The sequence below is a fragment of the Streptomyces sp. NPDC057702 genome, from assembly GCF_042799315.1.
Lineage (GTDB): Bacteria > Actinomycetota > Actinomycetes > Streptomycetales > Streptomycetaceae > Streptomyces.
Genome location: NZ_JBHVJC010000016.1, coordinates 139,241 through 183,342, shown reverse-complemented (window position 1 = coordinate 183,342; position 44,102 = coordinate 139,241). Strand labels below are relative to the sequence as shown.

33 protein-coding genes, 2 tRNA genes and 2 pseudogenes (1 of these 37 cut by a window edge) are annotated in these 44,102 nt (G+C 72.4%); 28 read left to right on the top strand and 9 right to left on the bottom strand.

The annotated features are described in order from the left end of the window. Positions 1–94: 94 nt before the first annotated feature. The gene (locus ACFVFR_RS14950; protein WP_383701348.1) at positions 95–2,194 is read right to left on the bottom strand and encodes a hypothetical protein; all 2,100 of its coding nucleotides are present in this window, start codon (positions 2,192–2,194) and stop codon (positions 95–97) included. Between the two features lie 1,065 nt (positions 2,195–3,259). Here ACFVFR_RS14950 and proB point away from each other — a divergent pair. From proB to ACFVFR_RS14925, 5 genes are all read left to right on the top strand, one after another. Then, positions 3,260–4,360: a glutamate 5-kinase gene (proB, locus tag ACFVFR_RS14945; protein ID WP_383701388.1), complete on the top strand. Its 1,101-nt coding sequence runs from the start codon at positions 3,260–3,262 to the stop codon at positions 4,358–4,360. A gap of 212 nt (positions 4,361–4,572) precedes the next feature. Then, positions 4,573–5,091, top strand: a complete 519-nt coding sequence (locus tag ACFVFR_RS14940; RefSeq protein ID WP_383701345.1) for a hypothetical protein — start codon at positions 4,573–4,575, stop codon at positions 5,089–5,091. Between the two features lie 232 nt (positions 5,092–5,323). After that, positions 5,324–6,607, top strand: a complete 1,284-nt coding sequence (locus ACFVFR_RS14935; protein WP_383701343.1) for a glutamate-5-semialdehyde dehydrogenase — start codon at positions 5,324–5,326, stop codon at positions 6,605–6,607. A 167-nt stretch (positions 6,608–6,774) separates the two neighbouring features. Continuing rightward, entirely contained in the window at positions 6,775–7,500 is a 726-nt protein-coding gene (locus ACFVFR_RS14930) for a hypothetical protein (protein WP_383701341.1), read from the top strand. A 75-nt stretch (positions 7,501–7,575) separates the two neighbouring features. Then, complete coding sequence (locus tag ACFVFR_RS14925; RefSeq protein WP_383701339.1) at positions 7,576–8,787, top strand: hypothetical protein; 1,212 nt, start codon at positions 7,576–7,578, stop codon at positions 8,785–8,787. A gap of 88 nt (positions 8,788–8,875) precedes the next feature. On the opposite strand, the gene ACFVFR_RS14920 is transcribed toward ACFVFR_RS14925, so the two are convergent. Then, positions 8,876–10,075: a M48 family metallopeptidase gene (locus tag ACFVFR_RS14920; RefSeq protein ID WP_383701337.1), complete on the bottom strand. Its 1,200-nt coding sequence runs from the start codon at positions 10,073–10,075 to the stop codon at positions 8,876–8,878. A 93-nt stretch (positions 10,076–10,168) separates the two neighbouring features. On the opposite strand from ACFVFR_RS14920, the gene ACFVFR_RS14915 reads away from it, so the two are divergent. From ACFVFR_RS14915 to ACFVFR_RS14870, 10 genes are all read left to right on the top strand, one after another. Next, positions 10,169–10,363 carry a hypothetical protein gene (locus ACFVFR_RS14915; protein WP_383701334.1) on the top strand — a complete coding sequence of 65 codons (195 nt, stop codon included), beginning with the start codon at positions 10,169–10,171 and terminating at the stop codon, positions 10,361–10,363. A gap of 159 nt (positions 10,364–10,522) precedes the next feature. After that, positions 10,523–10,690, top strand: a complete 168-nt coding sequence (locus tag ACFVFR_RS14910) for a hypothetical protein (RefSeq protein WP_383701332.1) — start codon at positions 10,523–10,525, stop codon at positions 10,688–10,690. A 43-nt stretch (positions 10,691–10,733) separates the two neighbouring features. After that, positions 10,734–11,345, top strand: a complete 612-nt coding sequence (gene nadD, locus ACFVFR_RS14905) for a nicotinate-nucleotide adenylyltransferase (RefSeq protein WP_383701330.1) — start codon at positions 10,734–10,736, stop codon at positions 11,343–11,345. Positions 11,346–11,355: 10 nt separating this feature from the next. Then, positions 11,356–13,563: a LytR C-terminal domain-containing protein gene (locus tag ACFVFR_RS14900; RefSeq protein ID WP_383701328.1), complete on the top strand. Its 2,208-nt coding sequence runs from the start codon at positions 11,356–11,358 to the stop codon at positions 13,561–13,563. A gap of 203 nt (positions 13,564–13,766) precedes the next feature. Beyond that, positions 13,767–14,213: a ribosome silencing factor gene (rsfS, locus tag ACFVFR_RS14895; RefSeq protein ID WP_383701326.1), complete on the top strand. Its 447-nt coding sequence runs from the start codon at positions 13,767–13,769 to the stop codon at positions 14,211–14,213. Further along, the gene (locus tag ACFVFR_RS14890) at positions 14,210–14,863 is read left to right on the top strand and encodes a histidine phosphatase family protein (protein ID WP_383701385.1); all 654 of its coding nucleotides are present in this window, start codon (positions 14,210–14,212) and stop codon (positions 14,861–14,863) included. The genes rsfS and ACFVFR_RS14890 overlap by 4 nt, the downstream gene beginning before the upstream one ends. Positions 14,864–15,019: 156 nt before the next feature. After that, positions 15,020–15,092 (top strand) — tRNA-Ala (locus ACFVFR_RS14885). A gap of 777 nt (positions 15,093–15,869) precedes the next feature. Continuing rightward, positions 15,870–16,121, top strand: coding sequence for a hypothetical protein (locus ACFVFR_RS14880; protein ID WP_383701324.1), 252 nt, complete (start codon positions 15,870–15,872; stop codon positions 16,119–16,121). A 3-nt stretch (positions 16,122–16,124) separates the two neighbouring features. Next, the gene (locus ACFVFR_RS14875) at positions 16,125–16,358 is read left to right on the top strand and encodes a hypothetical protein (RefSeq protein WP_176161576.1); all 234 of its coding nucleotides are present in this window, start codon (positions 16,125–16,127) and stop codon (positions 16,356–16,358) included. Between the two features lie 102 nt (positions 16,359–16,460). Continuing rightward, positions 16,461–16,533, top strand: a tRNA-Ala gene (locus tag ACFVFR_RS14870). A gap of 91 nt (positions 16,534–16,624) precedes the next feature. On the opposite strand, the gene ACFVFR_RS14865 is transcribed toward ACFVFR_RS14870, so the two are convergent. The 4 genes from ACFVFR_RS14865 to ACFVFR_RS14850 are packed head-to-tail and all read right to left on the bottom strand — an operon-like array spanning position 16,625 to position 20,251. Further along, on the bottom strand, positions 16,625–17,818 hold the full coding sequence (locus ACFVFR_RS14865; protein WP_383701322.1) for an ABC transporter permease: 1,194 nt from the start codon (positions 17,816–17,818) through the stop codon (positions 16,625–16,627). A gap of 11 nt (positions 17,819–17,829) precedes the next feature. Then, entirely contained in the window at positions 17,830–18,537 is a 708-nt protein-coding gene (locus ACFVFR_RS14860; protein WP_383701319.1) for an ABC transporter ATP-binding protein, read from the bottom strand. Continuing rightward, positions 18,534–19,601 (bottom strand): peptidoglycan-binding protein, encoded by a 1,068-nt coding sequence (locus ACFVFR_RS14855; RefSeq protein WP_383701316.1) that lies wholly within the window; start codon positions 19,599–19,601, stop codon positions 18,534–18,536. The genes ACFVFR_RS14860 and ACFVFR_RS14855 overlap by 4 nt, the downstream gene beginning before the upstream one ends. Next, positions 19,598–20,251, bottom strand: a complete 654-nt coding sequence (locus ACFVFR_RS14850) for a hypothetical protein (RefSeq protein WP_383701313.1) — start codon at positions 20,249–20,251, stop codon at positions 19,598–19,600. Before ACFVFR_RS14850 ends, ACFVFR_RS14855 begins: the two co-directional genes overlap by 4 nt. A 133-nt stretch (positions 20,252–20,384) precedes the next feature. Between ACFVFR_RS14850 and ACFVFR_RS14845 the strand changes: the two genes are divergently transcribed. The 9 genes and pseudogenes from ACFVFR_RS14845 (at position 20,385) to ACFVFR_RS14805 (ending at position 35,527) form a co-directional block, all read left to right on the top strand. Beyond that, positions 20,385–21,080, top strand: coding sequence for a response regulator (locus ACFVFR_RS14845; protein ID WP_383701310.1), 696 nt, complete (start codon positions 20,385–20,387; stop codon positions 21,078–21,080). 131 nt (positions 21,081–21,211) lie between these two features. Then, positions 21,212–23,215 carry an ATP-binding protein gene (locus tag ACFVFR_RS14840; protein WP_383701307.1) on the top strand — a complete coding sequence of 668 codons (2,004 nt, stop codon included), beginning with the start codon at positions 21,212–21,214 and terminating at the stop codon, positions 23,213–23,215. After that, entirely contained in the window at positions 23,212–23,766 is a 555-nt protein-coding gene (locus tag ACFVFR_RS14835; protein WP_383701304.1) for a hypothetical protein, read from the top strand. The genes ACFVFR_RS14840 and ACFVFR_RS14835 overlap by 4 nt, the downstream gene beginning before the upstream one ends. 506 nt (positions 23,767–24,272) lie before the next feature. Continuing rightward, complete coding sequence (gene leuS / locus ACFVFR_RS14830; protein ID WP_383701301.1) at positions 24,273–27,176, top strand: leucine--tRNA ligase; 2,904 nt, start codon at positions 24,273–24,275, stop codon at positions 27,174–27,176. 1,335 nt (positions 27,177–28,511) lie between these two features. Further along, entirely contained in the window at positions 28,512–29,375 is an 864-nt protein-coding gene (locus tag ACFVFR_RS14825; RefSeq protein ID WP_383701298.1) for a hypothetical protein, read from the top strand. A 137-nt stretch (positions 29,376–29,512) separates the two neighbouring features. Then, a complete protein-coding gene (locus ACFVFR_RS14820; protein ID WP_383701295.1) occupies positions 29,513–30,358 on the top strand; it encodes a DegV family protein in 846 nt (281 codons plus the stop codon). Positions 30,359–30,944: 586 nt separating this feature from the next. Further along, a pseudogene (locus ACFVFR_RS14815) lies at positions 30,945–31,952 on the top strand (SLBB domain-containing protein); the annotation flags it as partial. Between the two features lie 9 nt (positions 31,953–31,961). Further along, positions 31,962–32,327: a helix-hairpin-helix domain-containing protein gene (locus ACFVFR_RS14810; protein WP_383701382.1), complete on the top strand. Its 366-nt coding sequence runs from the start codon at positions 31,962–31,964 to the stop codon at positions 32,325–32,327. Between the two features lie 1,040 nt (positions 32,328–33,367). Beyond that, positions 33,368–35,527 (top strand): ComEC/Rec2 family competence protein, encoded by a 2,160-nt coding sequence (locus ACFVFR_RS14805; protein WP_383701292.1) that lies wholly within the window; start codon positions 33,368–33,370, stop codon positions 35,525–35,527. 28 nt (positions 35,528–35,555) lie between these two features. Here ACFVFR_RS14805 and ACFVFR_RS14800 read toward each other — a convergent pair. After that, positions 35,556–36,212: pseudogene (locus ACFVFR_RS14800) on the bottom strand (PstS family phosphate ABC transporter substrate-binding protein); the annotation flags it as partial. Between the two features lie 871 nt (positions 36,213–37,083). Between ACFVFR_RS14800 and ACFVFR_RS14795 the strand changes: the two are divergent. Together ACFVFR_RS14795 and ACFVFR_RS14790 are read left to right on the top strand one after the other, a co-directional pair. Continuing rightward, positions 37,084–37,755, top strand: coding sequence for a winged helix-turn-helix domain-containing protein (locus ACFVFR_RS14795; RefSeq protein ID WP_383701289.1), 672 nt, complete (start codon positions 37,084–37,086; stop codon positions 37,753–37,755). After that, positions 37,752–39,200: an MFS transporter gene (locus ACFVFR_RS14790; protein WP_383701286.1), complete on the top strand. Its 1,449-nt coding sequence runs from the start codon at positions 37,752–37,754 to the stop codon at positions 39,198–39,200. The genes ACFVFR_RS14795 and ACFVFR_RS14790 overlap by 4 nt, the downstream gene beginning before the upstream one ends. Positions 39,201–39,206: 6 nt before the next feature. On the opposite strand, the gene ACFVFR_RS14785 is transcribed toward ACFVFR_RS14790, so the two are convergent. Next, positions 39,207–39,434, bottom strand: a complete 228-nt coding sequence (locus ACFVFR_RS14785; protein WP_383701379.1) for a hypothetical protein — start codon at positions 39,432–39,434, stop codon at positions 39,207–39,209. 798 nt (positions 39,435–40,232) lie between these two features. Between ACFVFR_RS14785 and holA the strand changes: the two genes are divergently transcribed. Further along, positions 40,233–41,222, top strand: a complete 990-nt coding sequence (gene holA, locus ACFVFR_RS14780) for a DNA polymerase III subunit delta (protein WP_383701283.1) — start codon at positions 40,233–40,235, stop codon at positions 41,220–41,222. A 552-nt stretch (positions 41,223–41,774) separates the two neighbouring features. Here the strand turns inward: holA and ACFVFR_RS14775 are convergent. Further along, positions 41,775–42,752 carry a hypothetical protein gene (locus ACFVFR_RS14775; RefSeq protein ID WP_383701280.1) on the bottom strand — a complete coding sequence of 326 codons (978 nt, stop codon included), beginning with the start codon at positions 42,750–42,752 and terminating at the stop codon, positions 41,775–41,777. A gap of 541 nt (positions 42,753–43,293) precedes the next feature. Here ACFVFR_RS14775 and ACFVFR_RS14770 point away from each other — a divergent pair. Continuing rightward, on the top strand, positions 43,294–44,102 hold the 5' portion of the coding sequence (locus ACFVFR_RS14770) for a GDSL-type esterase/lipase family protein (RefSeq protein WP_383701277.1). The gene runs 352 nt beyond the window's last position; the window shows 809 of its 1,161 coding nt (coding positions 1–809); its start codon is at positions 43,294–43,296; the stop codon falls past the right edge of the window.

Here is a 44,102-nt window from a genome sequence, read left to right as displayed (position 1 = left end):
TCGTGCCCCCGGGCCGCCTGGGCCGCCCGCCGCCCCGGGGTGGGGGGCGGCGGGCTCGGGGGGCCGGGGGCTCGGAGCCGGGGGCCTGGGCCGCTCAGACCCCGGCCGTGTTCTCGGACTCGCTCGGGGTCGGGCCGCCCGCCGGCAGCTCGTCGCCGACGTCCGCCGCCAGCGCCTGCGCCGCGTCGCCCTCCCCGGGCTGCGCGGCGCGCGCCGCCACCCGGGCCCGGCGCGCGTCGGCCTCCGCGCACAGGTCGAGCGCCGCCTGGTTGAAGCGCACCAGGGACGGCGGGTCGGACGGGCCGAGCAGGTGCACCTTGAGCGCGGCGCGCTCGGCCGCGTACGGGTCCCGCTCGGGGTGGCGCACCGCGTCCAGCAGCGCCGGCACGCCGTCCGCCTCCGGGGTGAGGATCGCCGCCGCGCGCACGGTGGGGAACCCGGCCCGGAACTCCTCCTCGGACAGCCCGCTGGTGTTGGCCACCGCGTAGGGCTTCTCGCTGCTCAGGTAGTCCGAGACCACGCTGGAGACGTCCGAGATGAGCAGGTCGGCGTAGTTGAAGCAGGAGAAGATCGCCGGTCGGGGGCCGGTGATGATCTGGTGCTCCCCCTCCGGCAGCGAGGCCCAGTAGGCGGCCTCCCAGGCGGCGACGGCGCGCTCGACGGCCGCGGCCCGGTCACCGTCGGGGGCGCCCTGCAGCAGCATCCGCTCGACCTCGTCGGAGTCGGGCCGGAAGGAGGTCGTGGTCACGCTCCGCAGCGCCTCGTCGCACCGCTCCAGCTCGGCCACGGCCCGCGCGTCGGGTCGGGCGCCGCCGCGCTGGGCGTTGGCCTGGGCGATCATCGCCTTGATGCGCTCGTTGGCCTGGCCCGCGCGCGGGTCGACGGAGCCGGTCATCGGGTGCGGCTTGTACAGCAGGCGCACGCCGGGGTCGGCGAGCAGCGCGCGGACGATGTTCTCGCCGGCCAGGATGACCGAGGTGTTGCCCGGGTTGCCGTCCCAGCCCTCCCACGTGGGGGCGTACAGCACCTGGGTGTACGTGCCGGTGGGGGGGCCGGCGTACGGGGTGATGGGGGCGAGCTGCGGGCGGCCGACCTCGACGACGTCCCGGTCGTCGACGCCGATGTCGGCGAGCTGGTAGCGCTCGCGGGCGGCCGGCCCGGCGACCCAGATCTCGTCGTAGACCTTGGCGTACGGGTTGCAGCTGGAGAGCTTGTCGCTCTCGCCGTGGTTGGTGAACGCGTGCTTGATCGTGGGGATGCGCAGCACCTGCGAGGTCTTTCCGGAGTTCGCGGGGTGCAGCAGCATCTTCAGCGTCGAGTGCTCCAGTCGCATCAGGTTCACGACCTTGGGGATGCACACGATCGGGATGTCGGTGGCGTCGATCTTCTGCACCATGAACCGCTCACGGAGCACGATGATCGGCTTGCCGTCGAGCGCGGCGAGCGTGGAGAGCCACATGTTCGCCTGGTACGCGGAGGAGGTGCCGCCCGAGAAGTACATGCCGACGGTCGGCTGGTACTCCGCGAGCCAGTTGTCCAGCCACTCCAACGCCTCCTCGTCGCTGGCCACCCGCTTGCGCGGCAGTAGCCAGGTGCCCAGCCACAGGGCGCTGCCCAGGGAGAGGAAGAGCGCGACGCCGAGTCCGGCCCAGCCCCACACGGCGTCCTCGGTGGCCGCGGTGGCCAGCAGGCCGGCGGTGGCCGGGATGGCGAAACGCAGCAGCCGGCGGGCGGACTGGCGGGCGAGCAGGCGCGGCGGCGCGGCGGTCAGGCGCAGGGCGCTGGCGTCGATGTTGCGGGTCACGAACGGCAGCAGCCGCCTGCGCTTGATCAGCACCGCGAGGGCCTGGCAGACGAAGTGCGCGATGTAGAAGACCAGCAGTCCGACGGTCAGCGGCGCCTGCTCGTGCGTGGGGTCCACGCCCTCGATGCGCAGCAGGCCGACCATGAGCAGCATGTCGCGCAGCAGCTGGCGGACCGTGACGTCGAAGCGGATCTTGCTCAGCAGCGACAGCAGACCCGGCTGCCGGTGCTGGAGGTACAGATCGAGGGCGAGCCCGGCCGCCGAGGCGGCGATGAAGAGCGGCACGTTGGGCAGCAGGGCGCCGATGAGCTGAGTGGTGAAGAACACCATCATCGCGAGCAGTGCCGCCAACTGGACGAGTCGGCGGGGGGCGATTCCGGCAGAGGGCACGGGGTGAGCTCCTGGCAGAGGAGAGCGACGGGAACGAGGGACGAAACGAGTGACACACACGGCAAACGACAGCGAGGCAAGCAAGGCAAGGGCCGCACGTTGGCCGGCCGTTCCGCGCACCGTCACCTAGGGGACAGCGTCTGGATACGGTTTGACCACCGACGGTATGCCGTGGTCAGGCCCGGTGACAATCCGCTGCGGGGGCAAGAGCCGTAAAGCGGGGCAATTGCCCGGTGTTCGAGGAGGTGCGGGGCGGCGCACCGCCACCCGGGCACGGTGGGCCCGGCCCGGCCCGCTCCGGAGCGGGCCACGCGCCGCGCGCTCGACCGGTGGCCGTACCGGCGCCGCGCGCTCGGCCGGTAGGCGTACCCGTCGCCGCCGTGAGGGCCCGTCCGGCCGCTCCTCGCACCCTGGCGGGCCGACGCTCCCACCGTAAGCCGCCACCCCCGCCCCGGCGACCCGCGACCCGGGGCGACCGCCTCCGACGGCTCCGCCCCTCGCGCGCGGGCGGTGCGGCGGGCGCCGACAGTGGCGCCGGGATCGGCCCGCGACCCCATCGGGTGGGCCCGCGACCTCCGCCGGGATCGGCCCGCGACCCGCGCCCGGGTCGGGCCGGGGCCTTCGCCGGGCTCGCCCCCGCCCCGCCGGGTCGGCCGCTGTCGCGACCCGCACGCGGACGGGCCGCCCGTCGTGGCGCCAGCGGGCGTACGTGCCCGCTCCGTGCCCCGTACGCCCGCCCGTGCCCCGCACGCGCTCCCACATCTCCCGCGCCTCCCGCACCGGCCACCCCCGGGTGCCGGCCCGCCCGTTCGTGTCCCGTGCGTCGGCCCGCCCGGCCGGTGGTCGTCCGGCTGGCGAACGGTCGCCCGGCGGGTGCGCCCGCTGCCGTACATTGCCCCTCGGCGACCCGCTCGCGCGGGCGTCGACGGTCAGCGCTGGAAGCGGGACGAGGGGCAGGTGGGGACGGCCGTGGCAAGCCAGGACGCGTCGGCGCGGCACGGGGCACGCACGTCGGGGGGTGGCGACGCGCCGGGGAGCCCGGTGGGCGACGGCGGGCGGGACGAGGTGACCGCGGCCCGTCGGATCGTCGTCAAGGTCGGCTCCTCGTCGCTGACCACCGCCGCGGGCGGACTCGACGCCGACCGGGTGGACGCCCTCGTGGACGCCCTGGCCACGCACGGCGGCCACCGCGAGGTCGTGCTGGTCTCCTCGGGCGCCATCGCCGCCGGCCTCGCCCCGCTCGGCCTCGACCGCCGCCCGCGCGACCTGGCCCGTCAGCAGGCCGCCGCCAGCGTCGGCCAGGGCCTGCTGGTGGCGCGCTACACCGCCTCCTTCGCGCGCTACGGCCGCCGCGTCGGCCAGGTGCTGCTGACCAGCGACGACACCAGCCGCCGCGCGCACTACCGCAACGCCTACCGGACCCTGGACCAGCTGCTGGCCATGGGGGCGATCCCGGTCGTGAACGAGAACGACACGGTCGCCACGGACGAGATCCGCTTCGGCGACAACGACCGGCTCGCCGCGCTCGTCGCCCATCTGGTCCGCGCCGACCTGCTGATCCTGCTCTCGGACGTGGACGGGCTCTACGACGGCGACCCGAGCACCCCGGGCACCTCCCGGATCGCCGAGGTCACCGGGCCCGCCGACCTGGCGGGCATCTCGATCGGCAGCGCCGGCCGGGCGGGTGTGGGCACCGGCGGCATGGTGACCAAGGTGGAGGCCGCGCGGATCGCCGCCGCGGCCGGCGTCCCGGTCGTGCTGACCTCGGCGAGCCGGGCGGCCGACGCGCTGCTGGGCCGGCCCACCGGCACCTTCTTCCACCGCACCGGCCGCCGTTCGACCGGCCGCCTGCTGTGGCTGGCGCACGCCTCCGCGCCGCGTGGGGCGCTGGTGCTGGACGACGGGGCGGTACGGGCCGTGGTCGAGCGACGCACCTCGCTGCTGCCGGCCGGGATCAGCGCGGTGGAGGGCCAGTTCACCGCCGGCGACCCCGTCGAACTGCGGGACACCTCGGGGCGGGCGGTGGCGCGCGGGCTGGTCAACTTCGACGCCCGGGAGATGCCCAAGCTGATCGGCCGCTCGACCCGCGACCTGGCGCGCGACCTGGGCCCGGAGTACGAGCGCGAGGTCATCCACCGTGACGACCTGGTCGTGCTGGCCCCCTGACGAACGGCACCCCCTACCGGCACGCGAAGCGAACCGAAGGCAAAGCGGCGAAAGAGCCACCCTTCCCCGGGGACCTTCCGTAAAACCGCCACACGGCGAGCCTCGGGCTGGTCAACTTTGTCGCACGGGGCCGCACGGGGAGCGGTCCCCAAGCGAGCACCACACGGCTTCGCTCGGGGACGAGCGGAGCGGCGAGCAACAGGAGGTCGCCGGTGACACGAGGGCGCCCAGTGGCGCGGTCCCGAGGCGGGGGAGCCTCCCGCACCCGTCGGGCCACGACCGAACAACGCATGCTGACCAGCGTGGACACGGGAGAGCAGCGCGAGGGCGAGGCCGCGGGGGCCGGCGCCACGGCAGCGGACGACAGCACTCCACGCACCCGCGAGACGACCCAGCTGTGGCACATCACGCTCAGCGTGTCGGGCCCGGTGGTCCCCCTGACGGAGGTCAGGCGGGGCCTGGAGACGCTGGCCAACGACCACCCCTTCCTGCTGACCAGCCGCTACGGCACCGACCACGCCGAGGTCCGCTACTGGGAGGAGGCCCGTGACCTGCACGACGCGGCGGCCCTCGCCCTGCGGCTGTGGGGCGAGCACCGCTCGACGGCCAAGCTCCCGCCCTGGAAGATCGTCGGCCTTGAGGTCATCTCCCGTGGCACTTACCACCTCCGTATGACCCGAGGCAAGGGCCCGCCCCCGCCGACCACCCGCGCGGGCGTCCACCCGTACTAGCCACCCGTACCCGTACCCGCCAGCCGTCCCCGCCCCGTCCGCACCCAGGCCCGGCGCCCGCCGGCCGTCCGCGCCCACCGCCCGGCAGCGCCGTACACCGGGCCCGCGCCGGTGACCTGCCTCCCGGTCCGCGCCCGCCATCCCGCCCGCCGCCACGCCACCCCGCCCGCCGCCCGTTTCGCGGGTCGAGACGGGCCGGGGGCCGCGCGGCGGCGCCGCTAGGCTGCCGCGCATGAGCAGCAGCGAAACCGTCACCTCCCCCGTCATCCAGTCCGCCCACCGCGCCCGGGAAGCCGCCACGGCGCTGGCGCCACTGGCCCGCGCGGCCAAGGACGTGGCGCTGCTCGCCATCGCCGACGCGCTGGGCGAGCGGGTGGACGAGATCATCGCCGCCAACGCCGAGGACGTCGCGCGGGCGCGCGCGGCCGGCACCTCGGACGCCATCGTGGACCGCCTCACGCTCACCCCCCAGCGGGTCGCCGCGATCGCCGCCGACGTGCGCGAGGTGGTCGCGCTGCCCGACCCGGTGGGCGAGGTCGTCCGTGGCTCGACCCTCCCCGGCGGCATCGACCTACGGCAGGTCCGGGTGCCGCTCGGCGTGGTCGGCATCATCTACGAGGCCCGGCCCAACGTCACCGTGGACGCCGCCGCGCTGTGCCTGAAGTCCGGCAACGCGGTGCTGCTGCGCGGCTCTTCGTCGGCCTACCGTTCCAACACCGCGCTCGTCGCGGTGCTGCGCGACGCCGTCACCTCGGCCGGCCTGCCCGCCGACGCGGTGCAGTTGGTCCCGGGCGAGGGCCGCGAGGCGGTGGGCGAGCTGATGCGGGCGCGCGGCCTGGTGGACGTGCTCATCCCGCGCGGCGGGGCCTCGCTCATCAGCACCGTCGTCGCGCAGTCCACGGTGCCGGTCATCGAGACCGGAACCGGCAACTGCCACGTGTACGTGGACGCCGGGGCCGACCTCGACATGGCCGTGGAGATCCTGGTCAACTCCAAGGCCCAGCGGCCCAGCGTCTGCAACGCCGCCGAGACCGTGCTGGTCCACCAGGACATCGCCGCCCAGTTCCTGCCCAGGGCGCTGACCGCGCTCGCGAAGGCCGGTGTGAGCGTGCACGGCGACGACGCGGTGCGCGCGGCGGCCGAGCGGACCGACACCGGGGCCACCGTGACGGCGGCCACCGACGAGGACTGGGCCACCGAGTACCTCTCGTACGACATCGCGGCCGGCGTGGTGCCCTCGCTCGACGCCGCCATCGCGCACATCCGCCGCTGGTCCTCCGGTCACACCGAGGCGATCGTCACCAGCTCGCAGGCGTCGGCGCGCAGGTTCACGCAACTGGTGGATTCCACGACGGTGGCCGTCAACGCCTCGACCCGGTTCACGGACGGTAGCCAGTTCGGCTTCGGCGCGGAGATCGGCATCTCCACCCAGAAGCTGCACGCCCGGGGCCCGATGGGGCTGCCGGAGCTGACCTCGACCAAGTACATCGTCACCGGTGACGGCCACGTACGGTGACCTCCGTGCGGGGCGCGCAGCGGCCACCGGGCACGCCGTCGGGCCCCGCGCAGGTCGCCGGGCGGCGCGGCCGGGGCGGCCGGGCCGCCCCGCGTACGGCGTGATTCCGCTTTCCCGACTTTCCGTCCGCCCTGCCCAAAACGACCGTGCGGGGCTAACCTGGACGCGTGCCGGACGACGTGGGGGGCAAGCCGTTCCCGGACGGCGACGAGCCCGACGACCACCACCACGGGGCTGCCGAACCGAGCTCCTCCTCGCCACCCGCGAGCGAGGAGGGCGAGTTCGCCTCCGTGGTATTCGACGAGGACTTCGTGCGCTCCGCCGAAGTCCATGAACCCTCTGCCGTCGAGCGGATGCTGGCCGCCGCTCAGGCGCGTGCCGAGGCCGAGGCGACCCGGACCAGACACCGACGAGGCGCCGCCGACGACGATCCCCACGACGAGGGGTACGGGCCGGACGGCGAGTTCGGCTACGACCCGCACGAGGACGACCGGTACGGATACGGCCGGCCGGGTGAGGACCCCGAAAGTGACGACGCGTTCGGCCCGTACGGCAGGTACGGGGACGCCGGTCGTCCCTACCGGGGCCACGCGCACTGGCAGCGCCCCGTGGCCTGGGTGCTGGCCGTCCTGATGGGCATCGGCGTGGTGGCCATGGCCTTCACCGCCGTCTACCGGGGTGCCTCCGGGGGCGGCAACCGGCAGGACCCCACACCGCCACCCGCCAGTTCGGAGGTGGACAGCGCGCCGGGGGCCCCGGCCGACGCGCCCTTCTCCGCCACGCTGGAGGCCGTCGAACCCGCCGGCCTCGCCGAACCCGACGCGGCCCCCGACCCTCGCGAGCCCGTCGCGTCCGCCGTGACCCCCGCCGCCACCGCGCCCCGCTCGCCGTGATCGCGTGAGCTTTCGTCCGAACGTGTCGAGTCCCCGGGACGTCTGTCCGCCCCTCCGCCGGCCTACCCTGGTGATATGACCGGGCCTGGAGACCCTCCCGAGGGGGCACCTGAGAGCGTCCCGGGGGGCGGTGACGACGAGTACCGCTCCGTCGTCTTCGACGAGTCGTTCGTCAACGCCGCCCGACTGCAGGAGTTCTCCGCCCAGGAGCGCATCGGCGACCACGCGCCGGCCGTGCGCAGCCGTGGCCGAAGCGGCCCCCGGCGGCGCGAGCGCGGCTCGCCACAGCAGGCCGTGGTCCTGGTCCTGCTCATCGCCGTCGCCTTCGCCACCGCCGTCTACATGGGCATCCAACGCCCCTACCAGAGGCCCACGACACGCGCCGCCGAGCCGCTGCGCAGCACCCTGGTGCCGCTGACGCCACGCGGCACGGTGCCCGGTGGCCGGGCCGCCGACCTGTACGCCAGCAGCCCGGCCCGGCGCTTTCGGATCGGCGCCGAGGGCGTGACCCTGCCCGTGGCCGAGCGCACCGCCCACTTCTCCGAGGGACAGGTGCGGGAGGCGCTCAGCACGGCCAAGGAGTTCCTCGTCCACTCCGCGCTGGACCCGGACACGCTGGCCGGAGGCGACGCCCGCGCGGTGCGACTGCTGCTCGACCCGGACCAGATCGGCCAGTTCGACGCGAGCCTGGCCCGCCCCGCCGACGACGGGCAGCACGCGGCCACCGGCTGGGTGATCCGCTTCGACCCCCGTCGCGTCTCGCTCGCCAAGGAACCGGTCCGGGTGCGGGGGAGCCTCGCGGTGACCGAGCTGACCGCCTCGGCCCTGGAGATCGTCGCCGACCACACCTACGTGTACGCGCTGCGCCGCGCCGCCCCGACGAAGACCCCGGCCGGTACGGGCGCCGAGCGGGCCACCGACGCGGGTGACAGCGGCCGTCCGGAGGCCACCGCGGGCACCGGTGACGGCCGGGATCTGGTCGGCCCGGTCAGCGTGCCGGGCACCGGAGCGCACTCGCTGTTCACGGTGCGCCGCGAGGCGCGGTTCCGCTTCGACCGCGACGACCTGCGCGACCACCACCTGGAGGTCGTGGAGAGCGCCCTGCAGGCCGGGCCGCAGACCTGCGCGGCCGACGCCGCCGCGTATCTGCGCCCGCTGTTCGCCGGCCAGGACGCGCCCTCGGACGCCTCGGCCGGCACCAACCCGTACGCGACCGGGCGACCCACCGACTCGCTGTGCGGGGTGCTGGCGCCGGGCGCACAGCCGTCGACCCCGAGCCGCGGTTAGGTCGCGCGGCCCGGGGCCGGTGTGCCGGGACGGCCGGCGCGCTGGGGAGCGGGGCGTTCCGGCGTAGGCGGGGTCCTGGTGTGGGCGGTCAGCGCCCGCCGTCGCCGGCTGGGCCGTCGCCCTTCGCTGGGCCGTCGCCGTCGCCGCGCGGGCCGCCGTCCGTCGGGCCGCCGTCCGTGGTCGGGGCTTCGCCGGCGGGAGCGTCGCCGGTCGGAGCTTTGCCGCCGCTCTGGGCGCCGTCCTGGCCGGCGCCGCGGGTGGCCCCGGTGAACCTGTCGCGCAGCTTGCCGCCGAGGTCGCCGGCGCCGCCCGCGATGTCCCGGACCAGGCCCATCAGCGGGTCCTTGCTGTTGCGCACGGAGTCCGCGTAGTGGCTGGCCGACTCCTTGAACGACTCGCTGACGGAGGTGTCCTTGTCCTCCTCGCGGCGCGGGTAGTGGCCGTCCATGAGGCGCTGGAAGTCGCGGCTGGCCGCCCACTTCTTCAGCTCGGCCGCGCGCACCGTGGCGAACGGGTGGCTGCGCGGCAGCACGTTCATGATCTTCAGTACGGAGTCGCGCAGGTCGCCGCCGGCCTCGTACTCCTCGGCCTGCTCCAGGAACGCGTCCACGTTCATCTCGTGCAGGTGGTTGCCGCCGGCCAGCTTCATCAGGCCCCGCATGGACGCCTGGAGGTCCTGGCCGACCAGCAGCCCGGCCCGGTCCGCCGACAGCTCCGACTTGCGGAACCACTCGCGCAGCGCGGTGACGATGGCCATCACCGCGACGTTGCCGAGCGGAATCCAGGCGACCTTGGCCGCGAAGTTGGTGAGGAAGAGCAGGATGGTGCGGTAGACCGCGTGCCCCGACAGGGCGTGCCCCACCTCGTGGCCGATGACCGCCCGCATCTCCTCCTCGTCGAGCAGCTCGACCAGGGCGGTGGTCACCACGATGATCGGCTCGTCGAGGCCGATGCACATCGCGTTGGGGTGCGGGTCCTGCTGGACGTACATCATCGGGACCTTCTCCAGGTCCAGTACGTAACAGGCGTCCCGCAGCATGTCGTTGAGGTGCGCGAACTGCCGGTCGCCGACCCGCACCGAGTCGGAGAGGAACAGCAGCCGCAGGCTGCGCTCGGGGAGCAGGCCGCTCAGCGTCTTGAAGACGGTGTCGAACCCGCTCAGCTTCCGCAGCGCCACCAGCGCCGACCGGTCGGCGGGGTGCTCGTAGGCGCGCGAGGAGATTCCGGGGAATCGCCTCCGCTCGCGGCCTGGCACCCGCTCGCTTCCGTGAGTGTCGTTCTCGCTCATCATGCCCCCTCGTGTGACAGCCGGTCGTGGCCCCTGACGCCCCTTGGCCCACCCCACCCTAGGTCGTGCGGATGACGTGGCTACCGTGGAGTGATGCACTACCTCACCGGACTGCACGACGTCGTCCTCGCCGCCCCCGCGCCCACCGCCACCCCGCGCGGCGGAACCTCGAACGGCGAGGGTGCCGGGGCCATCCTGCGCACCGTGATCATCGTCGGTGTGGTGGGCGCGGTCCTGCTCGCGTGGTTCCTGCTGCGGGGCTACCGGAGCCAGGACGGGCAGGACTGAGCCCCCGTCGGGCCCCGCCCCGGGCCCGACGTTCGACAAGACGTGCGGAGTCGGCGTGAGGTTGCGCGGCGCCGCCGCATACGATGGGCCGGAAGTCTTCTGCCCGACCCTCCCCGAGCCGCGTGGCCTGGGGACCGCCCCGGATAGGTCCTGCTGACGATGACGGCATTCCACACCGCACACGCGAACCTGGTCACGCTCGCCTCCGAGGGTGGCGAGCACAGTGGTGAGCACGACAGCCTCAACCCCTACCTGACCGGTGGCGGAGCCCTGTTCGTCCTGCTCCTGCTGCTGTGGATCACCACGCGTTTCAACCGGGACCGCTGACCTCGGCGCCGGAGTACTGGCTCGCTTAGTAGGGTCTGCACGCATGGGAGAACAGACAGCGTCCGTGAAGCGGCGGCTCGGCGTGATGGGCGGGACCTTCGACCCGATCCACCACGGACACCTGGTCGCCGCCAGCGAGGTGGCAGCGCAGTTCCACCTGGACGAGGTGGTGTTCGTACCGACCGGGGAGCCGTGGCAGAAGAGCCACAAGACGGTGTCCCCGGCCGAGGACCGCTACCTCATGACGGTGATCGCCACCGCGTCCAACCCGCAGTTCTCCGTCAGCCGGATCGACATCGACCGCGGCTGCAAGACGTACACCACCGACACCCTGCGGGAGCTGCGGGCCGGCAACACGGACGCGGACCTGTTCTTCATCACCGGTGCCGACGCCCTGTCGCAGATCCTGACCTGGCACGACGCGGCGGAGCTGTTCTCGCTCGCGCACTTCATCGGCGTGACCCGGCCGGGGCACATACTGACCGACGCGGGGCTGCCCGAGGGCGGTGTCTCGCTGGTCGAGGTGCCGGCGTTGGCCATCTCGTCGACGGACTGCCGCGCACGCGTCGCGCAGGGCGACCCGGTCTGGTACCTGGTGCCCGACGGCGTGGTGCGCTACATCGACAAGCGCGAGCTGTACCGCGACGACGGCTGAAGGGGCACCGGTGAACGACCGACAGGACCCGCCTTCCCCTGACGACTGGCCCGGGGACCGACCACACGACCCGGTCGCCCCCTACGGCACGGGCGGCGGGTACGCCCCCGGCTCCGCCTACCCGGCCGCCCAGCCGCCCGACGCGACCTACCCACCGGGCGACTACCCGCACAACGGCTACCCGGCGGGCGACTACCAGCAGCCCACGCCCGCGTACGGCTACGACGGCTACGCCCAGCCGGTCCAGCCCACCCCGCCCGCGCACCTCGGCCAGCCCGGTGACGCGAGCGGCTACCCGGCGCGGGACCCGTACCCGCGCGGCCAGGACGGCTACGCCCCGTACGGCGGCCAGCACGCCGCGCGGCCCGGCCAGGGCGACCCGTACGGCCAGGGACAGTCGGGCTACACGCCCGGTTACGACCCCGAGCCGTACGGCACCCAACCCCCGCAGGGCTTTCCCACCGCGTACGCCCCCCAGCAGCCCCAGGGGTACCCGGCCGCACCGGACTACCCCGGTCAGTCGGGCCACCCGGCACCGTCCTATCCGGACTCCGGTGCCGCCGGCTCCGCGTCGGGGACCGGGACGTCCCAGACGTACGGAACGGGCGGGCCCGGTCACGCGGCGCCGGCGTCGGGACAGCCCCAGCCGGACGCGTACGGCTACGACGCGTACGCCGCCGCGCCCCGGACGGCCACCCACCGCCGGGTGCCGCGCCAGACCCAGCCCGAGCAGGCATCACCGGGCCAGGCGGCGGAGCTGACCCAGCCCGAGCGGGCGGAGGCCCCACGGGCACGGCCGGGCCCGCCGCGCCCCGACCAGCCGCAGCCCGACCAGGGGGCGGCTCGGCCCGGTCAGACCCGGGCGCGAGCCCGGCGCGCGCCCCAGACGCCGGAGGCCGAGCGGCCGGAGCCGGCCGGGGCCGAGGACGACCCGACGCGGGCCGCACCGTCGGACGACTACCGCACCGAGCAGTTCTCGTTCATCGAGGAGCCGGACGAGGAGTCGGAAGACGTCATCGACTGGCTGAAGTTCGCCGAGACCCGTTCGGAGCGGCGCGACGAACGCAAGCGCAAGCTGCGCACCCGCCTCATCGGCCTCGTCGCCGTCCTCGCGCTCGTCGTCGGCTGCGGCGTGGGCTACCTCTGGTACGCGGACAAGCTGCCGGGCGTCTCCAGCGGCGGAGACGCGGAGGCCAGCGCCAGCGGACAGCAACAGCGCAAGGTGATCGTCGTCCACCTGCGCGAGACCAAGGGCGGCGGCAGCTCCAGCGCCCTGCTGGTGGACAACGAGACCACCAGGAAGGGCAGCACCGTGCTGTTGCCCAACGCGCTCGCCGTCGCCGGCGAGAACGGCACCACCACCCTGGGCAACGCCGTCCAGGACGAGGGCGCGGGCGGCACCCGGGACGCCCTGACCAACCTCCTCGGCTCCGAGATCCAGGGCACCTGGCGGCTGGACACGCCCTACCTGGAGAACCTGGTCGAGCTGGTCGGCGGGATCACCCTGGACACCGACGTCCTGGTGCCCGCGGCCAAGGAGGGCGAGGACCCGCTGGTCAAGCGTGGTAGCGCGGTGCAGCTCGGCGGGCAGGGCGCGGTCGCCTACGCCACCCACCTGGAGCCGGGCGAGGACCAGGCCAAGCAGCTCACCCGGTTCGGCCAGGTGCTGGGCGCCGTCCTGGCGAAGGTCTCCACCGACGCCGGCAAGGCCACCGCCACCGTGGAACAGCTCGCCCAGATCCCCGACCCCTCGCTGTCCGAGAAGCAGCTCGGCACCGCGCTGGCCGCCCTCGCCCAGCGGGCCGAGGACGGGGCGTACGAGACGGACCTGCTCGCGGTGCGACCCGACGGCACGCTCAGCGAGGAAGCCACCGAGAACGTGGTCAAGGACGTGCTCGGCGGCTCGGTCAAGAAGCCCGACGACGCCGCGCAGACCGCCGCACGCGTCAGTGTGCGTAACGCCACGGGCGACGAGCGCAAGGCGGGTGCGGCACAGGTCGCGCTGGTCAACGGCGGCTTCACGTTCGTCGGCGGCGGCAACGGGACGGCCGAGGCCACCTCCCGGGTCACCTACGCGGACGCCGCGCAGGCCGGCCAGGCCAAGGAGGTCGCCGCGACGCTCGGCCTGCCCGAGAGCGCCGTACGCCAGGGCAAGGGCGCGGCCAACGCGGACGTCACGGTCGTCCTCGGCGGTGACTACGCGGGCCAGCGGGGCTGAGCGGCCGGCCTGGACACCGGCCCCCGGACGCGGGCCCCGGACGCGGCGCCTTCGGGTGCCGGCCCGGGGTCCGGCCCGTCGGGGGCCGCGAGCCGGGGCGGGCGGGTAAAGGGCTGGCGGAGGAGCCGGCGGGGCGTGAGACCCTTGGGAGACGCGCCCCCGGCCCGAGCATGGGGGATACCACCAACCGGAAAGCCCTGCTTGTGACCGCCACGGACCGCTCCACCGAGCTCATCAAGGCCGCCGCCCAGGCGGCTGCCGACAAGCTCGCGCACGACATCATCGCCTACGACGTCAGCGACGTCCTGGCCATCACGGACGCCTTCCTGCTCGCGTCGGCACCCAACGACCGCCAGGTCAAGTCGATCGTCGACGAGATCGAGGAGCGGCTCAACAAGGAGCTCGGCGCCAAGCCGGTACGCCGTGAGGGCGACCGCGACGCCCGCTGGGTGCTGCTCGACTACGTCGACATCGTGGTGCACGTCCAGCACAGCGAGGAGCGCGTCTTCTACGCCCTTGAGCGGTTGTGGAAGGACTGCCCGCAGCTTGAGCTGCCCGCCGACGCGCTCGCCACCCAGGGCAAGGGCGCCGAGCACGCCCAGGCTCAGGCCGCGGCGGACGAGGACGACCTGGACGGTGAGCTCCACTGAGCACCACCGAGCGCGGCCGAGGCCGGCGTGTCGTCCTGTGGCGGCACGGCCAGACCGCGTGGAACCTTGAGCGCCGCTTCCAGGGCTCCACGGACATCGAGCTGACCGACACCGGCGTGGCCCAGGCCCGGCGCGCCGCCCGGCTCCTGGCCGCGCTCGACCCGGACGCGATCATCGCCTCCGACCTGCGGCGGGCCGCCGCGACCGCCGCCGAGCTGGCGGCCGTCACCGGACTCGACGTCACGCACGACGCGGCGCTGCGCGAGACGTACGCCGGCGCGTGGCAGGGGCTGACGCACGACGAGATCATCGCGCGCTTCGGTGAGCAGTACGCCGCGTGGAAGCGCGGTGAGCCCGTCCGGCGCGGAGGCGGGGAGCTGGAGACCGAGGTCGCCGACCGGGCCGCGCCGCTCGTCGCTGCCATGGCCGAGAAGCTGCCCGACGACGGCACGCTCGTCGTCGTCAGCCACGGCGGCACCATCCGGACCACCATCGGTCGGCTGCTCGGCCTCGAACCCCACACCTGGGAAGCCCTTGGCGGCCTCACCAACTGCTGCTGGTCCGTCCTCGGACAGGGCGCCCGGGGCTGGCGCCTGCTCGAACACAACGCCGGCACCCTTCCCGAACCCGTCCTCGGCGACGACGACTAGACCCCGGGCCCACCCACGCGTCCCGGCCCACCGGCACCGCCAGCCGGCCCCACCCCACCGGATTTCGCGTTCGAGCAGGTCACGGGTTAAGCTTCTGCTCGTTCACAACACGGAAGTGAGCCCCACACAAAGGGTTCATCTCCGCAAGGGAACAGCGGGGCTATAGCTCAGTTGGTAGAGCGCCTGCATGGCATGCAGGAGGTCAGGAGTTCAATTCTCCTTAGCTCCACGAAAGCGATAGGCGACCCATGTCCGCGGAAAGCGCGGACCGGGTCGCCTTCGTCGTTTCTGCTCGGCTTCGCCTCGCCGGGCGGGGGCTCCGCCACCCGCACCCCCCACGGGTGGGCCTCCTCGACGCGGTGGGGCCGCGCTCGGCTTCGCCTTCGCTTGGTGGGGCTGCTCGGCTTCGCCCTCGGGTGGGGGCGGGGGGCTTCGGGGCAGCGTGCGGTCGGCTTCGCCCTTGACGGGGTGGTCTGCTGGCTTCGCCTTCGCGGGGGCGGGGGCTCGCCTCCGCTCCCCCGGGGGCCGTTCGGCTTCGCCCTCGGGTGGGGGCTTCAGGTGGGTGGGCTGCCGGGCCTCGGCTGTGCTTGTCGGCTGTTTGGACTTGCCCTCGTTGGGCTGATTGCTCGGCCTTTGTCCTCGGCGGGTCGACTTCCCGGCTTCGCGGTCGCGTAGGGATGCTCCGCGGGGCCCGTTCGGCCGCGCCGTCGGGTGCGGGGGCGCCCCGGGTTCCTCTCCGCGTCCGTGGATCGCGCGCCGCGCCTTCGCGTGGGGGCTGGTCGGCTTCGCCTTCGTCGGGCGGGCGGCCGGTTTCGCCTTCGCGACGTGGGGGAGTTGACGGTGTGCCATCGGGCGCGGATCGGCGCGGGGTGAGGCTGCCGCGCCGGAGGTGGCGGTGGGGGGAAGGGCGCGCGATCGCGGTGTGACCGGGCGCTGACCCGCACGCCTTTGCATGACAGAATCGAGATCGCCGCGCGGGGACGGTGCCGACGGGAGGGGCGGTGCGATGCCGACCAGCATCCTGGAGGAGGTCAACGACCTGCTGGAGATCGCCGAAGCACAGGGACGGGACGGGTTGTCGGAGCGCTACACGTGCCCCGTCGGCCCCTGTGGCGCGATGGCCGGTGGATCGCGGTCGACGAGGGACGTCACGGTGTTGCAGTGTCCGGCATGCGGCTCGGCGCACGTGGCGCAAGTGCTGGGCGACAACGGTGGGATCTCCTATGTGTGCACGTCCTGCGGCCATAGCTGGAGCTGATTGATGGGTGCGCACAGCCGGAAATGCGACTGGTGTGGCAGCGGAACGCCGATCGTCCGCGACATGGAACCGCTCAACGCCGACTATCAGTACTGGTGCGTCGAGTGCGCGCGGGCGCTGATCATAAAGGGCGACCCCATCGAGACCTACCGCGAACTCGAAGGCGAGCCGATCTACGGGCGCCTGCTGGACGAGCACTGCACGTTGAAACGGTTCTACTCGTTCGCCACGGCGTGACCCCGCGCCCGACGGCCACCGGACAACCGATTTGGCGAAAGCCCAGGGGGGCCGTGTAATGTAGGCGATGCCGCCGAGGGAAACCGGGGCGGAAAACAGCACGGGGCTATAGCTCAGTTGGTAGAGCGCCTGCATGGCATGCAGGAGGTCAGGAGTTCAATTCTCCTTAGCTCCACAAGAGAACCGCCCGGCGGTTCGAACGCCAAAGATCCCGTCCGATCACATCGGACGGGATCTTTCGGCTTTCCGGCCCGTATGCCGACCTCTCACGTCGCGTTCAGGGCCACGGTCGGATGCAGGCGCGAGGCGCGCACCGCCGGATAGAGACCGGCGACCACACCGATCACCACGGTGGCGGCCACCCCGCCCGCCAGGGACCAGAGCGGAACCACCGCCGTCCACCCCTGGAAGCGCGCGAAGCCCAGCGTCGCCGCCGCGCCCAGCACCGCGCCCGCCGCCCCGCCCAGCGCCGACAACAGCAGCGACTCGGTCAGGAACTGGAGCCGGATCGCGCCGCGCGTGGCGCCCAGCGAGCGGCGTAGGCCGATCTCCTGGCGCCGCTCGAGTACGGAGATGACCATGGTGTTGGCCACGCCCACGCCGCCGACCAGCAGGGCCACCGCGCCCAGGCCGAGCATCAGGGTGGTCAGGCCCTCGTCCGTGGCGGCTTTGGCGGCCAGCGCGTCGGAGGGCCGGGAGACCTTGACGACCCCCTCGTTGCCCGGGTTGATGGTGCGCGCCAGGACCGCGCGTACATCCTCCACCGAGGCGTCCGTCGAGCGTTCGAAGACGGTGGTGGGATGGCCGTCGAAGCCGAAGTACCGCTCAGCCGCCGGGTAACCGACCAGGGCCACCCGGTCCAGGGTGGGGACCAGCTCGATCGGTCTGAGGATGCCGACGACGACCACGCGCGTGTCGTCCATCATGATCGACTCGCCGGTGCGGGTGATGCCCAGCCGGTCCGCCGCGACCGCGCCGAGGACCGTCGTCGGCAGACGCTCACCGGCCCGCGTCAGCCAGCTGCCCCGGTCGACCTCGCCCCCGAGCGTGGCCAGCAGGTCCAGCCGGGCCGCCTGGGCGGTCACGCCGGCGGTGCGTTCCTCGGGCACCACGTCGCTGCGGCGGATACGGGCATCGACGTTGGCGGTGGCCGTGGCGCGCTGGACCGGGCCGATGCGCTCCACCATCGCCACCGCACTCCTGGGCAGTTTGACCTCCCGCCCCAGGGCGTCCTCACCCGCCTCGGCGGTGAGCAGATTGGTGCCCAGCCGGTCGAGTTGAGCCATCAGGTCGGCCCGGCTGGACTCGGACAGGCCGACCACCGCGACCATGGTCGCGATGCCGATGGCGATGCCGAGCGCCGACAGCACCACGCGCGCGCGGCGCGCGCGCAGCCCGACCGCGCCCACACGCAACACGTCCCCGACGGACAGCCGGGCGGGCCCCAGCTCGCCCCTCACGCGTCGGCCCCTCACGCGTCGGCCCCTTCCGTGGTGCCGGCGTGGCGCGAGTCCGCGACGATCTCGCCGTCCCGGAAGCGGACCCGGCGTGGCAGCGAGTCCGCGATCCCGTGGTCATGGGTGATCACACAGATGGTGGTGCCGGCCGCGTTCAGCTCGTGCAGCAAGGCCATGACGATCTCGCCGGACGCCGTGTCCAGCGCGCCGGTCGGCTCGTCGGCCAGCACCAGCCGAGGGCCCCCGACCAGGGCGCGGGCGATGGCCACCCGCTGCTTCTCGCCGCCCGAGAGCTCGTTGGGCGTGTGCCCGAAGCGGTGGTCGAGGCCGACCCGGGCCAGCGCCTCGCGCGCCCGCGCGCGCCGCTGCCGGGGCGGTACGCCCGCGTACAGCAGCCCGTCGGCGACGTTGGCCACCGCGTCGCGTCCCGCCGCGAGATGGAAGTGCTGGAACACGAAGCCGATATGGCGGGCGCGCAGCGCGGACAGCCGCGCGTCGGAGAGCCGTGACACGTCGTAGCCGGCGACGCGCACGGTGCCCGAGGTGGGCCTGTCGAGCGTGCCCACGACGTTGAGCATCGTGGACTTGCCGGAGCCCGACGGGCCGACGACCGCGAGGAGTTCACCCTCCTCGACGGTGAGGTTCACGCCGCGCAGCGCGTGCACGCCGCCGGGGTACGCCTTGCTGGCGTCCCGTAGTTCGATCACCGGGGTCGACGTCACGGCTTCGCCACCCCCACCCGCAGGCCCTCGCGCACGTCCGGACCGCTGACCTCGATCTGCCCGTCGGCGGTCATGCCGGTCTCCACGCGCACCATCGCCGTGGCCTTGCCCCGTACGACCTGGAGGCCGTAGCCGCCCCGCTCGCCGCGCAGGGCGAGTACCGCCTCGACGGGCACCGCGAGCACGCCCTTACGGGCCTCGCTGACGAACCGCACGCTCGCCGGGGACCTGGCGTCCTCGCCGGTCGCGGCGTTCGCCCCGCCGTTCAGGACGACCTCGACGGTGATGCCCTCCGGGGCCGCCGCGCCGTCGGCCTCCTTCGGGCGGACCGTTCCGGCGACCCGGCCGGCCACGGTCTTCCCACTCGGCAGGGTGACCTCGACCGTGGTGCCGCGCGCGGTCAGCGCGCCGTCGGACTGCTCCAGTTCGGCGCGCACGACGGGCCGGGTCGAGGCGACGGTGAGCACCGGCTCGCCCGGCCCGACCTGGTCGGCCAGCGCCGCGTCGACGGCGACCACCTTGACCCGGTCGGGCTGGAAGACGACATCGCCCTGGCCCACCCGCCCGGTGGGCTCACGGTTGAGGGACCTCTGCCACCGCTTGACGGCGTCCTCGGTGTCCCGGTCGTAGCGCGGGTCGATGTACAGCTTCGCGCCGAACCCCAGGTCACGCAGGTTGCGCTCCAGCTGGAGCACGTCGGTGCCCCGGTCGCCCACCTTCATCTCGCGAAACATCGGCGCCGGCCCGTACAACAGGGTGACGGGCTTGTCGTTCAGCTCGTACAGCGCCTGCCCCACGCGCAGCGTCCTGCCCTCCGTGGCCGCCACCGTCACCGTGCCCTGGACGGCGGATTTGACGGGGCGCCGCTGCGCGAAGTCGAGCCGGCCGTCGACCGTCTTGGACTGGACGAGGTCGGTACGCACGACGGTGGCCGTGGCCGGCGGCAGGTCGCCGCGCCCCGAGGCGTCCGCGTCGCCGTGCTCGCCCAGCAGCAGGACGCCCCCGGCCGCGCCGGCCATCACGGCCACGGCGCCGAGCGTGAGGAGGGTGGTGCCGCGCCTCACTGCATGCCGTCCAGACCCTCAAGCAGCGTGGACTTGCACGCCTCGCGGGCCCGCTTGTACGCCGGCGACTCGCTGTCGAACGCCGGGGAGGCCGGGTTCGGGTCGCCGCCCGGCTGGGCGATGCCGCCGCTCATCGTCGGGTTGGTGAACCGGGAGACGCCGTTGTCCCGCATGCACGTGGCGTGCGCGAGCATCGACTCGTAGTCCTTCTGCTGGTCGCGCTTGGGCTCGGCGGCCATGGTCGCCTGGAGTTCGGCGACGCAGACACCGTTCCGGCCGCCCTTGATGCCCTCGTTACGACCGGGCTGGGCACCGATCTCGTTGACCTTGGCCCAGTCCAGGTAGCCGCTCAGTTTGGGGTCGGGGAAGTCCTTGTAGCCGCCCTTGGTACGCATGCACCGGACGTACGTCATCTGGGCGTCGTAGAAGGCGCTCTTGCCGGTGGCCTGCCCGGCCGGCCCGGGCCGGTCCGACGCGGAGGCCGAGGCCGAGGCCGCCGGAGCGTCCGACACCGTGGCGATGTCGTCGCTGGTCTGCGCGCCGCTGGAACCGTCGCCGCCACAGGCCACCGCGAAGGCGAGGACGGGGGCCGCGACGCAGGTGGTCAGCCGCAGCCGGGCGGCGCTGCGGAAGGTCGTCTGGGAACTCATGGCCCCACCCTCGGCACACCACGTGATGGCCGCTCCATGGCCACATGATGGGAACGTAACAATGCCCCCGACCTGCACATCGGCCCCTGCCCGGGGCGGCGGAACGCCGGCCGGGGTGTTCATAATCGACCGCATGCCGCATGTGCTGCTCATCGAGGACGACGCGTCCGTACGGGACGGGATGGAACTCGTGCTGCGCCGGCACGGATACGACGTCGCGGTGGCGGCCACCGGCGAGGAGGCCCTGGCCCTGCTGGACGGCCCGGGGCGGGGGAGGGTCGAACTGGCCGTGCTCGACCTGATGCTGCCCGGTATGGACGGCTTCGAGGTGTGCCGCCGCATCCGCGCCAGGACCACCACCCTGCCGGTGATCATGCTGACCGCGCGCGGCGACGACGAGGACATCGTCACGGGCCTGGAGGCGGGCGCCGACGACTACGTGGTCAAACCGGTCACCGCGCCCGTCCTGGAGGCCCGCATCCGGGCCGCGCTGCGGCGCGCCGAACCGTCCGGGCCGGGCCAGGACACGGCCCCCGACCTCGCCGGGCTGGTGATCGACCGCGCCGGACTGACCGTCACCAAGCGCGGCCGGCGCATCGCGCTGCCGCCCACCGAACTGCGGCTCCTCCTGGAACTCTCCGCCGCCCCCTGCCGGGTCTTCAGCCGCGAGCAACTGCTCGAATCCGTCTGGGACCACACCTTCCTGGGCGACTCCCGGCTGGTGGACGCGGCGGTCGGCCGCCTGCGCGCCAAGCTGGAGGACATACCCGCCAAGCCGCGCTACGTCCAGACCGTACGGGGCTTCGGCTACCGCTTCGGGCCGCTGTGAGCCGGGGACGAGGGGCCGCCGCCCAGCGCGTACGGGGCCTCGCGCGCCGTGGTGGCGTGCGGCGGCGCCTCGGGGGTGCCCGGCGGCGTGTCGGCGTCGCGCGAGGCCGTGTCGGGGGTGCGCGGCGGCGCATGGGGGGTGCGCGGCGCCGCTCCCGGCGGCTCGTGGGCGGGCTGCGCACCCGGCTGGTGGTCACCGTCGTCGTGGCCACCCTGGTCAGCGCGGTGACCGCGACCGCCCTCGCCTACCGCGACGCGCGCACCGCCGTCCTGCGACGCGCTCAGGACGCCGCCGTGAGCGACCTGCGCGAGCGGGTGACCGCGGTCGCCGTCGACTTCGACATACCGCCCGACCAGCGGTCGCTGGCCCGCTTCGCGGCGAAGGTCTCGGACGGCATCGGCGCGCGCCCCGTGGTCGCCCGCTACCAGGACCTCGTCGCCGTCTCCGACGCGCGCGCCGAGACCGCGGGCCGTGTCACCGCCGAACTGCGGGCCGCCGTACGCGTCGGCGACGGAGCCCACCTCCAACGGGCGCGCTGGCGGGGCGAGCCGTACCTGGTGGTCGGCATGCCCGTGACGTACACCGACGGGGATCGCCGCACCTCCGGCCTCGAGGTCTTCGCCATCGTCGACCTGCGGGCCGAGCGTGACGACACGGCCGCCCTGCTGGACTCGGTGCGGGCGGGCATCGCGCCCGTCGTGCTACTGGCCGCCGTGCTGGCACTGCTGTCCGCCCGCACCGTCCTGCGCCCGGTACGCAAGCTCGGCCGCGCCACCCGCGAACTGGCCGCGGGCGACCTGGGCAGCCGCGTCGTCGTCAAGGGGCACGACGAACTCGCCGACCTGGCCCGTACGTTCAACGAGACCGCCGACGCGCTCCAGTCCTCCGACGCGGAGCTGCGCGACCAGGAGGCCAAGGCACGCCGCTTCGTCGCGGACGTCTCGCACGAACTGCGCACCCCTCTCGCGGCGATGACGATGGTGGCCACCGTCCTGGAGGAGGACGCCGACCGCCTGCCGCCGGACGCGGCACGGGCGGCCCGCACGGTCGGCGCGGAGACGGCCCGGCTGTCCCGGCTGGTCGAGGACCTGATGGAGATCTCCCGCTTCGACGCCAAGGCGGTACGGCTGAACGCGGCCGAGACCGACCTCGCCGAGACCGTACGCGCCTCGCTGGCGCTGCGCGGCTGGACGGACCGGGTGCGCACACGCCTGGACGAGGGTGTGCGGGCGGTGGTCGACCGGCGCCGCGTCGACGTGATCGTCGCCAACCTGGTGGGCAACGCGCTGCGGCACGGGGCCCCGCCGGTCACCGTCACCCTGACGACGGTGCGCGCGGCGGAGGGCCCGTGGGTGACGCTCACCGTCGCCGACCACGGCCCCGGGCTGCCGCCGGAGGCCCGGGAGCGCGTCTTCGACCGCTTCTACAAGGCGGACGCGGCGCGCACCCGGCGCGCGAGCGACGACAGCGGGCAGGGCAGCGGCCTGGGCACGGCTATCGCCCTGGAGAACGCGCGACTGCACGGCGGCACGATCGAGGTGACCGACCTGGCGGGGGCGGGCCAGGTGGCCGGTGCCCCCGGCGTCGACGAGGTGGAGGGGATGGACGACGTCGCCGTCGACGGGGCCCGCGAAGCGGGTGCGACGGGTGGCCCTGGCGTCGACGGAGCCGACGGGGCCGACAGGGCCGACGGTGTCGGTGTGGCTGGTGCGGCTGGTGCGGCTGGTGTGGCTGGTGTGGCTGGTGTGGCTGGTGTGGCTGGTTCGGCTGGTGCGGCTGGGGTCTCGGGTGTCGACAGTGCCGCTGCGGCCGGGGTTGTGCGCGCCTCCGGTGTCCTGGGTGTTCCCGGCGTTCCGGGTGTTCCGGGTGTCTCGCGAGCCGCTGACGTCTCGGACGTTCTGACTGGCTCCGCTACTGCGGGTACCTCCGCGTTCCTGGGTCTCTCCGACGCCTCCGGCGCCACGCGTTCCCGGGACGCTACGGCTGGTGCTGGTGCTGGTGTCGGTGTCGTCGGCGTTGCCGGGGGCGATGTGGCGGGTGTCGTGGAGAGGGCTGACGGGGATGGCGGGGGGAGGCGCGGCGCCGTGTTCACGGTGCGACTGCCCTTGCGGCGTACCGAGGAGGACGACCAGTGAGGGGTGTGCGGGCGCGGGTGGGCAGCCTGTCGGAAGGGGGCTCGGGGCGGCTGCGGCACGGGGTGCTGGCCGGCGCCGTGGTGGCGGGGGTGGTCGCCGGGCTGACGGGCTGCGGTGTCCAGCCGACCGGCGTGGTGAGCGCGGGCGAACCCGCGTCCGGGCTGACGCGCGGCATGCGGCTCTACTACGCCTCGGCCAGCGGCCTGCGCGCCGTACCCGTGCTCGACACGCAGATCACGGAGCTGAACGGGGTGGTCAAACTGCTCGGCCAGGACCCGACGCCCGCCCAGCAACGCGACGGGCTCACCTCGCTGGTCCAGATCGGCGGTGCCTCGGTCTCCGGCTCGGGGCCACGCGTCACGGTGCGCTTCGACGGCCCGTACCCCGGTACGGGGCGTGACCTGGGCACCGGCCAGCTGGTGTGCACCATGGCACGTGCCCAGTCCGTGCTCGATCCGACGGTACGGACCGACGACGTCGAGGTCACCATCCGCCCGTCCGAGGGCGCGCGACTCGGCCCCTACCGGTGTGCGGAGTTCCTGGGCGGGTGAGGCGGGCGACCTGCCGACCTGGGCGGGGTGGAGTGGCGAGCCGGGCGGAGGCGGGATGGCTGTGCGGGTCGGGGTGGTCGTCGAAATCGGGCCGGGGCCGTTGTTCAGGGCGAGCCTGGGCCCACTCGCCTGTTGCCCGACAGAAGGCTCGGTCACACCCCGGCGAGGGGCTCGGGCCGGAGCCCCGCGGTCCCCGGGCCCGTCGGGCGCGGGACCTGGTCGATAGCTCTGACCAGGGGGCCGGTCGGCGGCGCGGAAGCTGTGGCCAGCGAGATCGCGGGCACCGACGCGACGGGCCGCGGATCGCGTACGGTGCGACGGCTTGGACCGCTGCGGTAACCTGACCTCATGCGTGCCGTACGCCTTCTGCTTAGCGAGCCGCGCTGATCAGTACCGACCGAAGCGAAAAGCCGGTCGGCATCGGCGCGGCGTCCCCTCCTGTGCGAGGGGATTTTTCGTTTCCGTACGTATCCGCTGGCAGAGACGATCGATGGAGCTTTGAGACGATGAGCGAGACCCACACCGCCGCCGAGACCGTAGCCGCGTCGCCGCACCGCTATACGGCGGCGCTGGCCGCTGACATCGAGGCGCGCTGGCAGGACTTCTGGGACGCCAACGGCACGTACGAGGTCCCCAACCCGGCCGGTGAGCTGGCCGCCGGGCGCGAGGGAGGGCCGGACGCCGAGCGGGAGGCGCTGCTGGCGCGACCCAAGAAGTTCGTCATGGACATGTTCCCGTACCCGTCGGGCGCGGGGCTGCACGTCGGCCATCCGCTGGGCTTCATCTCCACCGACGTGTACGCCCGCTTCCACCGCATGACCGGCCACAACGTGCTGCACACGCTGGGGTTCGACGCGTTCGGCCTGCCCGCCGAGCAGTACGCCGTGCAGACCGGCACGCATCCGCGCGTCTCCACCGAGGCCAACATCGCGAACATGCGGCGTCAACTGCGTCGGCTGGGCCTGGGCTACGACAACCGCCGCTCCATCGAGACGATCGACCCGGCGTACTACAAGTGGACCCAGTGGATCTTCACGCAGATCTTCAACTCCTGGTACGACCCCCAGGTCAACGCGGCTCGGCCGATCGACACGCTGATCGCGCAGTTCACCTCGGGTGAGCGCGCCACCCCCGACGGGCGCGCGTGGAGCGAGCTGAACCCCGCCGAGCGCGCCGGCGTCCTGGGCGAGTACCGCCTGGCGTACGCCTCGGACGCGCCGGTCAACTGGTGCCCCGGTCTGGGCACCGTGCTGGCCAACGAGGAGGTCACCGCCGACGGCCGCTCCGAGCGTGGTAACTACCCGGTCTTCAAGGCCAAGCTGCGCCAGTGGAACATGCGCATCACCGCCTACGCCGACCGGCTGATCGACGACCTGGACGCACTGGACTGGCCGGAGGCGATCAAGCTTCAGCAGCGGAACTGGATCGGCCGTAGCGAGGGCGCCCGCGTCGACTTCCCCGTCGTCGCCGACGGCGATGCGCGGATCACGGTCTTCACCACTCGCCAGGACACGCTGTTCGGCGCGACGTACATGGTGCTGGCGCCCGAACACGAGCTGGTGGAGCGAATCGTTCCGGCCGCCTGGCCCGAGGGCACGCACGCCGTGTGGACCGGCGGCTACGCCACGCCCTCTGCGGCCGTCGCGGCCTACCGCAAGCAGGCCGCGGCCAAGTCCGACGTTGAGCGACAGGCCGAGGCGAAGGACAAGACGGGCGTCTTCACGGGCGCGTACGCCACCAACCCGATCAGCGGCGAGCAGGTCCCCGTCTTCATCGCCGACTACGTGCTGATGGGCTACGGCACGGGCGCGATCATGGCCGTACCGGCGCACGACAGCCGTGACTTCGCCTTCGCACGCGCCTTCGAGCTGCCCATGCGCTGTGTCGTCGAACCCAGCGACGAGCGCGGCACCGACCCCAGCGTCTGGAACGACTCGTTCGACTCCTACGAGGCGAAGATCATCAACTCGGCGAGCGCCGACATCACCCTGGACGGCCTGGTCGTCAAGGACGCCAAGGCCAAGGCCACGACGTGGCTGACCGAGCGCGGCATCGGTGAGGGCGCGATCAACTTCCGACTGCGGGACTGGCTGTTCAGCCGGCAGCGCTACTGGGGCGAGCCGTTCCCGATCGTCTACGACGAGGACGGTGTCGCGCACACCCTGCCCGAGTCGATGCTGCCGCTGGAGCTGCCCGACGTCGAGGACTACTCGCCGCGCACCTTCGACCCGGACGACGCCGACACCTCGCCGGAGACCCCGCTGTCCCGCAACGAGGACTGGGTCAACGTCGAACTGGACCTGGGCGACGGGCCCAAGCGCTACCGCCGCGAGACCAACACCATGCCCAACTGGGCGGGTTCGTGCTGGTACGAGCTGCGCTACCTGGACCCGACCAACAGCGACCGGCTGGTGGACCCCGAGGTCGAGCAGTACTGGATGGGCCCGCGCGAGGGCCAGCCCACCGGCGGCGTCGACCTGTACATCGGCGGTCAGGAGCACGCCGTACTGCACCTGCTGTACGCCCGCTTCTGGTCCAAGGTCCTGCACGACCTGGGCCACATCGCCTCGTCCGAGCCGTTCCACAAGCTGTTCAACCAGGGCATGATCCAGGCGTACGTCTACCGCGACAGCCGGGGCATCGCCGTGCCGGCGGCCGAGGTCGAAGAGCGCGACGGCACGTACTTCTACCAGGGCGAACAGGTCAGCCGACTGCTGGGCAAGATGGGCAAGTCGCTGAAGAACGCGGTCACCCCGGACGAGATCTGCGCCGAGTTCGGCGCGGACACGCTGCGTCTGTACGAGATGGCCATGGGCCCGCTGGACGTGTCCCGGCCGTGGGACACGCGGGCCGTCGTCGGCCAGTACCGGCTGCTGCAGCGGCTGTGGCGCAACGTCGTGGACGAAACGACCGGCGAGGTCACCGTCGTCGACGTGGAACCCGACGAGGCACTGCTGCGTGTGCTGCACAAGGCGATCGACGGCATCTCGCAGGACCTGACCCAGCTGCGTTTCAACACCGCCGTCGCCAAGCTGACCGAGCTGAACAACCACGTCACCAAGGTGCGCGAGGTCCCCCGGCCCGTGGCCGAGTCCCTGGTGCTGCTGACCGCGCCGCTGGCTCCGCACATCGCGGAGGAGCTGTGGCACAAGCTGGGCCACCCGACTTCGGTCGTCCACGCCTCTTTCCCCGTCGCGAACCCCGCCTACGTCCAGGACGAGGCCGTGACCTGCGTCGTTCAGCTCAAGGGCAAGGTCAAGGCGCGCCTGGAGGTACCGCCGTCGATCTCCGACGAGGAACTGGAGCAGCGAGCCCTGGCCGACCCGGCCGTCATCGCTGCCCTGAACGGTGCGGCCATCCGCAAGGTGATCGTCCGGGCGCCGAAGCTGGTGAACATCGTCCCCGCGTAAGCACACGCCGAGCCACCGAGCAGCGACGCCCTTCAGCCGTGCGAACACCCCGGCACCCAGTATCCCGCCGCGCCGGGGTGCGGCGGCTGAAGGGCGGGTGACCTGGCGATCTGGCACGGCGGTATTGCGGTGATCCGCGAGCCGAGCCGTGTGACCGCTCGGCCGCGCGGGGGCCCAGCGCCGTGGCGTTCCGGTCGTCCCGACGTCGCGGCCTGCCGGCGTACCGGTGCGACTGGGGCTCGCGGCCTGGCATGACGACCATGCGGGGCCTCGCGGTCCGGCGCGACGCCGGCGGGACAGCTCGGGTCCCGCTGCCCGGTGTGACAGTTGCCTGGTCGCCGGACGCCACGCGCTTCTGGTGTTCCCGCGCGACGGCGCCCATGTGGCCTGGAGCCCTCTGATCCAGCGCTCCGATGCGATGGCACGGCGTAATCCTGACGGACGACGGGACTCCGACGGATGGCTTGACGGTGTCGAAGGCCGGTTCTCCGCCACGTGAGGCGGAGGGCCGGTCTTTGCTCTGTGGGTTCGTGTGTACACGATGGCGGGTCCCTGTCTGGCGAGATACGAAAGGGCGGCGAGGCGGCCTCCCTGAGCGGGTTCGACCTGCACGCGTGAGGTGGGGGAGGGCTGCACTCGACCGTGCGAGCACAACCTGCCTCCCGCGGGGCGGCGAACTGCCCACGGGTGCTGGCGGGGCGGCCTGTTCTCCACACAGGCAGGTGCGGCCTGTGCGGTTGAGTCGGGAGCGGGCTGGTGATCCGTGCTCGCTGACGGATGTGTGGTGGCGGGCCGGCCGGGTGTGTGGATGACGGGTCGGCGTGGGTGAGGCGGAGTGGCTGGGCTAGTAGGTGGGCTTGGCTGGTGAAGGGAGGGCGTGCGTTGGGAGAGAGTGTCGGCTCGGTTCGGGGTGTGATCGGGTCGTAGGAGCGGCTTGGGGACAGCTCGGGGGAGATGACCCGAAAGTGCGTTCAGGTAGGGCGTGGCGTGTGCTGGACTGGGCCGGCGTTGATCCGGGTGAGGTCGGAGACCTGCCCGCCCGGTGTCGGCTCCTGGTCCTGGTCGTGGGGATGCGAGTACCGGCCCGGATGGTCTGAAGGCGGTCCGTTCTGTGGGTGGCCGATGCGGGAGCGGCCACATGTGCTGGCGCGAGCGAGGGCGGGCTCGCCGTCTCGGGGATGACACCTAGGGGCGGGTTACGGGTTCGCGGGGAACCCGGAGGCGGTCTGCGCGGTTTACCGTATGAGGCGAAGCCGTCGTCGTGGCCCGGAGGAACCCGGAGCTCGACCGTGGCGTCGCGCGACACTGCCGAACCTCGAGATACGCGGGAGCACGATGGAAGCCGTAGTGGCAATCCTGGGGCTGTTCTTGCTGCTCTGCGTCGTTATCGGCGTGTACGCCACCGTGAAGGTGGTCAAGGCGGCCAAACGAGGCGTTGACCGCACGGTCACCCAGGCCCGGCGCACGGTCGAGGACACCAGACTGCGGGCCAAGCAGTACACGCAGGTCGGCCCGGGCGCCGAGATCGCTGAACTGCGGATGTCGCTGCGCACGTCGATGCGGGCCACGCGCCAGGCGTTGGACACCGCCACCACCGAGGACGCCTCCCTCTCCGAGTCGCGCGCACTCTTCGAGCGGCTCAGCACCCACGGCCACGACGTGGACGATGACCTGCGACGACTGGAAGCCGAGCCGGACCGCAACCGAGTCGCCGCCCGCCTGCCTGAGCTGCGCAAGCGTACGGAGCGAGTGACGCACTCCGCCGACTCCCTGCGCTGGGCCGTCCAGGACCGTGCGGGACATTTCGCCGAGGACGATCTCGCCGGCCTGAGCGACCAGATCCAGATGGAAGCCACCGCGCTGCGGCACTGGCGCTCCGAGCACCTTGCCGAGGACACCGATCGCACCCCCTTCACTGCGGGAAGCACGGCGGCTCCGTTCGGAGCGGGCGACCCGACTCGCCCCTCAAACGTCTCCGGTACCCCTGGTGCCCCGGACGGAGGGTGGCCCGGCACGAACACGTCGGCATTCGAACCATTGGCCGGCGAGTCGGCGGCGACCGTCTCCGGAGCGGGAGCGGACACGCCCACGACAGACGACCCGGAGCCGGCAGAGGGACCACGCGCCCTCACGGCCGACCCCAGACTCCGGAAGTCGTACCCCTGGCAGCGGTCCGCTCGGCCTGAGAACACCACGTGAGCTGGGAACACCACCTCGGCGACCGCGCCCGCTCCGACACCGTCATCGCGCCTGCCCGTACCCCGGCAGCAGGGTCGTGACCGGCGTCGATCACCCCCAGCTATCGGCACTGGCCGACCACCGATAGCCTGCCAGCCATGTCCCCCCATGTCGCCATCATCACCGATTCCACGGCCTACTTGCCGCAGCAGGCGATGGAGCGGCATCACATCACGGCTGTCCCCCTGACGGTGGTGCTTGGCGACGAGGCGTTGGAAGAGGGCACCGAGATCTCTGCCCGATCCGTCGCCCAGGCCCTTCAGAAGCGAACCTCGGTTACTACTTCCCGGCCCAGTCCCGCGACGTTCGCCGCCGCGTACCGTCGGGCCGCCGACTCTGGCGCTCATGGCATCGTGTCCCTCCATCTGTCAGCGGAAATTTCCGGTACGTACGACGCGGCAGCCCTCGCCGCGCAGGACTCACCCGTTCCGGTGCGAGTGATCGACACCGGGATGGTGGCTATGGCGCTCGGATTCTGTGCTTTGTCGGCGGCGGAGGTCGTAGCGGTCGGCGGCACGATGGACGAGGCGGTGGCCGCGGCGGAGAAGCGCGCGGTCGGCACGTCCGCGTACTTCTACGTCGACACACTGGACTACCTCCGCCGGGGTGGTCGCATCGGTGCCGCGCAGGCCCTGCTCGGGTCGGCGCTGGCAGTCAAGCCCCTGCTCCAACTCGACGAGGGCCGCATCGAGTTGTTGGAGAAGGTGCGTACCGCCTCCAAGGCCATCGCCCGCCTGGAGGAGATCGTGGTGGAACGGGCGGGGGTGCAGGAGGTGGATATCGCCGTGCACCACCTGGCTGCCGGTGAGCGCGCGGCGCAGCTCGCGCAGCGCCTCCGCACTCGGGTACCCGGCCTGGTGGAGCTGCACGTCAGTGAGGTGGGTGCGGTGATCGGCGCCCACACGGGGCCCGGTCTCCTGGGTGCGGTGGTCTCCCCTCGCTGATCGCGCTCCGTGCGACCTTCACCATGTGATCGACGGGCCCGCCCTTGCTTGCATACCTCCCCCGATCCTTCTTCGTGTCTCGGCCTTCGTCAGGCCCTGCAGCTCGGCATGCCTCGGATTTCGTTCGCGATCTGGCGAGACGGCTGCCGTGTGCTCCGCACCCTGCACGGCGGCGTGTCTCACCCGCACCGTCCTCGCCGACTCTCTCCTTCCGTTACCAGCGCCTTTTCGGTGCCGAGTACCTGCTGCCCGCCGAACCCCAGGCTCTGTGTGTGCGCGGATGCGGAGCTCGGCATCGCTATCGTGAAAGCCCTGTGTTTGCTGTCTGGCTGGCCCGCCACCTCAGCTCGGCGCGCCGCTCGCTGGCTGACATGTGGCAGACGTCGCCGCTCCGCCTCCTCTTACTTAGCGTGATATTCCTGTAGGTCCCGGTCGGCTGTTGGACCGAGGTCGTCGCGCGTGTGAGTCCAGGCGGCTTGCCCGTGACTGCCTTCAGCGCATCGCCGCCGCCTCGAAGACCCTGAGGCCCTGCCCGTGTCATGAGTGAAGCAACAGCCTTGGTGACTTGGGAAGTTGCTTTCTGTGTATGCGCTCGAACGGGTGGCGAAGTTATCCACAGTTTCTTGGTTATCCACGGAACTCGGGAAGGCGCGGCAGCATCGCCGACGGTTCTCTACAGTCGATCGACATGAGCAGTCAGACACGGAAAGTAACGGTGGATCTCATGGCGAGCCTGCGCGGTGGATCCGGGCGGCGTGGGGTGCCGAAACGGCGCCTCGGGCTTGGGCCGCGAGGGCCGGCGTCTCGCACGAGCGCTGTTCGCCGCAGACCAGGTGGCCGCCGAGCCCCGATGCCGGATGCGGGCGTGAAGCGAGCCCGGACAGTCGGACTGCTGGTGGCGAACGAGCCGCCAGCCGAAGCCGTCAACGTGTTGGGAGCGCCCGCCGCGCGGCCAGGTATCCGTGAGCAGAGGGAGGATCGAGTGGTGCCCTCGTCAGGGAGTACGGCCCTGGCGGAGTCGCCTGCGAGGAGGGAGTGGTGGTCCGCTGCTGAGGCGACAGACAGCCCCGGGCGCCCCGGAGCGGAAGAGCCGGGCGCTGGCGAGTCGCCGCCTGGCGGCCCGGCGGACCAGACCGTGGCGGAGGGCATCGCGGACACCGGCGACATCGATCCGGGTTCGCCAGCCACCTCGCCGAACCGTGCTCCGCGACGGTCGCGTGCCGTGGGACTCGCGCTGAGGGAGCGATTGCCACTCTGGCTCCAAGCGCGGTGCGCCATCAAACCCAAGGCGCTCGGTGCCGTTGTCGCGGTACTGCTGGCGGCCGTGGCCATCGCCGGACACCACTTCCGGACCGGACGCCCGGAAACGGTGAGCGCGCCAGCCCAGCAGCCGCGCGCGAAGGCGACGCCCGAGCCTCCGCCTCCAAGCGGCCAGCAACCCCACCCCTATCCGGGGTCCGCGCCAACACGGGTGGGGGCGAGCCGATTCGTCGTGGTCGACGTGGCCGGCAAGGTGCGTGCACCGGGAGTGAGACGACTACCGGCCGGTGCGCGGGTGGCCGACGCACTCAAGGCGGCTGGGGGAGTACGACCGGGCGTGCGGATGAGCGAGTTGAACCGCGCCCGAGTGCTCGTCGACGGCGAACAGATCGCTGTGGGTATCAAGGCTGGTGCTGGTGGCGTTCAGGTGAGCGGTGCCGCGACGGTTGGCGGCAGCGGTGCTCCGGGCGCTTTGGCTGGCTCCGGTTCGGAGACCGGGGCTGATGGCGCTGCCGGCGCCCCCATCAGCCTGAGTGCCGCGACGGCCGAGCAACTTGAGAGCCTGCCCGGAGTGGGGCCCGTTCTCGCACGTCACATCATCGACTACCGGGAGCAGCACGGTGGTTTCGGTTCCGTCGAGGACCTGCGTGAAGTGACCGGCATCGGCGACAAGCGGTTCGCCGACCTACGACCTCTCGTGCAGCCGTGAGCAGCTTCAGTTCCCGGCCTCCGGGCTCGGCGCGTTCGCCTGATGGCGATCCAGGGTGCGCATACCCCGGGACTGCCGGCCCACCCCGGACGGCGGCGGCCCCGTACCGCGCCCGCATCGCCACACCGCCAGACACCGCAAGGGGGTCAGCTGCGACACGACCATCCGGAGCAGCGCAGCCGACAGCGGAGGGCCGACCGGACACAGCGACCAGCGCGAAGGGCGCCGACACCACGATGCGCGCGCATGGGGCGCCGCGAACCCGGCACAACGCGATCATGCCGCAGAACGAGGAAGGGCCGGCCGACCTGCGGCTGATTCCGCCAGCCCTGGCGGCCTGGCTGGCAACCGCCCTGGCACTGGGAGCGAACCCGACGGCAGTCGTAGGGTGCTGCGCCCTGGCTGTCGTCACTGCGGTGGGACTGCTGTGTGTGGCATGGCGGGGGAATCGACGGAGAGGCGCCGGTAGCGGCGTGGGGGCGACAAGTGCCCGCCGGCGGGCAGGGGGTGCGACGGCCGTCGCGACCGCGTTGCTGTGCGCCGTCGCGACGGCATCCGTGGCGACACTGCACGCGGCGGACGCCCGTAGGGGGCCGATTCCCGAGCTCGCCCGCGACCGGGCCGAGGCCGTGGTCGACCTCACTGTCACAGGCGATCCGCGCCCGATCAGGCCACGCGTGCGAGGCTCGGCACTGGCGCCTCCCGCCCTCTCTATCGACGCTGTGGCGAACGGTGTCAGAGTGCGGGACAGCATCCGACCCCGGCGGGCGGGCGAAGGCCCCGTGGAACGCGTTTCGCGGACGCGCGCACCAGTGCTGCTCATCGTCGACCTCCATGACTCCGCTCGAGCGTCTGGGGCCTCGGCGACACGCGGCGGCGCGTCGACGACGGACGACATGTGGACGGAGCGGGGCGACGGGCACGGACCTGATGCGTCATCGGCGGCTGGCGTGCGGTGGCACGATCTGCTGCCTTCGACGCGGCTCAGAGTGCGAGCCCGAGTGGTGCCTCCAACTCGGGATGGGGACCGTGTCGCTGCCGTGTTGCGTACCGACGACGACCACCCGCCCCGCGTGCTCGCTGGGCCGAGCCGCCTTCAACGTACGGCGGGGCGGTTGCGCGCGGGGCTTCGGGACGCGTCGGACGGACTGAGCGCGGATGCGCGGGCGCTGTTGCCCGGCCTGGTGGTGGGCGATACCTCACGGGTGTCGGCCGATCTTGACGAGGCCTTCCGGGCTACCGACATGACGCACTTGTTGGCTGTGTCCGGAAGCAATCTGTCGATCGTGTTGGCCTTGCTGATCGGGCCGCCACACCTGGCGGCGCGGGCCGAGCGGCGTGGGCTGGCCGCTCGGATCGGCGTTCCACTCAGGCTGACCGCGCTGCTCGGTGGTGTGCTGACGCTTGGGTTCGTGGTGGTGTGCCGGCCCGAACCGAGCGTGTTGCGGGCCGCCGCGTGCGGGCTGATCACCTTGATCGCTATCGGGACGGGACGTCGTCGGACGCTGCTGCCCGCGCTCGCCGCCGCCGTGCTGGCCCTGTTGCTGTACGACCCGTGGCTGGCCCGTAGCTACGGCTTCGCGCTGTCGGTGCTGGCCACGGGCGCGTTGTTGACCATCGCCCCGCGGTGGAGTGCCGCGCTGCGGGCCCGTGGTGTGCCGCGGCGGCTGGCCGAAGTGCTGGCCGCGGCGGCCGCGGCCCAGGCGGTGTGCGCGCCGGTGGTCGTGGTGCTGTCCGCCCGGGTGAGTCTGGTGGCGATTCCGTGCAATCTGCTGGCCGAGCTGGCGATCGCGCCCGCGACCGTGTTGGGCTTCGCGGCCCTTGCCATGGGCCCGTTGGCTCCGCCGGTTGCCGTGGGCCTGGCCTGGTGTGCTGGTTGGCCGGTGGAGTGGCTGGCTTCGGTAGCCCGTACGGGAGCCGCGTTGCCTGGGGCGGGGGTGAGTTGGCCGGGTAGTTGGGCGGGCGCGTTCACGCTGGCTGCGGTCACGGTCGTCATCGTGCTGCTGGTGCGTCGCGTCCTACGCCACCCCTGGCTCTGCGCGGCCTGCGCACTGCTGCTGGTGGTGGCCCTGGTGCGACCGGCGCCGCTGGTTCGGGTGATCACTGGTTGGCCACCGCCCGGCTGGCGGTTGGTGGCCTGCGATGTCGGGCAGGGCGACGCGCTGGTGCTGGCTGCCGGGGAGGGCACGGCCGTGGTGGTGGACGCCGGGCCAGATCCGGGGGCGGTGGACCGCTGTCTGCGGGATTTGGGTGTCGTGCGGATTCCGATGGTGGTGCTGACCCACTTTCACGCGGACCATGTGGCCGGTCTGCCCGGTGTGTTGCGGGGCAGGGCCGTTGGGGCGGTGCAGACGACGAGTCTGCGGGAGCCGCCGGGGCAGGCCGAGTTCGTCCGTGGCACGGTCGCGAGGGCCGGTGTGGATCAGCTTGAAGCGGAGCCAGGCGAGCGCCGGCGTACCAACGGGTTGTCCTGGCAGGTGTTGTGGCCTCCGAAGCTGTCGGGCCCGCCCCCGCCACCGGCCATCGCGTCGCGTGACGGATCTCGTGCGGAGCGTGTCGCACCTGCCCCCGAGCCCGCCCCCACCGCCGCAACCGCGCACCGGCGAGGCGCGTGGGCCTCTCTCGCCGGCGTGGGTTCGGCAGGTGTGCGTAGTGTGCGCCGGGACACGGGCGTGGCGGAGGCGTCGACACCTGAGGGTGTGAGCGCAGCCGACGCGGGGGCCGTCACCGGGGCGAACGATGCCAGTGTCACCTTGCTCGTCCGTACGGCGGGGCTGTCCATGCTGCTTCTCGGTGACCTCGAACCCTCGGCACAGCAAGCCCTGTTGGCCGCGCACCCTGATCTCGGGCCCATCGACGTGGTGAAGGTCGCGCATCACGGGTCGGCTCATCAGGACCACAGGCTCCTGCGCAGCCTCCGCCCTCGACTGGCGTTGATCTCGTGCGGCGCGGACAACTCGTACGGCCATCCAGCGCCCAGCACCGTGGCCGCCCTGCGCGAGCAGGGGGCGCGGGTGCTGCGAACCGATACCGACGGATCGGTGGCCATTACGGGAGCCGAGGGCACTCCGCGAGCCTCTATTCGGGGGCGCAGGCGCGGGAGAAGAAGTTCTCGGCCCTGGAGCAGGGGAGGTGTCTGTGCGTCCGCAACACGGTCTGCGCGTTCTGACTGTTCATGTAGGCGAGGAACTTGGCGGTGAGGGAGCCGTCGCGAGGCTTGCCGTAGGTGTAGAGCCGTTCGGCGGCCCAGAAGGGGTAGCGGTCCGCTTTGCCCGGGACGAGTTCTGGTGCCTGACCGTTGAGTCGGACGGTGGTGACCCGGGGACTGCGACTCGCCGCGTATGTCTCCGCGTAGCCGATGGCGCCGGGTGTGCGACCGATGGCTTCCAACGCGGCGGTGGTGCCCGATGCCTCGCAGTCGCGGCTGGAGGCGGACTGGTCGATCCTGGTGCAGTCCGGGGGCGGGGTGCGGGTGCGGGGCTTCTGGCTGCCCAGCACTTCCTGCTCGAAGGTGATCCGGGTGCCGGACTGGGAATTGCGGGTGACCAGGCTGATCGGTATGTTCCTGCCGCCGGTCACCTGGTTCCAGTTCTTGCTCGTGCCGTTGTAGATGTCGTTGAGCTGGTCCGTGGTGAGGTTCTTGACGCCGGTGTCGCGGTTGACCACCACACTGAGCGGAACCACGCTGACGGGAGGGCCTCCCACCAAGTCCGTGTCGCTGTCATCGGCCCGGACGTCCGACATCGCGATAAAGGCCGGGCGGTGGTCGGGGTGATCGGCGCCGGCACGGTTCAGCTTCTCGAGCCCGTTCAGGCTGCCTTCGCCCTCCACCTTGATGTCGGCGCCAGGGCACTGCTTCTGGTAGTCCTCGGCGATGGCCTCCATCGGTTTCGCGAACGCCGTCGAACCCTCGATGATCAGCTCACCGGAGGCGCAGATCGAATTGACGGTCTTCTCACTGGAGTTGCGGATCAGCAGACCCCCGAGCAACCCCATCAGGATGATGAAGACACTGCCGAGAGCGAGGCTCACCTTGCCGGGGCCCCGACGTTGCGCGTTGCGGCGGATGGAGCCGCCGCTGATGAAGCCCGACACCGTCACGTCGCTTCCGTTGCCGGCGAGCAGAACGAGAAGCTTGAAGTGGTCCCTGCGGTTGAGCGGCACCTTGGGAAGGGTGAGCCTGTCGCCCGACACGCGCAGCCCGTTGTTGCGCGTGAGCATGTTCTCCAGGGAGGCGTCGGTCTCGGTGACCTTCACCGCCGCGATCGTGCGCCCGGGGAACTCGACGACGAGCGGTTCCTGGTAGTCGTGGCGCACGATGTCCTTGCTGCCGTCGTTCTCGACCCGCAGCAGCGCCACCGTCGCGTCCGTCACCGCCTCGTCGTTGACCAGCAGTTGAAGCTGCACGATGTCGTGGGCGGACGGAGGATTCATGCCGACTGTGGCGTCCATCTGCACGCGGTAGCCGATGCGCTTGCGGCCCGGGAGGTACCGCTCCACCGCCCAGACCACTCCCGTCAGGACCAGTCCAGCGGCTGCCAGGATCGTCTCGGTGTCAGGGACCGCCACAGGAACCTCGCACACATGGTCGGACGCGCATGCGAGAAATCTACGAAGGACGCCCGTGCTCCGCGCCCGCTTGGCTGGGTCAACACCAGAGGTTCATCTGCTGGCTGCCATGGGTCGCCCGTCGGGTACCCGGATGTCCTCCTGCGAGCTCCCTGTAAAGAAGTCTTTCTAAAGGTATCTTTAGAAGATGTCAGAAAGCTGCGAGAGCGCCAAGCGAGGTCCCGTCAAGCCGGACGCTTCATCTCCTGCACGGGAGTCGACGGGCGGGGCACGGCTGACCGACCCGCGCGCCCTGCGTGCGTACGCCCATCCCACTCGCATGCGCCTGGTCGGTCTGCTTCGCGCTCACGGGCCCTGTACCGCGACACGGGCGGCCGAACTGACCGGCGAGTCCGTCGCCAGTTGCTCGTATCACCTGCGAATGCTCGCCAAGTACGGCCTGGTCGAGGTGGCCGCCGGCGGGCAGGGCAGGGAGAAGCCGTGGCGGGCCACGGCACGCTTCACCGAGTGGCCCCACAGCTCGACGGAACCGGCCGTGGCGGAAGCGGCCAACGCGGTGGAACTGGCCGTCGTGGAGCGGTACTTCGAGCAACTCAACGTCGCCGTCGAGATGCGCCACACACTGCCCGACGAGTGGCAGCGGGCCGAGCGGATCGGCGATGCCCTGGTCTACCTGACCGCCGACGAACTGTCCGCCGTTCACCGACAGATCGACGCGCTGCTGCGCCCCTTCGAGGGGCGCGAGACACACCCGGAGAGTCGACCGGCGGGAGCCCGGCTCGTCCAGGTCATCCGCGCGGGCTTCCCGTTGCCGCAGGCGCCGGGGACCAGTACTGCCGCAGCCGCGGAGGACGCGTGAACGTCGCGGAGAAGGTGCCCGTACTGCTGAGGCAGAGCCCGTTCCGACGGTACTGGGCCGGGCAGAGCGTCTCCCTGATCGGAGACCAGATCTCCCTGTTGGCGCTACCCCTGGCGGCCGTCGTCATCCTGCACGCCGACGCGGCGGAGATGGGCTGGCTGGCCACCGCGCAACTGCTGCCCGCGCTGGTGTTCTCGCTGGCGGCGGGGTCCTGGGTCGACCGGCGGGCCAGCCGCCGGCGCATCATGATCGCTACGGATCTGGCGCGCGCCGTACTCGTCGCGTCCCTGCCCGTCGCGTACGCGCTCGACGCGCTCAGCCTCACCCAGCTCTATCTCACGGCGTTCGCGGTCGGCTCGCTGACCGTTGTGTTCGACGTCTGCAACGCCACGTTGTTCGTCTCACTCGTGCCCCCCGCGCGTTACGTCGAGGCCAACGCGTTGATCAACGGGAGCCGCTCGCTCGCCTACGTGGCCGGGCCGAGTGTCGGCGGATTCCTCGTACAGATGCTGGCCGCTCCGTTCGCGCTGATCGCCACTGGCCTGACCTATCTGGTATCCGCGCGCTATCTCGGTCGGATCGCCCCCGTCGAACCGCCACCCTCCATGCCGGCCAAGGGGCACTTCACGGCCGGGCTGCGTTGGATCATGCGCTCGCCCGTCATGCGCGCCACCTTCGCGGCCTCCGCCACCATCCAGTTCTTCAACTTCATCTTCCACACTCTCTTCATCCTCTACGTCACCTCCGAGCTGGGACTGAGCGCGGGATTGCTGGGAGCCGTCCTCGCGGTAGGAGCGGCGGGTGGGCTCGTGGGTGCGGCCGTCACGGGCCGGGTCGTGCATCGCCTGGGCATCGGTCGCGCCGCTGTCCTGGGGTTCACCCTCTTCCCCGTGCCGTTGCTGCTCGTGCCCCTCGCGGGTGGCCCCACGCCGCTCGTTCTGACCCTGCTCTTCCTCGCGGAACTGGGCTCCTGCATAGGCGTGATGATCACCGACATCGCCGTGAGCTCGCTGCACGCGGTGCTCATACCGGATGCTCTGCGGGCCCGGGTGACCGGCGCCTACCGCACGCTCACTCACGGCGTGCGTCCGATGGGCGCGCTGGCCGCGGGGGCGCTCGGGTCGACCATCGGGTTGCGCCCCACGCTGTGGATCGGGACCGCGGGCGCCGTGCTGTGCCTGCTGTGGGTGCTGCCCTCGCCGGTGCCACACATACGCGACCTGTCCGGCCTCGCCCCACAGGACACCGCCGGCACCGAACCAGTGGACGAGGCTCAGCCCGTATTTGAGAACGCGGCGACTGCCGAGAACAACGCCCAGGTCGGGGCCGTGGACAGAGAAGGAGGCGAAGCCGGAATCGACAATGCGATCGCGCCCGGCGAGCGGGGACAGGCTGAGGGACGAGCGACGGCGGGGGGTGCGGCCACGCCATCGGTGCCGCGTTAGCCACCCCTACTCGGCCTCGTGCCACCCGTCGTACTCGGCGGCGAAGGCATCGAGCGTCGCCGCCGCCAGAAGTGCCTCCGGGTCCTCGATGACGACCAGCCACTGGGCGTCCTCGGCGTCGTCCTCGCCGGCCAGCGCTTCGCGTACGACCTGCGGTTCCTCACCGAGCCCGAAGCGGTCCACGGCCTCGTGAGCCGCGTCGTCGGCGGCATCACGGTCGGGGAGTACCAGCAGGTGACGGATAACGGGTTCGGACTGCTCGTCGGCTCGGGGTCGTACGCTCACCAGCCCATTGTGCGCGACGATGGTCGGCGCGCCGAAGCCGCCTGCCTCGCGTCGTGCGGCGGGGGAGCCGTCGTGGTCGGGGCGCGAGCGGGGCTCACGACCGTGCCATGTCGTGCCGTGCGGGCGACGGTGGCGGTGCCGGCCACAGCGCGGCGCTGGTGACGGCGGCGTGAAGCTGATCACGGCGTGAAGCTGGCCACGGGGTGCTGCTGGCCACGGCGCGACGGTGGTGACGATGACGCGAAGCCGGTGACGGCGCGATGCTGGCCACGGCGCGAGGGTGGTGACAGCAACGGTGGTGGAGGTGGGCGGGCGGGCAGGGGGAGAGGGAAGGGAATCCAGCAGCGCACCCGCCCGCGCAGCGGAGCCGTACGCGCCCAGGTGTGCGGACGCGCCCAGGCACACGCGCCTGACCGGGTACGCGCAGACGGCCGCGCGCCGTTGGTCCCCCCCGCTCAGCCGCTGGCCAACCATCGATCAGCGGGCCAGCCACCACTTGGTCAGCCATCACCCGGTTACCTGCTCAGCTGTCGATCAGTCGGCCAGCCACCACCCGGTCAGTCGATCAGCCGCCAGCCGGACGTTGGCCCCGCACGGCCGTAGGCCAGACGCCAGCCCCCACACAGCCAGCCGCACGCCCTCAGGTGGACGCATCGGGTGCGCGCGAGTGCGGGCGTTGGGGGCCGGGGGTGGCTATCAGGCGGCTGGCCGGTCGGGGTGTCAGTGGCCCGTGGGATGCTGGGGGCGATGGCCAAGAAGACGACGACCGACGATCCGCTCGCCCCCGTGACACTTGCCGTGGGCCAGGAGGATCTGCTGCTCGACCGCGCCGTGCAGCAGGTGGTAGCCGCGGCGCGGGCCACCGACCCCGACACGGATGTGCGCGACCTCGCTCCGGAGGCGTTGCAGCCCGGCACACTCGCCGAGCTGACCAGCCCGTCGCTGTTCGCCGAACGCAAGGTCGTGGTGGTCCGGTCCGCGCAGGATCTCTCCGCCGACACGATCAAGGACGTGAAGGGGTATCTGACGGCCCCGGCCGAGGAGATCACGCTCGTCCTGGTGCACGCGGGAGGAGCCAAGGGCAAGGGGCTGCTCGACGCGGCCCGCAAGGCCGGCGCCCGCGAGGTCGCCTGCCCCAAGATGACGAAGCCGGCCGACCGGCTCGCGTTCGTGCGCTCGGAGTTTCGGGCCATCGGCCGTTCCGCCACCCCCGAGGCGTGTCAGGCCCTGGTCGACGCGATCGGCAGTGACCTGCGGGAACTGGCCAGCGCCTGCACGCAGCTCACCGCCGACGTCGAGGGCACCATCGACGAGGCCGTCGTCGGGCGCTACTACACGGGCCGCGCCGAGGCGTCCAGCTTCACCGTGGCCGACCGAGCCGTCGAGGGACGTGCGGCGGAGGCGCTGGAAGCGTTGCGCTGGGCCCTGGGCACGGGCGTGGCTCCGGTGCTGATCACCAGCGCGTTGGCCCAGGGTGTGCGTTCCATCGGCAAGCTGGCCTCGGCGCCGCGCGGTGCCCGTCCCGGCGATCTGGCCCGCGAACTCGGCATGCCGCCGTGGAAGATCGACCGGGTGCGGCAGCAGATGCGCGGCTGGTCGGCGGATGGCGTGGCCGTGGCGCTGCGTGCGGTGGCCGACGCCGACGCGGGAGTCAAGGGTGGGGGGGACGACCCGGAGTACGCGTTGGAGAAGGCCGTCGTCGCCGTGGCCCGAGCCGCCCGTTCGGGTCGCGGCTGAGCACTTCGTCGCGCCACCGACTACCCCGCCTCACCGCGCGACCTCGCCCCCCACTCAGCACCGCTACTCACCTCACCGCCCCAGCTCCGCCGGCACCCCCAACCCACCACACGACTCAGCCCCCCACTCAGCTCCACGACCTCCCAAAGCACCGTGCCACCCAGCCCCAAGCCCCCAGCCCGCCGTGCGGCTCAGTCCTACCGCGCCCCCAGCCCCACGACCTTCCACCTCCCCGCGCGACTCAGCCCCCACCGGCACCCAACCCCAGGCCCCCAGCACACAGCACGACCCAGCCCCACCGCCACCTGACTCCAGGGCACGCCCAACGCCCGCCCGAAGCCCGAAGCCGGAAGCTCGAAACCCCAAGCCTCCGCCGGAGGCGGCAGCGGCGTCGACGGCGCTGCCGCAAGCAGAAGCTCCGCCGCAGGCGTTGCGGCGGAGCTTCGCGGTGGGTGGCCCAGAGCGGGGCCTGGCCAGCAAGGTCGGGGGCGGCGGCAGCGCGCGGGGTGGCGGCGAGCACCCACGGGCGCCGTCGACCGCCGGCTCCGCCGTCTACTCCGGCTTCGTGTCCGACTCCTGGCCCTGGAGACGCGCCATGGTGGCCTTGGCGCTCGTCGAGAGCATCTCGGTCACCTCCTTGCTGTCCGGCGGGGTGACGCTGGAACTGCTGGAGATGTAGTTGGACCAGGACATCTGGTACGTCATCCAACCGTCGCGGACTCCGAGGATGACGTAGCTGCCGTCATCGTCGCCGTCCTTCTGTACCTGCGTCACGGCGTAGGCCTCGTCGCCGAGGTCGGGGACCTCGGTGACCTTGTAGGTGTACGAGGAGCCGCGCTGGTTCTCGTACGCGCGGTACTGCGCCTCGAACTCCGGTGCCGGGTCGGTCTTGTGGTGGAGCAGAGCCGAGTTGGTGAGCCAGGTCGAGGAGTAGTCGGAGCTGCTGGCGCCGTCCGCCTCGAAGTTGATGTTGCACTGCATCGTGTCGAGCGCCGCGTCCTCGGTACCGCTCGCGATCGGGTTCTTGCTGGTGGAGGAGGAGCTCTTCTCCTTGAACCCCTTCTTCTTGATGGGGTCGAAGTCGCTGGAGCCGCACAGGTTGCCGGTGTACGCGTAGCTGCCGAGTTCGGCCTTCGGGTCGCCGTCGAAGGCGCCCGTCGCGAACGAGACGCCCGCCCAGACCGCCGAGGCCACCACCACGCCACCCAGCGCCCACAGCGGGCCGCGCGTCTTCCCGCCGGAACCCGGCCCGCCAGGAGCAGGCACGCCGGGAGCGGGTGCGCCGGGACCGTAACCAGCCGGAACCTGACCCCCGTAGGGGCCCCCGGGCTGACCCACCGGGACGCCGGCGGGCATCGTCGGCTGGGCCGCCGCCCCCGGCTGGCCCGGCTGCGGGCCGGTGGGCGGATAGGCGTACGGGGAGGGCGCGGGCTGACCGCCCGGCGGACCCGGTTGCGGCGGCGGGACGTTCCCGTACGGGTTCGCTGGCTGCTGCGCGTACGGATTGGGCTGATCCCCCGGTGTCGACATGGCGTGCACATTACCTGACCACCCACGCCGGACCGGTACGGTCCGGTATATCGCTTCCGGGGGGAAACATCCGCCGTGACGTCCTCGCGCAACACCCCTCTCACGGGCGGTACGCCACCCCCGCGGGCGCCCTGGTTCCCGCGTTGTCCGCCTCGACGGTCCGCGCTCGCGGGGCGCGACGCCCCACCCGTGCTGGCTGTCCCGCCCGCGTCGGCTGTCCCGCCCGCACCGGACGTCCTGCCCGTGCCATCTGCTCCTCCCCTGCCGCTCGCCTCTCCCGCCGCACGGCGCCCCGTGTCCGCTCCTCGCCCCAACCGGCCCGCCACCCCCGTCACTTCCCCGAGGCAGCCCCGGCCCCCCCGGCCGACGGTCCCGCGTCCCCCCCGGAGGGGTGAATCCCCTTGCGGGGAGGGGCCGGTGGGGCGTGGCCCGGCGGAAGGTAGGGAGGCGCCGTCGGTCAATGCCCCTACGGCGTACGACCGCGGCGTACGACCACAGCGGTGCCCGACGCCCGACCCGCTCACGGAGGAGCGCACCAGCCATGACGGAGCTCATCACCCTCACCCCGACACCGGCCATGCTGCGCGGCGCCGTGGAGATCGAGGTGACCGCGGCCGGCGTCCTGCCGCGCCGGCTGCCACGGCACGCCATCGCCCAGGCCCATGACGACCACCTGGCCCTGATGGCGTCCCAGGCGGCCGGCGTGCGGCTGGCCCTGCGTAGCGCCGCCACCGTCCTGGAGCTGCAGGTGCTGGCCACCCGCACCGTGCAACGCGGGGCGACAGCCGGCCCGCCCGGGCTGTACGACCTGCTCGTGGACGGGCGCCTGGTCGCGCAGGCCGCGCCGTCGGGTGGGGCGACGGTCACCGTCGACCCTGTCACCAGGGCCGTCGCGTACGCCCCCGGAACGCCGGGCACCGTCCGCTTCGCCGGTCTGCCCGACCATGAGAAGGACATCGAGATCTGGTTGGCGCAGAGCGAGGTCGCCCACCTCATCGCGTTGCGCGCCGACGCCCCCGTGCGGCCGGCCGCGGACCCCGGTCGGCGCAGGTGGTTGCACCACGGCAGTTCCATCAGCCACGGCGTCCAGATCGCCAGTCCCACCCGGACCTGGCCCGCGATCGCCGCCGCCCGGGTGGGGGTGGAGCTGACCAACCTGGGGCTCAACGGCAACGCCCTGTTGGACCCGTTCACGGCGCGGGCGATCCGTGCCGAGGCGGCCGACCTGATCAGCCTGAAGATCGGTATCAACCTCGTGAACACCGACCTGATGCGCCGCCGCGCGCTGACCCCGGCCGTTCACGGCTTCCTCGACACCGTGCGCGAGGGGCACCCGGACACCCCGCTGGT

Excerpts from the sequence above, each read along its gene's own strand:
- ACFVFR_RS14850 (WP_383701313.1), bottom strand. The coding sequence starts at position 20,251 with ATGAGTTCCCAGACGACCTTCCGCAGCGCCGCCCGGCTGCGGCTGACC.
- ACFVFR_RS14925 (WP_383701339.1), top strand. The coding sequence starts at position 7,576 with ATGACCGGGCCTGGAGACCCTCCCGAGGGGGCACCTGAGAGCGTCCCG.
- ACFVFR_RS14880 (WP_383701324.1), top strand. The coding sequence starts at position 15,870 with ATGCCGACCAGCATCCTGGAGGAGGTCAACGACCTGCTGGAGATCGCC.
- ACFVFR_RS14810 (WP_383701382.1), top strand. The coding sequence starts at position 31,962 with ATGAGCGAGTTGAACCGCGCCCGAGTGCTCGTCGACGGCGAACAGATC.
- holA (WP_383701283.1), top strand. The coding sequence starts at position 40,233 with ATGGCCAAGAAGACGACGACCGACGATCCGCTCGCCCCCGTGACACTT.
- nadD (WP_383701330.1), top strand. The coding sequence starts at position 10,734 with ATGGGAGAACAGACAGCGTCCGTGAAGCGGCGGCTCGGCGTGATGGGC.
- ACFVFR_RS14845 (WP_383701310.1), top strand. The coding sequence starts at position 20,385 with ATGCCGCATGTGCTGCTCATCGAGGACGACGCGTCCGTACGGGACGGG.
- ACFVFR_RS14935 (WP_383701343.1), top strand. The coding sequence starts at position 5,324 with ATGAGCAGCAGCGAAACCGTCACCTCCCCCGTCATCCAGTCCGCCCAC.
- ACFVFR_RS14775 (WP_383701280.1), bottom strand. The coding sequence starts at position 42,752 with ATGTCGACACCGGGGGATCAGCCCAATCCGTACGCGCAGCAGCCAGCG.
- ACFVFR_RS14875 (WP_176161576.1), top strand. The coding sequence starts at position 16,125 with ATGGGTGCGCACAGCCGGAAATGCGACTGGTGTGGCAGCGGAACGCCG.
- ACFVFR_RS14910 (WP_383701332.1), top strand. The coding sequence starts at position 10,523 with ATGACGGCATTCCACACCGCACACGCGAACCTGGTCACGCTCGCCTCC.
- ACFVFR_RS14915 (WP_383701334.1), top strand. The coding sequence starts at position 10,169 with ATGCACTACCTCACCGGACTGCACGACGTCGTCCTCGCCGCCCCCGCG.
- ACFVFR_RS14840 (WP_383701307.1), top strand. The coding sequence starts at position 21,212 with ATGGGGGGTGCGCGGCGCCGCTCCCGGCGGCTCGTGGGCGGGCTGCGC.
- ACFVFR_RS14795 (WP_383701289.1), top strand. The coding sequence starts at position 37,084 with ATGTCAGAAAGCTGCGAGAGCGCCAAGCGAGGTCCCGTCAAGCCGGAC.
- ACFVFR_RS14820 (WP_383701295.1), top strand. The coding sequence starts at position 29,513 with ATGTCCCCCCATGTCGCCATCATCACCGATTCCACGGCCTACTTGCCG.
- ACFVFR_RS14920 (WP_383701337.1), bottom strand. The coding sequence starts at position 10,075 with ATGAGCGAGAACGACACTCACGGAAGCGAGCGGGTGCCAGGCCGCGAG.
- leuS (WP_383701301.1), top strand. The coding sequence starts at position 24,273 with ATGAGCGAGACCCACACCGCCGCCGAGACCGTAGCCGCGTCGCCGCAC.
- ACFVFR_RS14825 (WP_383701298.1), top strand. The coding sequence starts at position 28,512 with ATGGAAGCCGTAGTGGCAATCCTGGGGCTGTTCTTGCTGCTCTGCGTC.